Consider the following 57,671-nt stretch of genomic DNA (forward strand, 5'->3'; position numbering starts at 1 on the left):
CGATGATCCATTAAGAATTCTGTACCGTGATTTTTTGGTGTAATTGGATAATCGTGTGCTTCTGAAATAACTTCAATAGATGTAACTTGCATTTCATAACCGATATCTGAACGATTATCTTCGCTGATAACACCTGTGATATAAAGTGAACTTTCTTGAGTGATTTCTTTAGCTTTTTGGAAAGTATCTTCATCAACTGCTGCTTTGGCAACAACGCCTTGCATAAATCCAGTCCCGTCTCTTAATTGCAAGAATGCGATTTTACCACTTGAACGTTTGTTTGTTAACCAAGCGCCTATTGTAACTTCTTGGTCGATATACTGTTTTGCTTCTTTTATCGTTATATTCATAACCAGTCTCCTATTATATTGTAGTTTTCTATGCTTTATCCTTATATATTTTAACAAAATCCATATATAAGTTCTAGTTGTGAACGCTATGTTTATGAGTTATCCTCATCTTTTTTTAATTTTTTTAGGATGCTTGAAAATTGTTTAATATCTCCTTTGTTTTGACGATAACTTTCTAAAGATTGCTCGAAAAATTGTTTGTAGTTACTTCTGATTAAACGATCATCAAAAGACACAATAATTCCTTTATCATTTTCACTACGGATCAATCTGCCAAGACCTTGTCTAAATCGAGTAACTGCATCCGGTAAAACATATTCTTTAAAAGTTGAAGTGAACTCTGATTCCATAAGCCAATATTTAGTATTGTTTTGATTCATAAATGGTAATTTAGCAATCATGACACATTTAATTCCATTTGATTCAAAATCAAATCCTTCGAAAAAGGTACCTGTGCCCAGTAATATAGCTTTATTAAAACTATTAAATTGTTGAACGATTTTATAATTTTGATTTTGTTGTTGCGTTAATACGACATAATCCTCAAATTCAGGTAATTCATTTAATAATTCTTGTACCATATGCATCATTTTATAACTTGTGAAAAGTATCAAACATTTAGATTCTACGATGTTTACGTACTCAATCACATAATTGACGATTGAACTGACATAGTCATTAATACTCTTATAATTATAAGAAGTAACATCATTTGGTATGAACACTGTAGTTTGATTAGGAGACATCACTGTAGAGTCTATTTCATAAGTATTAAAATCTATATCTTTGTTAAACCAATGTTTGAAGTTATCAAACGTATGGTTGAAAGTTAATGTACCTGATATGAAAGTAAGTGAATTAAATTTGTCTAACACTTGTTTTGTCAGTATTTCTTTTACTCCATAATCTTTCACGTTTAACTTAATTGTTGATTTTTGATTTAAGTTTTTGATTGAAAGATAGCTGGTATGGTTATTTTTGAGACTGTGCTCTATTTCTTTAAAACGATCATTAATGTATAAAAATTGTTTACGCACAGATTTAATTGATTTATGGCTCATTCCATTGAAAAATTCTAATGTCATATTTAATTTATGAATAATAGCATGTAAATCATTTAAAATTGGTGTGACGTCAAAATGATAAACGAAATGTAATTTATGAACTTCGTCATCCTGGATTTCTGAAGCTTGAATAATATCATACATAGTCGAGAACAACTGTTCATTCAAGTCATGAATTTCATTTACAGTAGTTTTTAAACCAAATACATCTATTGGTGGTATATCTAGTTTTTCTAATATTCTTTGCTGTTCCAAATTATCTATAGATTTAAGTAGTTTTTCATTTTCTGTCTTACCAATTAAGCCTAGCTGATATTTAATATCTGAATAACTGAGTTCATTTGTAACTTGATTTAAGGCGTAATCTGGCAATCTGTGAGCCTCATCTATAATACAGTCATCAAATAATTGATAAATTGAGTTATCATGTGCGGCATGTATTAAATGGGCATGATTTGTAATACCTATTTGAATATTTTGTGCATTGCGTTTAATAAAATTGAAATAATTAATGTCATTTCGAACAGGTACATACGTTTCTAGTTTTTGTTCGAAATACATTTTCTGGCCGCCTTTTAAATCTAGCTCTTGTATATCACCAGTAGCTGTTTCTGTAATCCATATAAGTAATTGCATTTTTAAAATACTAACTTCATAGTTACTAGAATCTTCTTTTAATATTTGGCTAATTAAGCCTAATGAAATATAATCGCGCTTACTTTTAATTAAAGTTGCGTTTATTTTGTAATCTAGCGCACGTTTTAATGCTGGGATGTCTTTTTCCAATAATTGATTTTGTAATAGTTTTGTATTAGTAGAAATCATTACATGTTTGCCTGTTTCAATGTTGTACATGAGAGAAGCTAGCAAATAAGCAAATGACTTCCCGCTTCCTAAAGGCGCCTCAATCATTGCTTTTTCACTGTGCATGAGTTGTTCTAGAATGATTTCAGACAGATATAATTGTTGTGGACGGTACGTTAAACCTAGTTCTTTTGTTACGTGTGTGTAGAGTTCTTTTAATGTACCACTAAAGTTAACGGTCGGCGCTTTAAAGTCGATTTGTTTTTTATATATAATCTGTTCAAATTGCTCATATTGGTTGTCTAATGACTGTATACTATGATTACGTACCATTTCGAATAAAATATCATGTAAATCATATTTTAAGTTTTTGCTGAGATAGTAGAGTTGTTTAAGTGTATCTAATGGTAGTGATTCAAATTTAGTGAAAGCCATAATCATTAATTTTGCTGTTGTAGCAGCATCTTCGTCTGCCCGATGCGCATTTGTTAAAACAATGCCGTGAGTCTCCGCTAATTCGCTTAATTGATAGCTTTTGTCTGTTGGAAATGCAACTTTAAATAATTCTAAGGTATCCATAACTTTTTTTGGACGATATTTAATATTGCAATTTTTAAAAGATTTTTTTATGAAATTTAAATCAAATGCAACGTTATGTGCGACAAATATACAACCTTCTATTTGTTTGTATATATCCTCGGCAACTTCATGAAAATAAGGCGCTTGATTTAACATTTCTTCTTCTATTGAAGTTAAAGCTTGAATAAAAGGAGGAATTTCTAAATCTGTTTTTATCATTGAATGATAAGTGCCAATAATTTTGTTTTCGCGCACAAATGTAATACCTATTTGAATAATTTCATCGTAATCTAATTGATTACCTGTTGTTTCTAAGTCGACAACAGCATAACACGGTTTTGTCATATCGGTTCCTCCTTTCATCGTTATTTTGTTTATAATTCAATATCTGCACTCATCAATTGATGTTGTTGATTATGTTCATCATCAACAATTAAATAGCCGTTATCGTCAATGTCTACTGCTTCGCCTAGGAACTGATCACCATTTTCAGTAAATTTTAATTGCTTATTCCAAATATTTGAGACTTCTATATATTCTTGGCGAATTGTAGCAAAAGGTTCTTTTAAAAATTGTGCGTAACGATATTCTATTTGTTGAATAAGTAGTTGTAAAAATTCATAGCGATTTATTTTTTTATTTCCTTGTATACGCATGCTCGTAGCTTTTTGCGAAAGCTCACCATCGAAATCAGTTTGTGTTTGATTCATGTTTATACCAATACCACATATAACCGCTTCTATACCATCACTATTTGCTACCATTTCTGTTAAAAATCCACAAACTTTTTTATTATTAATATAGATATCGTTTGGCCATTTAACAGAAACTGAGGCGTTGCTGAAAGATTGTATTGCATCGCGAATGCCTAAAGCCATAAATAAATTGAATTTTGTTATCATATCAAATGGAACATTGGGTCGCAATACAATCGACATCCACAAACCTTTTCCTCGTGTAGATAGCCATGGACGGTTAAAACGTCCTTTGCCTTTTGTCTGTTCGTCACTGAGTATTAAAAAAGTATCAGTATTTCCAACTAGCTTTTGTTTAGCTAGTAATTGTGTGGAATCTACATTTTCGAAAACTTCAATATGTTTAAATAGCTGTTGCGTGTTTATACTAGGTATAACAATTCCACTATACCATTTATCTGGTAGTTGCATTAACCGATGACCTTTATGGTTTATGGATTCAATTTGACAACCTTCTGATTTAAGTTGATCTATAACTTTTTTAACAGCAGTTCTGGAAATGGATAATTGTTCAGCGATAAATTGGCCTGAAATATATTCATAATGATATTGATATAACATGTGTATAACTTCTTTACTATATTTAGACATGTGTTTTCACCCACTTTATTAATTCAGGTTGATAGTTGTTTACTTCACCTGCTATAATAGCCCGTTCAATTTCTCGTAACGTTGCTTTGAGCCATGGTCCACTTGGTTTATCAGTTACTGTTAAAATATCTTTGCCGTTGATATCTACTTCTTTTCTCGAGTGTATTGGCAGCGTTTGCGCTACTTCTACAATTGTTCTACTATTTATAATGAATGGAGAATTCGTTGCTATGTTATTCACTTTTAAAGTATCAGCATAACTCAATACTTCTAATATATCTTCTTTACCATAATCATAAACAAATAATTTAAGTTGCAATTTTGTTTGTACTTTAGGAATATCCTCTATTATTTCAATGATTTTATTAATATATTTTTTCTCTTGATTGCTCATTTTTAAATCAGAAATATTTGAAGTCGTATTAGGTTGTTGAACTTTTAATAATGCAATAAACACTGTGAGTGGCATAGGTTGTTCTATAATGATTTTTGACAAATCAAAATGTTTAAAGAACGGCATATAAGAAAATGCTTGAAATTGTTTTAGATTATTAAAACTTTGTTTAATCGCATTACCAAGCATTAACTTCTTAAGTTCAACGACGATGCGTTCAATTGATAAATGACTGATATCTGAAATATGTTGCTCCATTGCGTTAAAAGTATCAGTATCTAATTGAAAACCTAATTGAGACTGAAAACGTAACCCTCTAATGATACGAAGTGCGTCTTCATTAAAGCGTTCTGATGGATCACCCACTGTTCTGATTACTTTATCAGCAATATCTTGTTGCCCATTAAAATAATCATGAATTTGATAATGCATATCCATAGCAATCGCATTCATCGTGAAATCTCTACGCTTTACGTCTTCGAATAAATTTCTAACAAAATAAACTTCATTTGGTCGGCGATGGTCGATATATTCACCTTCAGCTCGAAAGGTGGTCACTTCATATTGTTCACCTTGGTAAACAACATTAATCGTACCATGTTCCCTACCTATGGGGATGGTTTTTTCAAATATCGACTCGATTTCATCCGGAGTGGCACTTGTTGTGATATCAATATCATGGATTGATTTATTCATGATATAGTCTCTGACAGAACCGCCTACATAGTATGCTTGGAAACTGTGCGATTGTAAATTTTCTAAAATGGGTTTAGCTTTTTCAAATAAAGTATTAGTCATTGTTACCCTCTAACATTTTTTTGTAATAATATTCATATTGATCAGCAATTAAATCAGATGAGAACCGAGCTGACACATCTTTTAACATATTTTGTTGGATGTTTTTATAGAGTTTTATATCTGTTAATAATTGAATTGCATATTCACTCGCTTGTGTACTATCCCCGACATCTACTATAAAGCCAGTTTCATCATGTTTAATAACTTCCTTTATGCCTCCTGCAGTAGAACCAATAGGTACGACTCCAGATTTCATTGCTTCTAATAAAGTTAGTCCGAAACTTTCTTTTTCACTCAAAAGTAATACCAAGTCTGATATTTGATAAAACTCGCTTACCCAATTCTGCTTACCTAAAAATAAAACGGCATCTTCAATACCTAAATCCCGTGCTTTCTTCTTCATATCCATCAATTCTGGGCCATCGCCTAACAAAATTAACTTTGAAGGTAAAGCTTGATGAACTTTTGCAAAGGTATCTATAATTGTATCAATTCGTTTAACGGTTCTAAAGTTAGATACATGTATTAATACCTTTTCATCTGGTTTTATACCATAGCAAGATTTCAAGCGGTCATCATCCTGTGTTGGTTGATCAGGTTTAACAGGAAACTCTTTCTCTCTAACAAAGTTATATATTGGAACAATGCGCTTATCAGTTTCAATGATATCGTACGTTTGCTCTGCGAGTGATTGACTTACGCTTGTAACAATATCACTACCTTCTATTCCAAATTTAATGGCATTTTTTAATGAGTGATCATAGCCTAAAACGGTGATATCTGTACCATGTAGTGTAGTCATAATTTTTATATCTTTGTTAGACATATGTTTTGCTAAAATACCACATACTGCGTGAGGAACTGCATAATGCATATGTAATAGGTCCAAATCATACTCATTTATGACTTCTGCTATCTTTGTACTTAGCGTAATATCGTAAGGTGGGTATTGAAAAACTGCGTATTGATTCACTTCTACTTGATGAAATGTGATATTTGGTAATGGTTTACGTATTCTAAAAGGAATATTGGAAGTGATGAAATGAATATCATGTCCACGTTCAGCAAGTTTTATGCCTAACTCTGTAGCTATAATGCCTGAACCACCCATAGATGGATAACAAGTGATGCCTATTTTCATAAGGCGGGACATCCTTTCTTAATTGTTTATATTATTTACGTTCGAATCTATTTTTATCTCGAGTATTAAATTTTTCCATTGTTTCATTAAAGCTTTCTGTTAAATCTATATCTAAAGAATTCGCAATACACATTAATACGAATAAATTGTCACCTAGTTCTGCTTTAATTGTATTTTCAGCTTCTGACGATTTTTTCTTTTTTTCACCATAATAATGGTTAATTTCTCTCGACAGTTCACCTACTTCTTCAGTTAAACGCGCAAGGTTTGCCAAAGGAGAAAAGTATCCAGTTTTGAATTGACCAATATAGTCATCAACTTCTATTTGCATATCTTTCATAGACTTCATTTTAAACGCCTCACATTCCTATAGGTTTCTTATATAGTATAGACTAATTTTATGTTTCATGCATTATTCCTGCAACAGTTAAGACTTATGTCATACATATTTAAACTAATTGATTGTTGAGTAGGATTTTTGTAATTGTATAAGACTTTTGTGATGTTTTATATGATGTCAAAAATGAACTAACGTACTGGACCTGGGTTAAACAAAACAATCAATCAAATTTAGCATAAAAAAGGAGGCTAAGACATTTACAAATGTCCCAGCCTCAAAATATTAGATTAATATTTGCGATCTAATATAAAAATCGAGCTTTCTAATAAGCTGTTTAATTATTAGCCATCTAAGCCAAAGTAACGAATCCTTATTTAAAAAGCTTCTACATCACTTTAATTTATATAACTATTCACTAGATCTAGCAATAAGGATAAATCTTGCAAGTTCTGCTAATGCTACTGCAGTTGATGCAACATAAGTCATTGCTGCAGCTGTCAGTACTTTCTTAGCATGACGATATTCCTTTTCGTTAACAATGTTTAAACTTTGAATTTGTTTCATTGCTCTACTGCTTGCATTGAATTCCACAGGCAATGTAACGATAGAGAAAAGGACTGCAAATGACATGAATGCAATACCAATCCACAGTGCAGTTGAACCTAAAGTGCTTTGTAAACTCGTTAAAACGATACCAGCAAAAACGGCTAAATATCCAATTGAACTACCGAGATTAGCGAGTGGTACTAACGACGTTCTGAATCTTAGGAAGAAATAACCTTGCGCGTGTTGGATTGCGTGGCCGACTTCGTGCGCCGCAATAGCTGTTCCGGCAACAGAAGGTCTACTAAAGTTGGCTGGCGATAATACAAGTACTTTTTTCCTAGGATCGTAGTGGTCAGTTAAGAAACCTTTTCCTTCAACCACATCTACATCATAAATACCATTTGCATGCAAGATTTCTAAAGCAACTTCTTGACCAGTCTTTCCACTTGTTGATCTAACTTGTGAATATTTTTCGTAATTAGATTTAACTTTATGTTGTGCCCATAGAGGTAACACCATTAAAATAACAAAGTATATAATCATATAGATAAAAGACAAAAACCTCACTCCTTTATAAACATTTTACTGTGAACATCAATGGTGGTCAAATATTTTATCTTTTTTAAATCGAGTTAAATATAAATAAAGTATTAATGGAATTAAGCTTAACCAAAATGCTAGGTAGGCAACACCTTCTAAGTGACTTGCAATAAAATCATAATAAGGATATTGCATAAACACATAATCTATAATGTCATTGTGAAATACCCATATCATAGCAATAACAAAGGCAGTTATTGAAATTTTAAATCTTGGATAAAATAACAATGCCTCGATAGCCATAATGCCATGTGAAAGTATGAGCATACACCCTGTGATTGTAACTGTGTCATATTGAATAAACATGATTATATTCATTATAACTGCCCAAACGCCATATTTAATAAGTGAGACGAAAGCTAGGGCTTCAAATACTGGGATGTTCTTACCTAATATGAAAGCAATAATTACGAAACATAAAAATAGTGAAGCGGTTGGACTATCTGGTACAAATATTTTGAAGTGAGGTTCAGTAATACTTAATTGCTCACCGTACCAAATATAGCCATAGATTGTACCTAACAAGTTACACAAAAGTAAAAAGTAAAGTATACCTTTATGATACAACATTAATTCCCAAAGTGATTTTATATTCATACTGTCAATCCTTCGTTGTTATATTTACATTTCTTAATTTAAAAGTATTAAGTATTTGTGATAATTGATAAAACAAATCACTATCATGTAATTGTAAGCTTAAATCAATATTATCTTGTAAATGCGTGATAATAGAAGCTTCACTTTGTTTTGAAAGTGGGATTTGATAGATGTCTTGAATATATAATGCATAATATGGCGAATGTAGTAATTGTTTGATTAGTAAGTCATCTAATCTCGCTTCCCTATCTTGTTCATCATTAAAATTCAATTTAATATCAAACGACAATTGATTGTGAGCGATATGCTCAAAAATTTCATTACTATTAATCATTTGTTGGCCTTTATATTTAAATTTAATACCCTGTTGCTCAGAGTTTAACATAGAGATTTCAAGCGTATTATGTGTATCGATACGTTCATCTACAAAATGAACATTTTGTAGTAATTCTGGCGAAGATTTGAGTAAGTTTAATACCCATACACTAATCCTAGACTTGAACTCATATTGAAAGAGTAAATATTCTATGAAAGTTGCTTTTGATTGTTGTAGGGTATCAAACATTTAACTCACCTTCCTGTACTTAAAAAGACGCCAATCTTTCTGCTTCATCATGCCATATCTCATTGGTTGGTTCTAATTCAAGTAATTGGTCTAATAATTTTTTAGCTAACTCAATTTGACCGATTTCTATTACGTAAAAATAATAGTCACTTAAAAATGCAGATTGAGTTTGTAATGTGTCGTATGCTAATTCAAAGAAATGCTGTGCTTCTTTATCACGTTCTTCTTGCCCCAATGCATATGCGAGATGCCACATAAATACTGGGTCTAAATCTTCTTCGTCTACATATTTTAATAAACCAATAAGCGACTCATAATCTTCTTCTTGTCTATATAAATCACTTAATATTAATAATGGTTCTTGATATGCATTATCTACTTCGAGTGCTTGAATCAGTAATTGGACACCTTCATTAGCGTCCCCATGTTCTAATTGAATACTACCAGTTGATACCATCAATTCTTTATAAAATTGTGTTAATCTTAACCCTTCTTTACCGATTTCAATCGCATCGGCATGGTTGTGTTCATTTTCATATAACTGTTGTAAATAGAAATATGCTTGTAGAAAATCAGGGTCTTTGGATAATAATGTTTGAACTAATTTAATAGCTTCTTGAGAGAGGTCATTTTTTTCATAAGCAATAGCTTTTTTGAAATAATCTTCTGAATCCATCTCATCTTCATTAATTTCATCAAACATTTTAATAGCATCGCTATAGTTACCACTTTGCAAACTGCAATCGGCTAAACGAGAAAATAAATTTACACCGTTCACTTCATATTCTCCCGTCTCAAGTACGGTCTCGTATTCTGAAGTTGCACGTAAGTATTGACCATCAAAGTATAGTATCTCAGCAAGTGCATAATGAATAATTGGATCATTTGGTTCAATGTCAATCGCTTCATCAAGTTTACTGATTGCGACTTCAAGCATATTTAATTGTTGATATAAATCTGCTTCTAGCATTAAGCGCTCTGTTGATATTTCAACTTCACTTAAATACTCTAAAGCTTCATCTGTGTGGTTTTCAGCCATTAATCCTTCAATAAAGTATATTAATAACTCACTTTCATCAGGATATTTATGGTAAAGCGTACGGAATACTTCTAAACCTTGCGGCATCAATCCATAATTGTATAATGTTTCACCTAGAATAAATAAAGCATCGTCTTTTGGAGAACTTAATGCATCATTAACACGGGTGTCTAGGTTATCTAATTTTTGTAAGTTGATATCATCTATTAATTTATAGATATCTTCCATACTTTTATCCCTCTTTTTCTAATTGTTTTAACTTTGATAAGAATCCTGGGAAAGAAACATTAACTGCATCAAATTGATTTATTGTAATTTCCTTATCGGTTAATAGTGAGGCAACTGCTAACATCATACCAATACGGTGATCCGTAAAGCTATCGACAGTTGCAGTTTGTTCTAAAGCTGATGGATGGATAATTATACCATCATTCGTAGGTTGTAACATAAAACCAAGTAAATTCAACATATTTGCAGTTGTATCGATTCTATTAGTTTCTTTTACTTTTAGTTCTTCAGCTTCTTTAACTATACTTGTACCTTTAGCTTGTGTGCAAAGTAAAGCAACGATAGGAATCTCATCGATTGCTCTAGGCACTAAATCACCATCAATATGAATAGGTTTCATGTCCGGAGAGTATTGTACTCGTATGGATGCAGTTGGTTCTGGCCCATCAGTTTGATTGAATAAGGTAATATTCCCTTCCATTTGTGTCACGATATCAATAATACCTGAACGAGTTGGGTTAATGCCAACATTGTGTATTGTAATATCACTTCCGGGTGTAATCAAGCCAGCTACAATAAAGTATGCTGCTGAAGATATATCGCCAGGAACATGGAAATCTGTAGGTTTAATATGCTCAATACCGCGCTCGTGTATATCTATCATTTTATCTCTTGTTGAAACAGGGATGTGATATTGTTGGAACATCGTTTCCGTATGGTTTCTAGAAGTATCAAATTCTTTGATTGTCGTTGGTTCTTCAGCGAATAAACTTGCGAACAATATCGCACTTTTAACTTGTGCGCTGGCAACTTCCATTTCGTATGAAATACCTTTGATTTTAGCAGGTTTGATAATTAAAGGTGTATAGTTATCATCAATACCTGTAATATTAGCTTGCATTAATTTTAAAGGTTTCATAATTCTATCCATTGGTCGTTTCCCTATAGATTCGTCACCTGATAACACAGTCTCTATTCCAAGACCGCTCAGTAACCCAGCAACTAAACGTGTAGTTGTACCTGAATTCCCTGTGTATAAAACTTGATGTGGTGTTTTGAAATGTTTATATCCTGGAGAATCGATTTCTATTTTATCTTCAGATACTTTAATATCAGCGCCTAATAATTTAAATATTTCAACCGTACGCAAACAGTCTTCACCAAGTAAAGGTTTATATATTGTTGATTTTCCTGAGGCTAGAGAACTGAGCATAATCGCTCTATGTGTCATGGATTTATCTCCAGGTACTTCAATTTCACCGACTAACGGTCCATTAATATCTATCGTCTTACTATTTACCAAATCAGTCACCTACTTCTTAAAATATGTTTTAAATGTTTCAAAGGCTTGAGAAAGCGTTGTGTAATCAATGTGCTTCACAACTGGATTTCCAATATCGTTGAGGAGTACCATTTGCACACCTTGATCATCATTTTTCTTGTCGTTAAGCATTAGTTGATATAAAGGTTCAAAATCTAAAGCATTAATGACATCTAATGGATAGTTTAAATCACTAAGATAATTTACATAATGTGCAACATCAAATGATTTATTAAGTGTTATATTCGCAACTATAAATTGAAAAACAATGCCTATCATAACGGCGTGACCATGCGGAATTTTAAGTTTATATTCAACGGCATGACCGAATGTATGTCCTAAGTTAAGAAATTTACGCACGTTTGATTCTTTCTCGTCTGCTACAATAATATTTAATTTTGTCTGAACACCTTTGTATAGATAATATTCGATTTCATTAAGTGATTTAAGTGCTTGTTCGTCTGGGTATTGTGATTCAATATGATTTACCGATTCAATATCATTTAATAAAGCATGTTTATAAACTTCTGCATAACCACTTAAAATTTCTGAATATGGTAATGTATTTAAAAAGTTTAAATCGTAAATGACTGCTTTAGGTCTATAAAAAGCACCAATAAGATTTTTACCATATTTAGAATTAACACCTACCTTACCACCAACACTTGAATCATGAGCTAAGATGGTAGTTGGTACTTGTATGAAATCAACACCTCTTAATAAAGTTGCAGCTAGGAACCCAGTAAAATCACCAGTGGCGCCTCCGCCAATAGCTATTAAACAAGTATTTCTTGTTAATTGTTTACTTAACAACGATTCAATCGTTTCTTCATAAAATGCTAGTGTTTTTGTTGTTTCACCAGAAGGTATGATAAGTTTATGTGCTTCATATTCAGTGGCGATGAAGTTAGTAATATGACTCCATTCGTTTTCAACTTTTTGATCTATAACAAGGACGATATCTTTATAATTTTTAATATAATCACGTAATTGATCGAGAGCATGATGTTCAATAATAATTGGATAGTTATTAGATTTATAAGTCGTTTCTAATTTCATATAATCACCTTATTATTTCTTAAATTTTAATTTGTTGACTAGTATTCAATATTTAATAAGCGACGTTCCTTGATTTGAGATTGTAATTGCTCAATATGATTACATTGAAACTCTTCTAGTAATGCTTTTGCTAATTCAAAAGCGACTACGTTTTCAACAACGACGCTTGCAGCAGGCACAGCACAACTGTCAGAACGCTCAATTGACGCTTTGAATGATTCTTTAGTATTGATATCTACTGAGTTCAAAGGCTTGTAAAGTGTAGGAATAGGTTTCATTACACCGTTGACTATAATTGGCATACCATTTGACATACCACCTTCAAAACCACCTAAGTGATTTGACCCTCTATAATAACCATTTTCCGTATCATATAATATTTCATCTTGTATTTCGCTGCCAGGTTTCTCGGCGGCCTTGAAACCTTCTCCAAAACTTACACCTTTAAAAGCGTTAATACTTACTACGCCTTGTGCAATTCTGCCATCAAGTTTACGATCGTAATGAACATAACTACCAATACCCACAGGCACACCTTCAATAATAGTTTGAACCACACCACCAATTGTATCGCCGGCTTTTTTAGCTGCGTCAATTTTATCACGCATGGCTTGCGCAATTTCATCATTAACGACACGCACATCATTTTTATCAATATTAGATTTAATTGTATCGATATCATATTCTAAATCATCTTTAATACCGCCGATTTCTACTACTCTACTGTAAAAATTAATATCTAATTGTTTTAGTAATATTTTAGAAACTGCACCAACAGCTACTCGTGCAGCTGTTTCTCTTGCTGAAGAACGTTCTAAGACATTTCTTAAATCTCTATGGTTATATTTCATACCACCAATTAAATCTGCGTGTCCTGGACGAGGTTTAGTAATTACACGCTTCATATTATCTTGGTCTTCTTCACTGATTGGATCTGCGCCCATGATTTTTTTCCAATGTGTAAAATCATCATTAGTGACTATAAGCGTGATAGGACTACCTAAAGTATAGCCATTTCTTACACCAGATACGATTTCAACAGAATCTTTTTCAATTTGCATGCGTCTCCCGCGTCCGTATCCGCCTTGTCTTTTAAACATTTCTTCGTTAATGTCAGCAACATTGATTTCTAAGTTTGCTGGAACACCTTCAATAATTACAGTTAACTGCGGTCCGTGTGACTCACCAGAAGTTAAATATCTCATACTTTACCCACTCCGTTCTTTAATACTTTAAATTGATATATGTTCTATATCTTATCATATTCAATTGTTCAAATTAACAGAAAAATTTACAAATGATGATTCTTCTTAAATTTTTGCCGTTAGAATGTTATTTTTCAGTGTAACATTTAAACATTTTTATTAATATTAAATTTTGTTTTTAAATGGTTACGATACCATAATTTTAAATGATTTATCATGCATAAAGATTTAAAAGAATACTGTAATTCGACAAAAAAATATAAAAAAAGCGATGACTTTCACTTTATATCAGTAAAAGTCATCGCTTTTTTATTTTCTAAAATAAGTTTTTTTCGAATTATTTTAGAAGTATTTCAATTATTCATATAACCATTCTTCACGCGATTCAGTATAATCACTTAATTCTTCTGCTTTAAACCAAAGATTAATTTCTTTGTTAGCTGATTCTACTGAGTCTGAACCATGAATAATATTTCTACCTACTGTTAAACCTAAGTCTCCACGTATTGTACCTGGAGTTGCTTCAGACGGATTTGTTTTGCCGATGATGTGGCGAGCAACGTGTACAGCATCTTCACCTTCAACAACCATTGCAAATACTGGGGCTGATGTAATGAAGCTAATTAAGTGTTTATAGAAAGGTTTGTCTGTATGTTCTGCATAATGTTCCTCAGCAAGTGCTTGTGGTACAGTCATAAACTTACCACCTACAAGTTTTAGTCCTTTTCTTTCAATACGAGAAATAATTTCCCCTATTAGATTTCTTTGCACTGCATCCGGTTTAATCATTAAAAATGTTCTTTCCATTGTGTGTTTATCCCCCTGTTTGTTATGTATCAATGTACTTTAATTTTTCAAAAACATATAGAATTGCATATGTATCAAAATAAAAGTATGTTTTGAAGCACATTAATATATTAACAGTTAATTAAAGCGCTTTCAATGGTTTTCACACAAGTTACACATTTCTTTTCCCAACTTTTTTAATTAGCTTCTTAAATAGTGGTTTTGAATCTTCGTTTTCTAATTGGTCGATTAAGTAAAGAGCCTTATCTAAATACTTGTCGCTGATTGCCTGAGCCTGTTGTATAACATTAGAATTTTTCACATGATTAATACAATAATCAAATGTTTCTTGGCTACTATTTGCATTTAATTGTTGTATGAGTGACTTAAATTCTTCGTTTTTTTTCATCTCTAATAGCACTGGAAGCGTAAGATGACCGTTCATTAAATCACTACCAACTGGTTTCCCTAATTTTTTTTCGGTGCTTGTAAAGTCTAGGAGGTCATCGACGATTTGAAAGCTCATACCAATATAATGTCCTATCATTTTCAAATTGTGAATTGTTTTAGCATCTGCTCCTGAAGCGATTGCCCCTACCTCAGTGGATAATTGAATAAGTAATGCAGTTTTACGGTTAATCCTACGCAAATAGTTGGTGATTGTTTGATTACCATTGAACTGATCTTGGAATTGATATAATTCACCCATACAGACTTCTACAATCGCATTTGATATAACATTATGTACACGATTGTCTTCTACGTTAGATATATGCTCAAGTCCGCGAGCTAATAAGAAGTTGCCTGTGAGTATGGCTGTGTTTTGATCCCATTTTTTTGCTATAGTCAAGCTGCCTCTTCGTTTATCACTTTTATCTATAACGTCATCATGTACCAATGTTGCCATATGGATAAGTTCAAGCGCCACGGCAACACGGTAGACTTTTTCATTTCTTTCTTTACCAAATTGGCTGCTTAAAATTACAAAAGCGGGTCTGACTCGTTTGCCACCTGACGAGAACAAATGATATGACGCTGACTCAAGAATCTTGTCGTTGCTTTTTATAGACTGTTCTAACTGTTTTTCAATTTTTTTAATTTCGCTGTTCATGTTTAACTTTGCCACGCTAATCACCTTTGGTTGATTCATTTTATTTATAGCCAAGGTGCATTGCTGCAACGCCACCTGTAAAGCTACGGACTTTTATGTTGCTGAAACCAGCTTGTGTAAACAAGCGTTTCAATTTTTCTTTATCTGGAAAATCGAATGTAGATTGTTGTAACCATTCGTATTCGTCTTTAGACTTCGCAAATATTTTACCAAATATAGGCATTACGAATTTAAAATAAAGTTTGTAGCACTGTTTGAAAACAGGTGTCGTCGGTTGACTGGTTTCTAAACAAACAACCATTCCACCAGGTTTTAAAACACGGTTCAGTTCTTTTAAAGTTGCTAAATAATCAGGAACATTTCTTAAACCAAAACCAATAGTAACGTAATCAAATTCGTTGTCTTCAAAAGGTAAATTCATAGCATCACCATGTACAAGTTTTAAGTTATGCATATCTGATGTTTTACTTCTACCTACTTCAAGCATGTTTTCACTAAAGTCAACTCCGATCACTTCACCAGCTGGCCCTACCGCTTTACTTAATGAGATAGTCCAATCAGCTGTACCACAACATACATCCAGTGCCTTGCTACCAGATTTAACGTTCATTTCTTTCATAACACGTTTTCTCCATGTTTTGTGTTGTTCAAAGCTAATAATATTGTTAAGTCGATCATATTTACCAGAAATATTTTGAAAAACATTGTGTACTTGTTCTTTTTTTGCTTTATTATCTGCCATGTTAATTACCTCTTTTTGAATGTATTTCAGCTTTTAATTTATCTATAAAACCATCTAGTTTTTCTTTAGAAAATTCGCTTAAGTAAGAAGGGTGATGTTCAACTAAACTCGCTATCATTTTGTCATTGATAAAATTAATATTAACATCAGAGACATATCTTTTAATCGTAATAAGTGGAAAAGTATTTTCAATTTTTAAAATATAGTCACTAATAACGTTATTATCAATTGCGGCATGATGAATAGAAGATTTCATTTCATTCACTACAACAATTGCTGTACTAATTTCTTTTTGATAAATTGGATCATTTAGTTTTGCTAATAATGTATAAAAATGAGCGCTTAATAAGTCGCCGATTAAAATAGATTTTTTAGACGATAAAGTAGTTGAAACTTCGTCTAAGTGACGCATCGCAGTATCTATTGTGAGGCAAGCTAATTTAGCTTCTTGAGGTATCTCATAAGAATCAAGTATTTCTGCTAATGCTTGATTGATATAAATTGGTTCGTAATGATTTACACTGCTGAGCCGCTGTGCAATTTGAGTTTCTAAAATGCTGAATGTCGTTTCCATGTTCACACCTCACGTTATTATCCATATACATATTAACATTATATAGAGAAAAATAAAATCAACGTAAATCAAAGTAAAAGATATTTATGTAATATATGTTGAAAATACTCATATATTTGTAAAATCGAGTAATTGTTATATGTAAATTATTTAATAAATTCATTAATTTTCTGTAATTGTATCTCTACATTTATTTAAAATCGCTACTTCGAATGATATCACAATTATAAAGTTAAAAGATATATGATTTGAAGCTTTATAAAAAATCCCCTATATAAAAAGAAAAAGCCCCTAGAAAAGGGCTTTACTTTAAGTAAAGAATTATTTTACTGCATCTTTTAATGCTTTACCAGCTTTGAATGCTGGAACTTTGCTTGCAGGGATATCAATTTCTTTACCAGTTTGAGGGTTACGGCCTTTACGAGCAGCGCGTTCGCGTACTTCGAAGTTACCGAATCCAATTAATTGTACTTTTTCACCTTTAGAAAGTGATGATTGAATTGATTCGAATACTGCATCTACAGCTAAACCAGCTTCTTTTTTAGTTAAGTCGGCTTGTTCTGCAACAGCATTGATTAAATCTGTCTTGTTCATTATGAATTCACCTCCCCTAGGGTTAATAATGATAACTTAATATCATTATGCTATGACTTTAACACAACGATTACTGCTACTGCAATGATTTATGCGCAAAAAACGTTGAAATAATAGGATTTTGACAGTTAATTGATATAAATTAACTAAAAAGTGTAATAATACTTCGTTATTCTGCTTTTTTTCCACGTCCCATCAAGTCTTTAACGCTTTCATCAACAGGTCTGTTTTCAAACAATACGCTATAGAGAGCAGCAGTAATTGGCATGTCTACTCCGACCTCTTTAGCTAAGTGGTAAACAGATTTTGTTGTGTAGACACCTTCGACAACCATGTTCATTTCGTTTAAAGCTGTATCTAATGATTTACCTTCTCCTAATTTATAACCAAGTGTGTAGTTCCTAGAATGCGTTGAAGTACATGTTACAATTAAATCGCCAATGCCTCCTAAACCTAGAAATGTAATCGGATCTGCGCCTAACTTCTCACCTAAGCGGCTAATTTCAGCTAAGCCTCTAGTCATCAGTGCTGCTTTAGCGTTATCACCAAATCCCATACCTGATATAACACCACTAGCTACTGCAATAATATTTTTTAACGCACCACCCAATTCAACACCTACTAAGTCATCGTTTGTATAAACACGTAGATAATCATTCATAAAAAGATCTTGTGTTAATTGACTGACTTCAGGTGTTTTAGATGAAGCTGCTACAGTAGTTGGTTGCTTGATTACAACTTCTTCAGCATGACTTGGCCCAGATAGCACCCCAATTCCTGCGTTATGCTCTGATGAAATTGAATCCTCTAACATTTCAGAAACGCGTTTATATGTCTCGTTTTCAATTCCTTTAGCAACATGGATAAAGGTCTTCTTAGATGTTAATAGCGCATCAATTGATTTCGCTACTTCTCTCATTGCTTTAGTTGGTAAAGCCATTAAATAAACATCTGAAAATGATACAGCATTATTAATATCTAATGTTGCTTCTATTGTGTCATTGAGCTGCGCATTTTTTAAGTATTTGCTATTAATGTGTTGCGAATTAATCTCATTGATTGTTTGTACATTTTTTCCCCACATTAAAACTTGGTGTCCGTTTTCAGCTAAGACATTTGCTAATGCCGTACCAAAACTTCCTGTACCAAAGACAGTTACTTTAGACATGGAATCCCCCCGGTAATTAATTTCTTTTTCTTGCTATAATGTGTACTGGTGTACCTTCAAAGCCGAATGCAGCTCGAATTTGATTTTCTAAATAACGTTTGTATGAAAAATGCAATAGCTCAACATCATTAACGAAGACAATAAATGTCGGTGGTTCAATAGCGACTTGTGTAGCATAGAATACATTTAAACGTCGACCTTTATCAGTTGGTGTAGGGTTCATAGAAATTGCATCCGTAATCACTTCGTTTAGTGTTGAACTTTGAACGCGTTTTTTATGATTTTCACTAGCTTCTTTAATATATGGGAACAATGTTCTGAGACGTTGCTTCTCTTTTGCGGAGACAAACGCAACTTCTGCATAATCTAAAAATTGGAATTCTTTACGAACTTCGTCTTTAAATTTCTTCATAGTATTTGTTTCTTTATCAACGGTATCCCACTTATTTACAACAATTACAATTGCTTTACCTTCTTCGTGTGCATACCCTGCAACACGTTTATCTTGCTCGATGATGCCTTGGTCTGCATCAATAACAATTAAGATTACATTAGAACGCTCAATCGCTTTTAATGCGCGTAATACTGAATATTTTTCTGTATTTTCATAGACCTTACCTTTTTTACGCATTCCTGCAGTATCTATCAATACATAATCTTGACCATCATAACTATATTCGGTATCAACAGCATCTCTAGTTGTACCAGCTACGTTTGATACGATTACACGATCTTCTCCTAGAATTGCATTTACTAAACTTGATTTACCAACATTTGGACGACCAATGATTGACAAACGTATTGTATCATCATCATACGGGTCAGGTTCTTCTTCTTTAAAGTGTTTAACCACTTCATCTAATAAATCACCTAAACCTAGTCCGTGGGAACCAGAAATTGGATACGGATCCCCAAATCCAAGTGAGTAGAAATCGTAAATTTCGTTTCTCATTTCTGGATTATCAACTTTATTAACTGCCAATACTACCGGTTTTTTTGATTTATATAACATTTGAGCAACCATTTCATCGCTTTGAGTTAAGCCTTCTCTTACGTTTACCATAAAGATAATTACATCGGCTTCATCGATTGCAACTTCAGCTTGTGCTCTAATTTGTGTTTGGAATGGAGCATCTCCAACCTCGATACCACCAGTATCAATAATGTTAAAATCGTGAGTTAACCATTCACCTGATGAATAAATTCTATCGCGAGTAACACCTGGTGTATCTTCTACGATTGAAACACGTTCACCTACGACTCTGTTAAAAATTGTAGATTTACCAACATTTGGCCTGCCTACAATTGCTACTATAGGTTTAGTCATAAACTAACTTCCTCTCTTCTTTAATCTCTATAATTCTATCATAAGGGGTAATTAAATCAAAAGAAATATTAAATCAACATTTTTGTTTTAGATTTCTCATGGGGAATTTGAATAACAAAAAAAGAAATCTTGCCCTATCATATACTAGGACAAGATTTAAAATTGCTATTACTCATAATGTTAAAATTTGAAATCTTTTAATTTATCTCCAAACACATCACCAAGTGTTGGATTATCTTCATCTTCTGAATTATCATTCAAATAAGATTGCGTAGTTGCACTATCGCTTTCAATAATATTTTCATCTGGTAATGTTGCTTTTATAGATAATGAAATGCGTTCGTTTTCAGGATCTACACTTAATATTTTTACGCTCACCGCTTCACCTGGTTGTAATACCTCGCCAGGGGTACCGATGTGGGAATGACTAATTTCTGAAATGTGAACTAATCCTTGTACGCCAGGTTGAATTTCTACGAAAGCACCGAAGTTTGTCAATCTAACAACTGTACCTTCAATAACTTCACCTTCATTGATTTCGCCTTTGATTGCTTCAAAAGGGCTTGGTAATGTATCTTTGATAGATAGTGAAATACGTTCAGAATCTTTATCGACAGATTTAATTTTAACTTTCACACTATCTCCAATAGCTACAATGTCTTCAGGTGATTTAACGTGCTCATGTGATAATTCTGAAACGTGTACAAGACCGTCCACGCCCCCGATATCAACAAAAGCACCAAAATTAGTTAAACGCGCTACTTTACCTTCAATAACGTCACCTTCACTAAGTGACTCTAGTAGTTTATCTTTTTTCTCTGCGTTTTCTAATGCCTCTACTGCTTTTCGACTAAGAATGACACGATTATTTGCAGGATCTAATTCTTCAACTTTAAGTTTTAAAATTTGTCCTTCAAAACCAGAGAAATCTTCAATGAAATCTGTAGAAATTAATGAGGCTGGCACAAATCCTCTTTGACCAACATCTACTACTAAGCCACCTTTCACAACTTCAGTGACCTTAGCTTCAATAGTTTGATTATTATCTAACTGTTCTTGTAAAAATTCATATGATTTTTCAGTTTCGAGTTGGCGTTTTGAAAGAATATAAGCGCCCGTTTCATTTTCTTCGTCATATTCTACTTTCGTAACATATGCGCCGATTTCATCGCCTACTTTTACAGCATCACTTGGATTATCAATATGATGCGTTGAAAGTTGACTAATAGGGATTATACCATTAAATTTACCACCGTTGACATGAATGATTACTTGTTTTTCTTCAATTTCTTGAACTTCACCAGTAACCTTATCCCCTTCTTTAATCTCGTTAATCATTGATTCGTTGAACTCTTCAGTCATCTTGTCTGCCTCCTTATTACACTACATAATTATAACATCTTATAAACTGACAGAATTGTCAAGAAATTCCCCTTTATTCGAGGGAACGATTTTAATTTGTTAATATTTTGTAAAATAGGGATTTTCAAGCTAACAAAAATAACAAAAAATTCACCTGTATTTTACATTTATTTATATAGTATAGTAATTCTGTTTATTATAATAATGCACGTATATTATATACCCACTTTTCTCATTGTATAACCTTTTTACACTATATGAAAAGATTGATAACAAATCTGAGACTACTACAATTAATCTAATGATTTTACTAAAGATAATATCTCTGCTGTTACGGTTTCAATACTTTTACCTGTTGTGTCCACAGTAATAGCATCATCAGCCTTCATCAAAGGAGAAATTTCACGATTCATATCGTAATGGTCTCTGTCAGCAATTTCCTTTTTCAATTGTTCTAGATTGGATTCAATACCTCTTTGCTCATTATCTTTTTGTCTACGCAATGCCCGTTCTTCTACTGAAGCTATCATGTAAACTTTTAAATCAGCATTCGGTAATACGACAGTTCCGATATCTCTACCGTCCATGACAATACCTTTTTTAGCTGCTAGTTCTTGTTGCTTTTTTACAGCAAAAGTACGAACTGGTTCTTTTGATGCCACATAAGATACATGACTTGTCACATTATTTTCTCTTAAGTGATCAGTGACATCTTGATTATCTAAAATGACTCTTTGACCTTTGATTTCATCGTAAGTGAGTGATAACTCTGTAGTATCGATTAATTGATTAAAGTCCTCAATTTTATTTTGTTGTAAGTATTTATAAGTAATTGCACGATACATTGCACCAGTATCTACATAAATCATAGATAATTCACCAGCAACAAGCTTAGCAATTGTACTTTTTCCTGCTGCTGCAGGTCCATCAAGTGCGATATTTAATAATTTCATTTTAGTAACCCTTCCTTGTTGTTTTATGAATAATATTTTATCATAAATATGTACTTTATAAATAGGAGGAATGCCCGCATGAAAAAAGTTCTTGTTATTCATACTGGTGGCACTATTAGCATGTCACAAGATGAAGCTAATAAAGTAGTTACAAATACTGACAATCCTATATCCAATCATAAGGATGTAATAGAAAGGTATGCTGATGTAACTGAAATTACACCTTTTAATGTTCCGTCACCACACATGGACATTAAATATGTTGAAAAATTAAAAGAATTAATTGAAGATGCAGCTCAAAATGAAAGTTATGATGCTTTTGTCATCACGCATGGTACAGATACATTAGAAGAGACTGCATACTTACTAGATTTAACTGTTGCTATTTCTAAACCTATAGCAATTACAGGTGCAATGCGTTCCTCAAACGAAATTGGTTCTGATGGATTATATAATTTCATATCTGCAATCAGAGTGGCAACAAGTGATGAAGCTACAAACATGGGTGTTATGGTTGTCTTTAATGATGAGATACATACTGCTCGCAATGTAACGAAAACACATACTTCTAATACGAATACATTCCAAAGTCCTAACCATGGCCCTTTAGGTGTGGTAACTAAAAACAGTGTACAATTTCATCACAAACCTTTTGAGCATCTAATCCTTAATGAAATTAACCATAATTTAAACATTCCTTTGGTTAAGGCATATATGGGGATGCACAGTGATGTGTTGTCTTTTTATAGCCAAAATAATGTAGACGGTATTATTATTGAAGGACTTGGACAAGGTAATTTACCACCAACTAGTTTAGAAGGTTTGGATAATTGTTTACGTAAAAATATACCAATTGTTCTAGTTTCTAGATCATTCAATGGTATCGTTGGGCCTATATACGCATATGAAGGTGGCGGTGCAACTTTAGCTGATAAAGGCGTTATTTTTTCAAATGGCTTAAATGGTCCTAAAGCGCGTTTAAAACTACTTGTAGGCTTAAGTAATCAATTATCTTCAGAACAATTGAAAAAGTATTTCGAATCACAGTTATAATGAATTGTTATATATAAATAAAAAAGTGCAGACACTTATAGTAAATTATAAATGACTGCACTTTTTTTATTTAATAAGAAATTTTATAAATACATAGTTAAACAGTGATTAGGCAATAATCGTTTTATGATTCAAGTGGTGTTTGTTTTTTAGATAAAATACTTTGAGTTATGATACCACCGTGATATTTACCGTTTTCGATAAATATTGTATTTGCATCGTTACCTGCAGCAATAACACCTGCAATATAGCAGTTTTCTACATTTGTTTCATATGTTTCTTTATTATAGACAGGCGCAGTGCCATATTCATTTTCGTTAATTTCAATACCTATAGATTGTAAGAATTCATAATCTGGGTGGTATCCTATCATCGCAAAAACATAATCATTAGCTATTTCTAATGTTTGTCCATTTTGTTCATAAATAACACTATCTTCAGTTATTTTAACCACATTTGAATCAAATGCCATATTAATTTTTTCGTGACGGACGAGAGATTCAAAGTTCGGTAATATCCATGGCTTAATTGCTTTAGGATAATCGCTACCGCGATAAATGACCGTAACGTTTGCGCCAGCTTTTTCTAATTCCAATGCTGCGTCAACAGCAGAATTTTTACCGCCAATAATTACTATATTCTGATCAAAATAAGGGTGTGCTTCTTTAAAGTAATGCATAACTTTTGGAAGCTCAGCGCCTTCAACTTCAAGTTGATTATGATGTCCGTAATAACCTGTAGCTACAGTAAGGAACCTACATTGGTATACATCTTTAGTAGTCGTTATTGTAAAACGATTATTTATTTTTTTTACTGTGAGGACTTCTTCAAAAGCATTAATACGAAGTTGATGATGTTTTACAACAGCTCTATAATAAACCAATGCTTGATTACGATGTGGTTTGCTTTCCTCCACTATAAATGGTACATCCCCAATACTTAATTTATCGCTTGAAGAAAAGAACGTTTGATGTGTTGGGTAATTATAAATAGCATCTACAACGTTCCCCTTTTCTATAACTAATGTATCTATACCTTTTCTTTTTTGTTCAATAGCAGCGCTAAGTCCGCAAGGGCCGCCGCCTATAATTATACTTTCAACAGTTTGCATTCTTCCTTCGTCCTCCTTTTACCACCCATATATTATACCAATAGTTTTAAAAAAACCAAATGAAAGAAATTGAAAATTTTATTACAAAATTATTTGGCTCTATAAATATATTGAGAAAATAAAAAAATCTCACTACAAGAATTAACGCATAGTGAGATCTTTTTTATATGAATGGATTATTACTGGTATCCATTTTGAATTATGAAATAAATACTTATTTTTTATTGAGGAATAACTAAACGTTGACCATTATGGATGTCATTACCTTGTAAGTTATTAGCCTCTCTAATTTTTTCTACATTTTCTGGAGAACCTTCGCCGTAATATTGGATGGCAATTCTATAAAGATTTTGGCCATTTACAACATGTGTTTGTTGTCCAGAATTATTAGTTGAAGCTTGGTCATTCTGTTGGTTATTATTTGATGAACCTTGAGATTGTTCAGTTGAACCATTTTGTGTATTGGCTTGATCATTTTGTTGTGATTGACTGCCTTGTTGATTTTGTTGTGATTGATCACTTTGATTAGCTTGGTTTTGATCATTTTGGTTTTGATCGCTATTTGCTTGGTTTTGATCGCTATTTGCTTGGTCTTGAGAGTCAGAATCAGATTGATCAGAATCGCTATTACCATCATCTGAAGAATTACTGTTGTCATCTGAGTCAGAAGAGGCATTTTTGTCATCATCTTTGTTAGCTTTATCGTCATTTGATTTTTTATCTTTGTCAGAGTCTTTATCAGAATCTTTATCTTTATTATCAGCGACTTTTTTATCATCGTTGTTGTTACTATCGTCGTTGTTTCCAGTAAGTGCCATACCGGCGAATATAGCAATAGCAGCTAAGATTAAGATAGCAGCAAGAATAGGTAGTAATTTACCTAATAAACCACCTTTTTTCTTCTTGTTGTCGTCATCGTCATTGTTGTTATTACCACCGTTACCACCGTTGCCGCCGTTACCGTTACCACTATTACCACCGCTTGATTTTGAATGGCTAGCAGCAGCACCAGTTCCAGCAGCTGCTGCTCCACCTGCTACAGCAGCACCTTTTTTCTTGTTACTACTTTTCTCGTTATTTTGTTGATCTTTGTTGTCGTTTTTGTCATTTTCTGTTGTATCATCATGACTAGCATTTTTATCATTTTTACCTTTATGTTTACCCGCTGCATATGCACCAGCTCCAGCAGCCGCGGCTCCACCTGCTACAGCAGCACCTTTTTTCTTAGAGCCATTTTTAGAGTCATCTTGTTGTGGTTCGTTTTGGTCTTGACTTGATTGGTTATCTTGTTGATTTTCATCAACATTTTGTTCATCTGCATGCTGTTGTTTGTCATTTAGCGACTCATCATGGCTAGCATCAGAATCGTTTGTACCTTGATGTTTGCCAGCAGCATAAGCGCCAGCACCAGTAGCCGCGGCTCCACCTGCTACAGCAGCACCTTTTTTCTTAGAACTTTCGCGGTTCGGCGAAGCGTTATTATCATTGTTATACTCATGATCATTAGTGTTTGCTTTATCATTAGCAGCTTCATGATTTAAATTGTTGTTTTGTGAAGGATCGTCAGTTTCACGTCCTACAGTTGGGTCAGATGTTGAATTGCCATCGTTATACTGCTCACTACCAAACGCATCATCCTCACTATGTTCTTGTTGGTCTGTTTGGTTAGTCTGTTCGTCTTCACTTTGGTTTGTAGCAGTATCTCTTCTACGTTGTCTACGTTGTGCATTTCTTGGAGGGAATTGTTCGTCTGTTTTATCAGAAACTTCCTCTTTTACATTGTCAACCGAATTGTTAACTGAATCCTTGGTATTATCTTGATGTTCTTTTGGATCAATAGATTGACGATTTTTTTCAAAATCATCTTTAAAATTGTTTTTAGACAAATTCATCATCCTTCCTTTTTGTTTAATTATATACTGTTTTACCCTAACAGAACGTAAATATGTATAAATTTTTTAGAAAAAATACTGTTAAATAAGTGTATATGTCGTATTATAGCTTGATTGAAAATGTGAAGTAAAGTAATTGTCTATTTTTTAAACAAATTTTGTATTTTTTCATTAAAATCCATTTTTCTTTTTACTTTTTTTCTATTTATTATATTTATTAATTTTAATTCACAATCATTATCACAACATAATTCAGGTTTTTCTACCAAACTTTCATCAAAAAATTCAATTAAATAAGACCTTCTACATTGATCGATATTTTTATAGCCTAACATACGTATATAACCTGTCTTTTTGCGCTTATAAGCCATATCAAAGATATTACGTAATTGGGCAAAAGTATACTGTGTACGTAGTACATCAAGTATATCTGACTTTTCTGGTGGTAGGAACTGAGATAATTCATATGCATTTACATCTTCAATGTTAATTATATCTGTAAATAATAACGTTTCTAAAAGATAGCTATCATCAGGTTGGTAAAGACTTATTGCTTGGCTTTGTTTACCATCACGACCTGCCCTACCTATTTCTTGCATATAACTAGATGGACTTGTAGATAAATGAAAGTGAATAATTGTTCTGATATCTTTTTTGTTAATTCCCATTCCAAAAGCACTTGTAGCTACAATAATAGGGATTTCATTATTAATAAATTGGTGTTGTACGGTATGTCTTTCTTGGTAGGATAGGTCGCCGTGATAAATACCAGTTAAAAAGCCATAATTATATATACTTTGAGCTAGTGATAGACACATTTTTTTAGAGGACACATAAATAATTGTTGGACCTGACTGCTCTAATGTAGGTAATAGCCATTTTAATTTTTCATCATCATCAGCAAAATTTTTATGCGTTAGAGAAATATTATCTCTATTCATACTATTTTTTATAACTGAAAATGATTTATTTAATATTTGTTCTAAATCAAAAGTTAAGTAAGAAGGTGCGGTTGCAGTTAATGCCAATACGGTAGCTTCTTGAAAATGATTTACGATTTTTCCTATAAGCGCGTAATGAGGCCTAAAATCATAACCCCATTCTGATAAACAGTGTGCCTCATCTAATACAATCATACCGATAGTTAAATCTTTAATTAATTTAAAATTGTAACTTTGTAATATAAATTCTGGGCTTAAAAATATAAACTTACTTTGTTTCAAACAATTAATATTTTGTTGCTTTTCATTTTCATCCATGCCCGAGTGTATACAGCATACATTTTTTTCGCCCTGTAACTTGAGTTGCATAACTTGGTCATCCATCAATGAAATTAACGGAGAAATAACTAATGTTGTTTTTTGTTTTATATAGGTTGGTAATTGGTAACATAAGCTTTTACCACTACCAGTAGGTAAAATGCCTAAAGTGTCGACGTTATTAAGTACGTTGTTAATAATTTCTTCTTGACCTGGTTTGAATGATTCAAATCCAAACCATTTTTTTAAGTCTTCATGTAACATTTAGTTCACCTCTTTCGACACCAACAATAATTAATTTAATTTCAAAGTAACTGAGTTCAGAGAAAGTGTCCTTATAGTTGCGCAGTCTCTCACTGCGATTAGCTATATAATAAGTCATAAATGGTTTGTATTCTATATGGTCTAAATAACTATCGTAATCGGTTATGTATCCTTTGATAAACAATTCTAAAATATGATCATCGATTGTATTAGGTTTAACATTTTGCTGCGCAGCAAGTTGTTTGAAGTTTAATCCATTTTGTATTCCTAAATATGTTTTTTGGGTTTTGTTTAATAATGTTGGAAGAATAATTAAGTTATGTAATAGTGGGTATTTTTCTTCGTTCTCTATTTCAAACATTAAAGTAACTAAATCCCTCATTTCTAATTCAAAAAGCATTTCTTGTGATATTTCTTCAATTAAACTAATTTGTTGTCTTGTGTACATACTTTCTTCAAACCCTTGTAAATAATAATGAATATATATGTCATTATTTTTTTTAGTTAAAGATTGAAAAAGTAATGTAAGTTCTGCTATAAATGATTTTTCTAAATGGCCGTCAGAAATTTTCTTATATAAATATTTAACTTTCTGGTGAACTACTCTATGTTGTGTAATAGGTATAAATTGATAATTGTTATGTTGGGTATTCGATAATGTTTGAGTCAACAATTGTATCGCATTGAAAGTATTTAACAAACTATCATAAGTATGTCGAGGATGGCTAATGATATTTTGAATTTGTTGTTCTTGGATGTTAGAATTACTAGAATATTGTTCGAATAATGGATATTTTAGTTTGGGCATACTATGATACAATGATAAGAGTTGTTGACTACAGGCATCAAAAAAGGTTTGATGCGACTTTTTACCTGTGATAATATTAAATATACTTTTTTCGGTTTTGTAATTATGTGACTTTGTATATGCAAAATGAATTAAATTATACATGGGTGCTCCCTCACTTTTATAAATCGAAAACATTTGAAAAAATGATAAACAGTGATTACAATAATATTTGTGTAATTATTGTAGCATTTTTGTCAAAGGAGGCGAAGAAATTGGCTAAATATACAATTGTTGATATGGACACATGCATAGCATGTGGTGCTTGCGGTGCCGCTGCCCCTGATATATATGACTATGATGACGAAGGTATCGCTTATGTTATACTAGATGATAACCAAGGTACTGCAGAAGTGCCAGAAGAATTATATGAAGATATGGAAGACGCAATAGACGGATGCCCTACTGATTCTATTAAAATTGAAGAAGAACCATTTGATGGTGATGCATTAAAGTTTGAATAGAATTAGATTTAATTTAACTGTAAAAAAGTGATTATCTACTAATCCTGTGACTTCAATTGATAACTTAGACATATTTGAATTTTAACTCGGGACATCAATCGATGTCTCGAGTTTTTCTATTCAGTCATACTACAAGAGTTTGGCAATTATAATGAATTCGAATGTAGTAAGTAAAATTACTTTTCATTTACACACTTTTCAATTTATTATAGTAACTTTATTTATAATTTTACGAGTTAACATTTACGTTTATATGCAAAATAAAAAAGCCCTTCATTTTTCCACTTATTAAGTGTCAATTTTGAAGGGCTTTTACTATATTTGATGACAAGTTATACAAAATTTTTAACGTGGTAAAACGTTTTTTAAGCGATTATATAAAAGAATAAAGACGATTGAGATAACGATGCCTTTAATAATATTAAAAGGTATAACACCCGATACAATTACTATTTTAACATTTTCTACTACATCGGATAAATTCATAATCATGCCATATAAAGGTAATAAAACAAAGTAATTTAGTATACTTAAGACGATTGTCATTACCAATGTAGCTACACTAAGTCCTATAATTTGGGACTTAAGCACATCTTTATGTTTAGTGATAAAATAAGCTGTTAATAAAAAACTTGATGCTGCTAAAAAGTTAGCTACTGGGCCTACTGGATCACCAACATTAAATAGAAAATTGAGTAAGTTTTTAACAAATTCTACAATAAGTCCAGCTACTGGACCCAGAGTAAATGTTGCTAATAAAGCAGGCACGTCACCAAAATCTAATGTTAAATATGGTGGTAAAAACGGTATTGGGAACTTGATAAACATTAAAATAAATGCTACTGCACTCAACATACTGATTGTGATGAGGCGTTTGGTTTGTTGTTGCATATTAAATTATCTCCTTCCATTCATCTTTCATAGAATAGGAGGATGTAATTGCACAACAAATAAACCCTCCATCTTCTCCCATCCAGACTATACTGTCGGCTCTAGATTCTCACTAGATCAGCCATTAATCTATTAATTAGAAAAATGGGTCGCAGGCTTATATTACTGCCGGTTGGGAATTGCACCCTACCCCGAAGATGAATTTCTTAAATTTTATAAATTTATCATAGCTTATTGCTCAGATAAAAACAATAGACTTGCTTAAAATATATTAGTGATATTAATAATATGGATGATACGAGTATAAAAACTGCCAACAAAGTGTTCAACTTTGCTGGCAGTTTTAAATTCTACACACAAATGAATTAATCGTAAGAATATTATGGATATATACTATTACTTTCAACTTCTAATATGAAAAATAATTATTTGTTATTTATTCATTCAATTAGCAGCAAAACTTAAGTATTGTCTCTGTCAGTTTCTGGTTTAGGTAATGAAATAATAAAAATAGTCCCTTTACCTAGTTCACTTTTTACATCAATAGTACCTCCATGTGAGACGATTATCATACGACAGATAAATAATCCTAACCCAGTTCCCTGTTTGCCACGCTTACGTGAAGTGTCCACTTTGTAAAAGCGATCAAATACTTGTTGTAGATGTTCAGGGGCTATGCCTGAGCCAGTGTCAGATATATATAGTATTTGCTCTGAATCAGTTTCATCTATTTCTATATTAATTGCATCTCCGGGTTCAGTATATCTAGATGCATTGTCAATTAAATTAGTTAAAACCTGCTCAATTCTGTCCGAATCGAAATACCATAAATGTTGATGTGTATCTGGATTTAAACTCATATTTAATTCTAAATCTTTGGCTTGCTTTTGGTATTTTTGTTGCATCTTATTGAGCAATGGATCAATTGGTTGAATGGTTTTATCCACAGTCAAGCCTTCAGCATCCATACGTGCTACATTTAATAATTCATTTACTAACCTGTTTAACCTTTTAGTTTCATCTAAAACGATAGATAATGATTCGTGAATTTCATCAGGTTCAGTTACGATGCCATCAACAATGGATTCGGTGTATCCTTGTAATAAAGCAATAGGTGTACGTAATTCGTGAGAGACATTTGCAATGAAGTCTTTTTTCATTTGATCCATATTATGCTCATTTGTCATATCGCGAATAATAGCTACGATGCCACTTCTGCCATCTGGCTGTATTTGTTCTATATAACTGGTAATAATTACAAAATAACGTGTATTTATTTCATAAACCTCAAACTGTGTTTTTTTACTACTAAAAGTAAGCTCATTTTGTTCATCTAATTTTTCTAACGCATATTCATCTAACATTTTTAAAGTTGTATTGGCTAATTTATTAGAAATAATAATTTCTTTTTTATCATTAAATCCCAAAACACCTTCAACCATAGAGTTGATTAAACTATCGCGAATATTTTTAGAGGAGGATAATGCGTCAATATGCTGTTGGATTTCAGAACTCATCGTATTAAACGTACGGGATAATTCCCCGATTTCATCTTTGGAATTGACTGGGACAACTTGAGCATAATCGCCTTTAGAGACTTTTAGAGCTTGCGTTCGCAAATTACGTAGTGGTTTTGTTATACGTGACGATAGGAAAAATGCAAATACAGTTGTTATTGCTAAAAAGATAATAGCAATGATTAAGATAATAACTGTAATAACATTATTGGTTTCTTCTATTGTCTTTAAGTCTTGGTAAATAAAGACACCACTATATTCACTGTTTGGACTATTTTCTGTTTCAATATTTTTTGTTGGATAACCAATTAATACATATGTACGTTGTTTACCATTAAGATTGACAGTAACATGTTCTGAAATTTGTTTGCCGTGGTCAAAGACACGCTCATAATCTTTATTATTTTTAATTTCTTTGAACATTTCATTTTTAGTAATATCATTGCCGTGGTTATCTTTATCTTTATCATTCATTATAATTAAACCAACGGGGCCTTCAATTAATTTTCGACTATGTTCGATAGCAGTAGCTCTATCGTCAGAACTTTCAACAAGTTGGCTTATTCTTTTGGCATCTTTTAATAAAGAATCTTCTGTTTCTTGAGTAAAATAAGACTGTATAAACGTTATAAGAGCTGCACTTAATAGAATTAAAACTGTAGTTACTATAAAAATTATAGTTAACCACAGTTTTACAACTACACTATTAAGTAGGTTCATTATTTGATTTGACTTCAAATTTATAACCTACGCCCCATACAGTTTGTATCATATAAGCTGCATCTTCTGATACTCGATTTAATTTTTCTCTTAAACGTTTAACGTGCGTGTCTACTGTACGCAAGTCTCCATAGAACTCGTAATGCCAAACTTCTTTTAATAATTGTTCTCTATCGAATACTTTATTCGGTGTTTTAGCTAAGAAGATTAATAGCTCATATTCTTTAGGCGTTAAGTTCACTTGATTACCATCAGCTAACACTCGGTGCGCATCATTGTCTATAACTAAGTGATCGAATTCTATTAAATCTCTTGCGTGAGGCTCACTTTGTTCAGTAGATGCAACTTGTGTGCGTCTTAATAATGCTTTGACACGTAACACAACTTCACGTGGTGAAAATGGCTTTACGATATAATCGTCAGCGCCAGATTCAAAACCTTCTACTCTATTAGTTTCCTCACCTTTTGCAGTTAACATAATGATGGGTGTTTCTTTATGTTCTCTTAAACGAGATGCTACAGTGATTCCGTCCATTTCTGGTAGCATTAAATCCAATAAAATACAAGAATAATCATGTTCTACAGCCATTTTATATGCTTCATTACCATTACTTGCTTCGTGTATTTCAAAAGACTCTCTTTCAAGATATAATTTTAATAATCTTCTGATTCTATCTTCATCGTCTACGATAAGTATTTCGTTTGACATGCATATATACCTCCCACACTGCTACTTTCAAATTCAACAATATTATATCATAGGTTAGACATGAAAAGTGACTGTGACTTCAAAGTTTGTGAAAAAATTCTCATAAGCATAGAAGAAGTGAAATTAATATTTATTTACCGTGCTCTGCAAGGTGGCGAATCGTTTTAACTTCGTGTGGTGTTAATACTCTGCCTTCACCTGCGTTTAAACCTTTTAAGTCTAGTGGACCAAATTCAATACGTTGAAGTTTAGATACTTGATGTCCAAAATGTTCAAACATACGTCGAACTTGGCGGTTGCGTCCTTCTGTAATTGTAATTTCAACAAGTGTATTATTTTTTTCTTTATCTTGATTCTTCACTTTTACAATAGCAGGTTGTGTGACACCGTCTTCTAATTTTATACCTTGTTCTAAAGCTTTAACTTCTTCTCTCATTAAGTATCCTTTTAATTTTACCACATACTTTTTCTTTATTTTATAGCGAGGGTGCGTCATTAAATTTGTAAATTCCCCGTCGTTTGTTAATAAAAGTAATCCTGAAGTGTCATAGTCTAATCGGCCAACAGGGTATATTCTAGTTTTAATTTCTTTAAAGTAATCTGTTACGACTTTTCTACCTCTATCGTCAGACACACTTGTAATCACTTGTGCTGGTTTATAAAATAGAATGTATAACTTATCTTCTTGTTCGAGTTTAATTCCTTCAACTTCTATACTATCTGAAGTTTTCACTTTTGTGCCTAATTCAGTAACTACTGTCCCATTAACTTTAACCTTACCTTCTGTAATAAGCGTTTCTGCTTTACGGCGTGATGTGTAACCACTATTAGCGATACGTTTTTGTAGTCTTTCTGTTTCTTTATTCATTATTTTCTCCTTTTTGGTTCACTAAATTACTGAAGAATGCTTCGATTTCTTCATCTTCTTCATCTGTCGTAGGTAAATCATCCAAATGCTCAATACCAAATACATTTAGAAATAATTCGGTGGTATAGAGCTGTTGACTTCTTGAATCAGCTTGTTCTTTTGCTTCTACAAGACCTCTAGCAATTAAAGTTTTAACAGCGCCATCGGAATTAATACCTCTAATCATTTCAATATCGCTTCGTGATAAAGGTTGGTTATAGGCAATAATAGATAAAGATTCCATTGCGGCTTGTGATAACTTCATTTTTGATTTTTGTTCAATTAATTTTTCGATATATTCCGAAGCTTCTTTTTTAGTTGTTAATACATAAGTTTGACCATAATGTTGAATCAATAGACCATCAGATTCATATGTATTTACAAGTTCTGATAAAGTAGCTTCATCTATTTCTAAAATTTCAAGTAATTGTTTCTTATCTAAACCTTCATCACCAGCTGTATAAAGTAGTGATTCTAGGATTCCTTTAACGTTCAATGCCATAGTTTACCCCTCTTAAAATATTGATATCATCAAAACTTTTGGGTTGTTCAATATTAACAATACCAGATTTAGACATTTCAAGTATTGCTAGAAAATGTGTTACAACCATTTCAACGGGTTCAGTAAAATTAAACAAACTAAAGAAATTAAAAGAATCATGTTGCTTTAAACGTTCAGAAACTTGTGTTGTAGCCTGCTGAATAGTAAATGTTTCTTTGTGTATATCAACAGTTTTAGGTGTATTAAATTCCACTCTATTTTTTACTTTCTGATAGGCAATGATTAATTCTGTTAAATCTATTGTATTTTCTGAATCCCATGTTTCTGTGGATTCTAAATGTGACAAATCGGTTGGATGCTTCGAAAAATAGTAAGCACGTTCTGATTTCTTTTCATTTAGAATTTCTGTGTATGCTTTATAATTTTGATATTCTATTAAACGACCGACTAAATCATCACGTGGGTCATCATCTAAAGTTTCTTCTTCATTTGATTGTGGTAAAAGCAACTTACTTTTAATCACAAGTAATTCAGAAGCCATCACTAAGTATTCACTTGCAATATTTATTTCTAACTGATTCATCGCATGAATATATTGCATATACTGTTCAGTTAATTCCTTCATTGGAATATCATAAATATCGATTTCAATTTTTTGAATAAGATGCAATAATAAGTCTAATGGACCATTAAAGGCATCTAACTTTACTTCATACATTTTATCTACCTCATATCGCAAGTTAAGTGCGTAATTCACTAAAATATTATAGCATGTTTATTGTAAACATTTAAATTTGGAGCGGTTTTAATATGGAAAAAGCTTTAAAAGATTTTTATTTTCACTTTCACACGAAACAACACTACTTTTTGTGTCACGACATATTAGAAGAAGCATGGAAAGACAACGAACACTTTCGTAAAGACGATGCCGTCGTAAGTTTAATCTTACTAGCAACAGGGTGTTATCATTTTCGTCGAGCTAATTATAAAGGTGCCATGAGATCATTTAGTAAAGCGTTAAATGTAATCGAAGCATATACTGATGCAATAGACTTAGGCATTGAAATAGAATCGTATAAAACGATGCTTTTAGAATTAATCGAAGCAGCTAAAAATAACGATAATTTTGTACCAATACAATTGCCATTAACTTCTACTATGCAACAAGCTATATTAAAGTCATACCCTAACTTTACGATGACTGATTATACTATAGAGGATAGTTATATAGTAAATCATCATTTAGAAAGAGATAGAACTGAAGTTCATGCAGCGCGTCTACAAGCGCTTCAAGAAAGAAAAAATTCCAAAAGGTAAGATATAAGTTCAATTTTGAATATTAGACATATAAAAACACAGGCTAGTTATTCTACGAATAAACTGGTCTGTGTTTATGCACGTGGATGAAATTCATTATACATTTTGCGGATTTGTGATTTTGATACGTGTGTATAAAGTTGCGTTGTAGAAATGTCGGAATGCCCTAACATTTCTTGAACAGCTCGTAAATCTGCACCATTTTCTAATAAATGGGTAGCAAATGAATGTCTTAAAGTATGCGGCGTTAAAGATTTATTTATATTTGCTTTGACCCCATTTTGTTTGATCATTTTCCATATCGCTTGTCTAGATAATGGTTTACCATGCATATTTAAAAATAATACATCAGTGACGGTTCTTTTTAATAATTGTGGCCTTACTGTATCTATATATGTAGTCAAATAATCAATAACAGCATCACCTAATGGAATGATACGTTCCTTATTCCCTTTACCAAATACTTTAACAAATCCCATAATTAAATTGATATCTTCAAGTTCAATTTGAATTAATTCAGAGACACGCATGCCTGTTGCATATAGAAGCTCTAACATCGTGCGGTCTCTGTAGCCATTATTTTTTGATAGGTTTGGTGTTTCTAATAACGCTAACACTTCATTAATTTCTAGTACATCAGGTAACTTACGGTCATATCTAGGTGTTTCAATTAGTACAGTTGGATCTTTTGCAGCATATTTTTCTCTTAGCGCGAATTGATGAAAACTTCTAACTGTTGATATAAAACGTGCTAAAGATTTTGCGGATGCTCCATCATCATGTAAATGACCAAGACATAATTGAACAGCTTGTCTATCAACGAAGTCAATGTGGCTAATTTTTTGAAGTTCTATGAAAGCTTTGTATTTTTTTAAATCTCTACGATATGCACCTATTGTATTCGTGCTCAATCCTTTTTCTAATTGTATAAATTTTAAGTATTCTTCAATTATATCGTCCAAGCTTAACACCTCTATTCATAAAAGGTTTTTTGTGCGTACGCGATTACTTACCTTGAGCTTGGCAATTTGAACACACACCATGAAACGTTAAACGGTGATCTAGAATTCTAAAATTAAAATCTTGTTCAACGCGTTCCTCTACTTGAGGTAATAAATCTTCCTCAATTTCTTCAACTTTACCACATTCCATACAAACAAGATGATGATGGAAATGTTTTGCACCTTCTTTGCGCAAATCAAATCGAGCAACACCATCTCCGAAATTAATTTTATCAACTACTTTAAGTTCGGATAATAATTCAAGTGTACGATAGACAGTAGCTAAACCTATTTCAGGTGCTTTGTCTTTTACTTTTAAATATACATCTTCAGCACTTAAATGATCTTTCTCATTTTCAATTAATACACGTAACGTCGCTTCACGTTGTGGCGTTAATTTATATGAAGATTGTTGTAATTGTTGCTTCACGCGATTTAGACGTTCTTCCACGGAAGCCTCACTCCCCTACTAATAATTATAATCATTTTAATTTGTATAATGATTTATATATAAAATACCAGTAATTGATAAAATACGCAAGTATACACGTTTCTTATTTATAATCATTATAATTAAGGAGTAAGTATTGTAATGCAATAATAGTTTTAGCATCCTCAAATTGTTTGTTTTTAAGCATGTCTTTGATTTCTAATAGAGAGTATTGTTCTAATTCAATAAATTCATCGTCATCTAGATTCATTTGACCTACTTTTAAGTCTTTAGCCAAATAGATTGATATTTTTTCATTTGAAAAGCCAGGAGATCCGTACATCTCAGTTATTAGTTCTAGCTCTTCAGCGATATAACCTGTTTCTTCTTCTAATTCACGCTTAGCAGCTTCTGTGCGTACTTCATCTATTTCAAGTTTGCCTGCTGGTATTTCTAATAAAGGTTTTTCAGCTGGTTTACGAAATTGTTTAACAAGTAACACCTTATTCTCAGGTGTTACTGCACAAACTGCTACAGCGCCATTATGATAAACAAGTTCACGTTTAGATGTTTTACCATCGGGTAATTCAACATCGTGTACTTCTAAATCAATAATGGCTCCTTGATAAATGGATGTACTATGTATGGTCTTTTCATATAGGTTCATTTTAATCACGTTCCTTTTATTTGATTTGAGTTATTGTTAAGATATATACGGTAGTATGTAGGGAGCACTATTACAGTTAATATACACATCAAATTAAGTAATATTGCATATATTGTTTTTACACCCTATGATTTAAGTGTATCGAAAGGAGAAACGACATGCAAAAAAATGTATTAAGAAGTGGTATCGAGGTTTCAGAATTAGGTTTGGGTTGTATGAGTTTAGGTACTGATTATAATAAAGCAGAACCAATTATTGATCGCGCGATAGAACATGGCATTACTTATTTTGATACAGCAGATATTTATGATAAAGGTATCAATGAAGATATTGTTGGCAAGGCATTAAAAAAATACCAAGATAGAGATAATATTGTTATAGGTACAAAAGTTGGTAATCATTTGGCTCAAGATGGTTCTACTTTTTGGGATCCGTCAAAAGCATATATTAAAGAAGCCGTAAAAGCCTCACTAAAACGTTTAGGATTAGATCATTTAGATTTGTATCAATTACACGGGGGAACAATTGATGATCCTTTAGATGAAACGATAAGTGCATTTGATGAGTTAAAACAAGAAGGTTTAGTGCGTGCTTATGGTATTTCTTCTATACGCCCAAATGTAATTGATTATTATTTGGAGCATAGTGATATTGAAACGCTAATGTCACAATTTAACTTAATTGATAATAGACCAGAAGCATTATTGGATGATATACATGCACAAAAAGTGAAAGTACTCGCACGTGGGCCAGTATTCAAAGGATTATTAACTTCTAATAGTAATCAAGCTTTAGATGATAAGTTTGCTGAAGGTATTTTTGATTATAGTTATCAAGAATTAGGAGAAACAATTGCTTCTATTAAAGAAATAGAAAGTAATTTAACAGGTTTAACATTTAATTACCTTACTTCGCATGACGCCCTAGGTTCGATTATAGTTGGCGCAAGTAGCGTGGATCAATTAGATGAGAATGTGAAGAACTATCAGCTTTCAAGAGATATTAGTTTAGAACAATTAAAAGCTGCTCGTGAAAGAGTTAAAAATTTAGAATATACACAACATTTGAAATAATGAGCTAAAACGTGTGTACAAAAAGCCTGAGACATATATCCCAATTCTCAAGTTAAAGGACTAATCCGTATTTAAAAATGATGTGCACCCCAAAATTTAGACTGAAAATCTAACTTATGGGGTGCCTTTTGTATAAAGATTATAATATCACTCAACTTACCCTATCAATGAAAACTCCAGTTCTTATTCCCGCAAATGATAGTATCCGAATGATGTGGCGTCCACAAAATCAAACAATTTCTTATTCTTATAAAAAAAATGAATCGTTTTAGAGGGATTTTCAATGAGAACTTGAGATGACGTGTTTTCAGAAGTCAATCACATGAGCTTATGCTCATGCATAAGTCCCACTAACTCTTAAAAAGCGGAACACCTGAGTACTTACTCAGGTGTAAGAGCCACTAACCCTTACAAGAAGTGGCTCTTTAGAGAAGTGGTTCTTTACATTTTGTTTTTAAACAGGAATGTGAAATGTTTTTCGACGAATCGTGGCGCAATTTGATATATTCGTAAAAACAAATGCATCCATTTAGGTTCATTAATTTCTTGTTTTGTACTGAGCATCCCTTTTATGATTTTATGGGCTAATTCATTAGGGTCAAGCATGATACTCTTGTATTTTTGAGCAAAGGCTAATGACGGGTCTGCTTTCGCGTGAAACGGCGTGGCAATTGGTCCTGTGTTGACAGTCAATACGTGGTAATTTGGTTTTTCGATACGCAATGCATTAAGTACTTGATTAAATGCTGCTTTACTGGCACCGTAATGGGCTGCGTAAGCTTGGGTTAAAAATGCAGATTGACTACCAATACCAACAATTGTAGGAAACATGCTAAAAAATGGTTGTAACGTAGCTAATAAAGTATTGAAATTAACTACGTTTAAATTGTAAGTCTCAAGCATTTCTTCTGTTGTATGTTGTTCAATTGATTTAAAGTAGCCTAATCCTGAACTATAGATAATGCCGTCAATACTTTTATCATCAAATTGATTTTTGAGATTTAAAATTTGTTCTTGAGACTGTAAATCACATTTTAAGACTGTTAATAATGAAGTGTCATACTTTCCCTCGATTTTTTGTGGATTACGTGTCAGCACAGTTACGTGTACCTGTTTTTTTAATAATAATTCTAGTAAAGATTGTCCTAATCCACTAGTCCCTCCAGTTAAAACATAATGTTTACCAATCATATAGACACTCCTACCCTTTTGTTAATTTAATTCTAGTATAAATGAAAATATTTTGATGTGTCACTTATAAATATTAGCCATATGTTAAAACTATGTTAGTATGGATACATAAAAACTTAGAGGAAGTGAAATGTTCACATGAAACTAGTATTTTATGGTGCTGGTAATATGGCACATGCAATTTTTACAGGTATCGTTAATTCAAATGTTATTGATTCTAACGATATATATTTAACAAATCGTTCAAATGAAGTTGCGCTAAAAGAATATGCTGATGAATTAGGCGTCAATTATAGCTATGATGATAAAGCTTTATTAAAAGACGCAGATTATGTATTCTTAGGGACAAAACCGTATGATTTTGATGAATTAGCAGAAAGAATTAAACCTTATATTGTTGAAAATAATAAGTTTATATCAATTATGGCTGGTTTACCAATTAGTTATATTCGCGAAAAATTAGATTTTGATAGCCCGGTTGCACGTATTATGCCAAATACGAATGCGCACGTAGGTCATTCTGTGACGGGTATTAGTTTTTCTAATAACTTTGGTGCAAAATCAAAAGAAGAAGTTGATAGTTTAATTAATGCATTTGGTTCAGCAATAGAAGTCTCTGAAGATAACTTACATCAAGTGACTGCGATTACTGGAAGTGGACCAGCATTTTTATATCACGTTTTTGAACAGTACGTTACTGCTGGGACTAGATTAGGTCTTGAAAAAGCACAAGTCGAAGAATCTATTCGTAATTTAATAATTGGAACAAGTAAAATGATTGAACGTTCAGAATTAAGTATGGAACAACTAAGAAAGAATATCACTTCTAAAGGCGGTACAACACAAGCTGGATTAAATGCGTTAAGCCAACATGACTTAGAAAGTGTGTTTGAAGACTGTTTAAAAGCAGCAGTCAATCGAAGTGTTGAATTATCAAATCAAGATGATGAATAATCATCTTTAGCTAAATAGACGTTTGTTAAAAATTAATAAAAAGTGGTTGAGACATTTGTTCGGTCTCAACCACTTTTTTATATGAATAATTAAAATGTCCAAGAATCAAAATCTTTAACGAAAGTAAATGGCGGCGTTGAAGGTTTTGATTTAAGTGATAAACTAATCTCCTCTATTTCATCCAGAGTATATCTATTACTCAAATGTGTAATTAAACTATATTCCACTTGTGCCGTTTCTATTAAATCAAACACATCTTCGATATGGCTATGATGGTAATTATTTGCTAAAGATTTGTCACCTTCAATATAAGTACTTTCATGGACCATGACCGTTGCCTTATCTGCAATAATCGCTTCATTGTTACATGGCATAGTGTCACCAAAAATGGCGATAACCGGTCCTTTGGTCGCATCTCCTTTAAAATCTTTCGAAGTATAGATTTCGCCGTTATATTCAAAAGTTTCATTGTTTTTAACTTCTTGGTATTTAGGTCCTGGCTCAAGTCCGATTTTTTTAAGGGCAGCTACATCAATTTTTCCAGATGTATAAGGCGCTTCTATTCGATAACCAAATGATGGTATACCATGATTTAGCATATGGGCTTCTACATTAAAGCCATTGTTTTGATACGACAAATGATCTTCTATTTCTATGTATGTAATTGGATAATTTAATTTTGATTCAGATAACTGCAAAGTCGTTTCTATAAATGCTTTAATTCCTTTTGGTCCAATGACAGTTAAAGGCTTTCCTTCGCCCCCTTGAAAAGATCTGCTTGTTAATAAACCGGGTAACCCAAAAATATGATCACCATGCATATGCGTAATAAAAATATGATCAACTTTACCTAATTTTATAGAATGGTGTAAGATTTGGTGTTGTGTACCCTCACCTACATCAAATAACCAGATACTATTGGAATATGGTTCCAAATTTAAAGCAATAGCTTGTGTATTACGTTCTTTTGTTGGTAGACCAGCACTCGTACCAAAAAATGTGATTTCCATGCATATGCCTCCTCTTCTTGTTCACATTTTATCACAGAAAAGAATAAAAAATATATTAAAAATAAATTCTTTTAAGCAAAATGGTAGGAACATGTTTGATTATTGTTCTATAATAAATACAGATTTATAAAAAGAATTGAGGTTTTGATCTTGAATACTAAAAATAAAGACATTCCATGCTTAATAACAATTTTTGGTGCAACTGGGGATTTGAGTCATAGAAAATTATTCCCGTCATTGTTCCATTTATATCAACAAGAAAATTTAAATGAGCAAGTTGCTATAATTGGTATTGGTAGAAGAGACTTAACAAATGATGATTTCCGTAATCAAGTGAAGTCATCAATACAAGAACATGTTAAAGATACAAAACATTTAGATAAATTTATGGAACACGTTTTTTATCATAAGCATGATGTTAGTGATGAAGCGAGTTATCAATCATTACTAGAAGTAAGTAATAGACTCGACAATGAATTCCAGCTAAATGGAAATAGACTATTTTATTTAGCTATGGCACCTAAATTCTTCGGTGTAATTTCAGATTATTTGAAATCATCTGGATTAACAGATACAACAGGCTTCAAACGTTTAGTTATTGAAAAACCATTTGGTACAGATTTAGCATCAGCTGAACAATTAAACGAGCAATTACGTCGTTCGTTTAAAGAGGAAGAAATTTATCGTATCGATCATTACTTAGGCAAAGATATGGTGCAGAATATTGAAGTGTTACGTTTTGCCAATGCAATGTTTGAACCGCTTTGGAACAATAAATATATTTCTAATATTCAAGTCACATCTTCAGAAGTGCTTGGTGTCGAAGATAGAGGTGGCTATTATGAGTCTAGTGGTGCGCTAAAAGATATGGTACAAAACCACATGTTACAAATGGTCGCCCTACTTGCTATGGAAGCGCCAATCAGCTTAAATAGTGAAGACATTAGAGCAGAAAAAGTTAAAGCATTAAAATCATTACGGAAACTTGAAGCAGAAGAAGTGCGACACAACTTTGTTCGTGGGCAATATGACGAAGGTACAATTGACGGTAATAAAGTTCCTAAATATAGAGATGAAGATAGAGTTGCTGAAGATTCTACAACGCCTACATTTGTATCAGGAAAATTAACTATCGACAATTTTAGATGGGCTGGCGTGCCGTTCTATATTAGAACTGGTAAACGAATGAAGAGCAAGACGATTCAAGTTGTTGTTGAATTTAAAGAAGTTCCTATGAATTTATATTATGAAACAGATAAAAAATTAGATTCAAATTTACTTGTTATTAATATCCAACCTAATGAAGGTGTATCACTACATTTGAATGCTAAGAAAAATGTTCAAGGCATTGAAACAGAACCTGTACAATTATCTTACGCAATGAGTGCACAAGATAAGATGAATACAGTAGATGCGTATGAAAACTTACTTTTCGATTGTTTAAATGGTGATGCTACAAACTTTACACATTGGGAAGAGTTAAAATCTACTTGGAAGTTTGTAGATGCAATACAAGAAGAATGGAACCAAAATGAACCAGAATTCCCTAATTACGAATCAGGTTCTAATGGTCCGTTAGAAAGTGATTTATTATTAAGTAGAGATGGCTTCCATTGGTGGGATGATATTCATTAAACTATATTTGTGTGAATCATAAATTATTAAATAACACAAATATTATCTTTTTTAAGGTACCACAGTTTAGAGTTCACTATATTAACTATTCTATCAATTTAGGTTATTAACAGATTTATATAAAGAGAGCATGACATGAAATCAATTATAAATATTTGATTTCGGTCTCGCTCTCTTTTTTCTTATATCTTTTTTGTGTTATTATTTAATTTATTGAAGTGAAAAGTAGATTAAGAACAGTTATTTACATTTTACCCTATTAAATATTTTTCAGATGTAAGTGCATCGAAAATGATGTAGAATATACTTAATTAGTAAATATGTAAAATATATAGATATAGCATTAAATAGTTTTTAAAATTGAAATGTAGTTAATTGAAAATTAGGAGTGAAAGTTTTGGACGTTATCAAGCAAATACAACAGGCAATTGTTTATATTGAGGATCATTTGCTAGAGCCTTTTCATTTGCAGTCACTCAGTGATTACGTTGGTCTTTCACCTTATCATCTTGATCAATCGTTTAAAATGATAGTTGGTCAATCACCCACTGAATACGCTAGAGCTCGTAGAATGACCTTGGCAGCTAAAGAAATTATTAGTGGTTCAAGTCGTTTAGTAGATGTTGCAAAAAAGTATAATTACACTAATACAAATGAATTTGCTAATGACTTCAGTGACTTTCATGGTGTCTCGCCTATACAAGTAAATACAAAACGTGATGAATTAAAAATGCAAGCTAGGCTTTATATCAAACTTACAACAACAGAAAAGCCACCGAATGCTTATCGTTTAGAAGATACACAAGGTATTTCATTAGTCGGTTATGCTCAGTTTGTGGATTCAGATGATTTAGAAAACCCATTTAAAGTACCAGATTTTTTAGAAGATTTACTTAATGAAGGGAAAATAATAGAACTTCAACGATATAATGATATTAGTCCTCATGACTTGTTTGTCGTTAACTGCCCATTAGATGAAGGTATGGAAATATTTGTTGGCGTTCCAAGTGAAAGATACCCTGCTCATCTAGAAAGTCGTTTTTTACCGGAAAGACAATACGCAAAATTTAATTTGCAAGGTGAACTTGATTACGTTGTAAATGAAGCTTGGTATTATATTGAAACTAGTTTACAGATGACTTTACCATACGAACATAATAGTCTTTATGTAGAGATTTATCCTTTTGATATTTCATTTGACGACCCATTTACTAAAGTTCAATTATGGATGCCTGTTGATCAAGAACAATATTTAACTGATGATTATTAAGTAGTGTTCTTGTGAATATTTGAAAATATGTTTTGTGTAAGTATGAATATCTCAAAAATACTCAAATAAAATACTACTATCAAAGACAAGCGCTTTGCTAGTAGTAAAATTTAAATAGATATATTTTCCATAATATTTCAAAAGTTACCAAATTTTAAATTAAAAGCTCAACCAAATCAAACATCTAATACAATTAAAACATCATTTTTAGTATAGGAAAGTGTTATCTTATTATTAATTTAGGTAACGTTAACCTATACTTTTTTATAAGCCATCCTTTATTAGTTGGTTTATACTTTTATCAAAAGTTATTTATTAGATGGAAACAACAAATGCTTCAAAAGGCTTGATAGCATTAATATTTATTGATTTATCTTTATAATTATGAAGTAAAATATTATTCTGATTTAATGATTCATCATATTTAAGTTTAGCGGTTTGATTTGTTAAATTAGCTACAATTAATACTTGTTTGTTACTTAAAGTTCTCGTATAAGCAAATACTTGTTCATTATTCTTATCTACTAAGTCAAACGTACCATATGTGTATATATCATCAGATTTTTTTAAAACAATTAATGATTTATAAAAGTTTAATATTGAGTTTGGATCTTGTTGCTGATTAGCAACATTAATTTTTTTATAATTTGGGTTTACTGGAAACCAAGGTCTATGTTCAGAAAAACCGCCATTTGTTTGATTGCTCCATTGCATTGGCGTCCTTGAATTATCTCTGTTTTCCATTTTATGTTTCTCCAATAATTCAGATACATCTCCGTTTTGCGACTTTACAATATTATATTCGTTTACTACTGCGACATCATTAAATGTTTCAACGCTCTCAAAAGGATAATTTGTCATTCCAATTTCTTGTCCTTGATAAATAAAAGGCGTGCCTTGTTGTAAAAAATACACTAAGGCATGACTTGTAGCCGATTCATACCAATAATTTTGATCATCTCCCCATGTTGATACGCGACGAGGTTGGTCATGGTTCTCTATAAATAATGCGTTCCAACCTATATTTTCTAATTGTTTCTGCCATCTATTCAGAACGTCTTTGTAAGCTTTGACGTCAAATTTAGAATCGCCAGTGTTCCACAATCCTAAATGCTCAAATTGGAATATCATATTAAACTTACCTTCTTCTTCTCCTACCCATTCCACTGCATTATTAGGATTGACACCATTCGCTTCACCTACTGTCATAATGTCATACTGACTTAAAGATTTATCTTTCATTTCTTGCAACCAGCTTTGAATTCCAGGTTGATTCATATCCACGTCAAATGCAGGTGCATAAGTTTTGCCTTCTGGTACAGGTAAATCACCTGCTTGAAATGATTTTTTAATGTGAGTTATAGCATCCACTCTAAAACCGTCAATTCCTTTTTCAAACCACCAATTCATCATTTCGAAAATAGCATGACGAACCTCTTCATTATCCCAATTTAAGTCGGGTTGTTTTTTGCTAAATAAGTGAAAATAATATTCACCTGTTGTTTCGTCATATTCCCATGTAGAACCATTAAATATACTTTCCCAATTATTAGGTTCTGTCCCATCCGATTTTGGTTCTTGCCAAATATACCAATCACGTTTAGGGTTATCTTTACTAGATTTAGATTCTATAAACCACGGATGCTCATCAGAAGTGTGGTTAACTACTAAATCAAGAATCAATTTCATACCACGTCGATGTATACTGTCTAACAATAAATTAAAATCATCCATTGTTCCAAATTCATCCATGATATCAGTATAATCACTAATATCATAGCCGTTATCATCATTAGGTGATTTATACATAGGACTTAACCAAATTACATCAATTCCTAGGTCTTTTAGGTAATCTAACTTTTCAATAACACCAGGCAAATCACCAATCCCATCATTGTTAGAATCATTAAAACTTCTTGGATAAACTTGATACGCTACTGCTTCTTTCCACCATTGTTTGTTCATACTATACCTCCTGAATAGTTGTGGTTGATTCACGTTCAATAATTGTTGTTTGTATTAATTTATTAAATCCTACTATCTCTCGTCCCTGTATAACGTTTAGTAATGATTCTGCTGCTACTTCGCCGAGTAATTTGGGATAGATATCAACTGTTGTTTGCGGCGGAGATGCAAATGCATTTAAATAAGAATCATTAAATGTTGCCGTTTGGATGTCTGTAGGGATATGCAACTTTAACTCATAAAAAATACTTAATACTAAATGATTTAATAGCGTATCAGAGGTGATTACGACTGACGGTAATGCACGATAATCAATGAGCCCTTGAAAATATGATCTGATATGTTCACGATTTTTATCAAAATATACAATATCAGTAACTAAGCTTTCTTGTTCTATAGCTTTTAGATGTCCTGCTATCCTATCTTTTACAACTTCGTAGTCACCAGATTCTGCAATAAACAAAAAGTTTTTGTGCCTTTTATCAATTAAATGTCGTGTTAATAATTCTGAGGCACGCACATTGTCATTGTCTATATGTATGACCTCATCATTTGTCAATGACTTGCCAATGACTACGTACGGCAGAGCATGTGCTTTTAATATATCAATTATAGGATTATCTTTTTTGGAATAAAGCACTATAAAACCATCTACAGAATGATAATGAATCATTTCCTGTACTTCTAGTTCTATTCCTTTGCTCTGAGTGTTTGTAGTTGGAATTGTTGAATAACCATGATTTTTGCATTCACTAAAAATACCTGAAAGCACGTCTAAAACAAATGGGTTTTGTCTGTCTTTAATGGAACCAGATTTTTGTATAATGCCAATTGTATTCGAATGTTTAGTTGCCAAGGTTCTTGCCGCTTGGTTTGGTAGATAATTCAACGATTTCATAGTGTCCTTAACTTTTTCACGTGTGTGCTTACTAATTTTAGGATTACCACTAACTACTCTTGAAACGGTTGAAGCTGAAACATTTGCTGCTTGAGCAATATCTTTAATAGTGACCATATATGCCGTCCTTTATTTAGTTGCATAATAAAAAATTTATGTTACTAACATTTATAATAATTAAAGATATTCGGCATGTCAAAGGAATTATGCAAACGCTTGCATAATTGGTTGTTTTTATATTTATAAAGTAATACAGTATATAAAAAACTACCCGTAACTAATGACATATGTCTCTAGCTACGGGTAGTTTATATTAATAAAATCAAACGTTAATCTTAATCTTCAATCCATTGTGTATGGAATACGCCATCGCGATCTTTACGCTCATAAGTATGTGCTCCAAAATAGTCACGTTGAGCTTGGATTAAGTTAGCTGGTAAGTTTTCTGAGCGGTAACTATCATAATAGTTAATACTTGCAGAGAAACCTGGCGTCGATACACCGTTTTGAACACCAGTTGCAACTACGTCACGTAATGCATCTTGATAATTAGTTACAATATCTTTAAAGTATGGGTCTAATAATAAGTTCTGTAATTCAGTATCATTATCATATGCTTCTTTAATTTTTTGTAAGAATTGTGCACGAATAATACAACCTTCACGCCAAATCATAGCTAATTCGCCTAATTTTAAATTCCATTCGTTATCTTCACTAGCTTTTCTCATTTGAGCAAAACCTTGTGCATATGAACAAATTTTGCTCATATATAGCGCTTTACGAATTTTTTCAAGGAATTCATCTTTGTTACCTTCGAATTTAGCACTTGGACCATTTAATTGTTTAGAAGCATTAACACGCTCTTCTTTAATTGAAGAAATAAAACGAGCAAATACTGACTCAGTAATAATTGTTAATGGAATACCTAATTCTAAAGCGTTGATTGATGTCCATTTACCTGTGCCTTTTTGGCCTGCAGTATCAAGAATTTGTTCTACTAAAGCTTCGTCTTTACCTTCATCTAATTTAGTGAAGATATCACCAGTAATTTCGATTAAATAACTTGATAATTCGCCAGCATTCCAATCTTTAAAAGTTTTTGAAATTTCTTCATGAGACATGCCTAGTAAATCTTTCATCATTGCATAACTTTCTGCAATTAATTGCATATCTGCGTATTCAATACCGTTGTGCACCATTTTTACATAGTGACCAGCACCATTAGGGCCGATATAAGCGACACAAGCAGCACCGTCATCAGCTTTAGCTGAGATTGATTCTAAAATATGACTGACTTTATCGAATGCGTCTTCTTGACCGCCTGGCATTAATGAAGGTCCAGTTAACGCACCAACTTCACCACCAGATACACCCATTCCAATAAAGTTAACACCGCTCTCAGCAAGTGCTTTATTACGTCTAATAGTATCTTGATAGTTCGTATTACCACCATCAATTAAGATATCATCGTTATCTAATAATGGTAACAAGCTATCAATTGTTGCGTCTGTTGCAGGGCCAGCTTTAACCATTAGTAAAATTTTGCGGGGTTTTTCTAGAGAATTAACAAATTCCTCTATAGAGTATGTTGGATGTATGTTTTTACCTTCAGATTCTGTAACCATTTCATCCGTTTTTGCAGATGAGCGATTAAAAACAGAAACGCTATATCCACGTGATTCAATATTCCAAGCAAGGTTTTTACCCATTACGGCTAAACCTACTACACCAATTTGTTGTGTCATATTACTAACCTCTCTTATTAAAGTTTTCTAGTATATTGTATCATAAAGACGTAAGAATATTCACTTAATCAGTTTTAAGATTTCTGACTAATTATTTCAATAATCTTAATTAATTGTTCTGCTAACAAGTTTAATGAACTGATTGGCATACGTTCGTCAGTGGTATGGATATTCTCATACCCTACTCCTAAAATTACAGTTGGAATACCTAACTGATTTATGATGTTGCCATCCGAACCACCGCTAGCTATTACAGCTTCAGGAGCTAATCCTAAAGCGACAGCGCTCGATTTAGCTACTTTAGTCACTAGTGCCTCATCTGCAATTTCAAAACCTGGGTAACTTTTTATTATTTCAACATCAGCAGTACAACCATATTTTTGAGCTGTTTCTTTGAAAACAGACTGCATATGTTCAACTTGATTTTGTATACTTGTCTCTGAATGTGAACGCGCTTCTGCTTTAAGTGTAACTTTATCTGCAACAATATTTGTAGCAGAGCCCCCTTCAAAGCGTCCGATATTAGCGGTCGTAAACTCATCTATTTGACCTAACTTCATTTCACTAACTGCTTTTGCTGCAATATTAATTGCACTTATACCCTTGTTAGGTGTGCTTGCATGTGCAGTTTTACCATATATCGTTGCATTTACTTTCATTTGTGTAGGAGCGTGTGTAACCGTCTTTCCAACATCAACACTTGCATCAATTGCATAACCATAATCAGCATCCAATAATGTATAGTCTAATGCTTTCGCTCCCTCTAATCCAGATTCTTCACCTACTGTTATAACAAATTGTATTTGACCATGTGATAATTCATGGTCATTTATTGTTTGTACAAGCTCTAAAATAGCTGCCAATCCAGCCTTGTCATCAGCGCCTAGAATAGTTGTACCATCAGAATATATGTATCCATCTTCTTTGATTTGTGGTTTAATATCAACGCCTGGTGTTACTGTGTCCATATGACTTGTAAAATACACTTTATCTACATTGTCCATATTTTCTGTAGCTTTTAACGTACACACTAAATTATTAGCTCCCAAACCCTCGTTAACACTTGCTTTATCTTCTTCTACAATAACATTTAAAGTTTCAAATTTGGCTTTAAGGAATTGTTGTATAGCTTGTTCCTTACCACTTTCAGAATTGATTTGTACTAATTCTAAGAAAGTATTTATAAGTCGTTGTTTATTTATCATTTATAATTCCCCATTCTTATATTTATGTATCTGCTAATTTAGTGTAACGAAATATATGTAGTAGTAAAACTAATATGGCTCTGTGTTAATACTGATCATATGCTATAATGACAATATAAAACTAATTTAAATTTGAATATAATTGGTTAAATGTTATAAATGAAAAGGATACAGATCAATCCTATTTTCAATGATTTGGAGGAATATATGTTGAACAATAATAAAGTGTTGAGAGTTATTATCGTAGTAATGTTAGTAGCTGTTGTACTTGCATTGATATTAACAAGTGTCGTTCCATTAGTAAATTAATCATTAATTAAGTGTAAGTATAAATGTAGTGTCTCAATCTCTTGAAAATACACGAAGCTCGCACATGATAAGAGTTACGGTTGAGTATATAAACTCAAACCAACCTCATAACTTGTGCGAGCTTTTTATGTAGCTGCTGGTTTTTGATCACTGTGCAAACGTAGTGAGCCAAATTGCGATTTAACAGCTAAATATGCTTCTAATTCATTCAATAATTGTAGTAAATTCGCACGTGTTCTAAATCCTTCATGCGAAGTTGGTAGTTCTAATTTGTTTAATTCTAATCTTATTTCATATAACGAGTGTAGCCGCAACACAGTGTAATCATTGCTATTTACATTGGTAGCTACTTCGGCAAACAAATTAGATATTTTAGATAATAAACAGTCTTTGGTTTCAATATTTTCGATAATTATAGACATACGACGTAAAAGTTCTAATTGTTCTTCGCGCATATCAAAATAATGATAATATGAGTTCTCATTTCTTACAAAATGATTTTTAACATCTCTAAAAGCGATAGATTTTGCCTTGCGGATTGTATACTTTAATTCATCAAATGCGATGTTAACATTATTATTTGGCTTTTTACAAGTATTACTAAACTGTTCAAAAATGTAAGTGAATTGTTGTTCAATTTCTTGTTTATAATGTTTTAAATTACTGTCCAAACTAGGCATAATGACGTTCATTAAGAATGCAATTCCTAGACCTACGATTAAAAGAAGAATCTCATTATAAAACAATTGCAAATCAATGACTGACGCATTAAAGATGTGTAATAAGATAACACAACTTGTTACGACACCTTCTTGAACTTTAAATACAACTGTTAACGGTATAAAAAACAGTACAATAAGACCTAAAACAATCGCACTTTGTCCTAACATATTAAAAGCAATAGAACCTAGAATTAGAACCATAAGACATGATACAAAACGAGAAACAATTGCTTGTAATGAATGCACTTTAGTATGTTTGATACACAAAACAACTAAAATGGCACTGGAAGCAAAATTATCTAAACCCATTAATTTAGCAATTATGATTCCTAGTGCCATTCCAACTGCAGTCTTAATTGTTCTAAATCCGATTCGATATGGATTTAAACTCATCATCTAATAAGACCTCTATTTTTCGTCACAGTGAGTGTCGAATAAATTTTGTAATTGGTTTATCACATCCATCACATCGTGACCTTCGATTTGGTGCCTTTCAATCATTTCTGTGACTTTACCATCTTTGACTAAGGCGAATGATGGACTTGACGGTGCAAAACCTTCAAAATAATCTCTAGCTTGTTGTGTAGCTTCTTTGTCTTGACCTGCAAAAACAGTAACAAGGCGGTTTGGCAATTTATCATAGTGTAATGCATGCGCAGCTGCTGGTCTTGCAATACCACCTGCACATCCACAAACAGAATTGACCATTACTAACGTTGTACCTTCTTGTTTTAAAACGTTATCTACTTCTTCGGCAGATGTTAATTGTTCATAACCTGCTTCTTCAATTTCGTTACGTGCTTGATTAACTACATCTGTCATATATAAATCAAAGTTTAAGTCCATAATAAATTCACCTTTCATTTCTAATTATTACTTTTATTCTACTAATATATAGTTAATACTTCAACTAGTGTGTTTAAATATCACCATATTTTAAATGTCTTTAACTGTTCAAAAAATTTTTTTAAAAAATAGATAAGAAATCACTATAATATTTTAGGCTGAGACATATACTTTGTGTCTCAGCCTAAAATATTATCAACTTTATTAAGTTGTATGTTATTAGTAGATACTTGTATGTTCTATTGAATATTGTTCAATACGTGTTTTTACGAAGTTCATAAATCTACCTGCTTGCAAGCCATCTAAAATGCGGTGGTCGATTGAAATACATAAGTTAACCATGTTTCTTATGGCAATCATATCATCAATAACTACCGGTTTTTTAATCACGGATTCAATCTGTAGTATTGCTGCTTGAGGATGATTAATTATACCCATAGAAGATACTGAGCCAAACGTACCTGTATTATTTACAGTAAATGTACCACCTTGCATATCTTCTGAACGTAGTTTTTTGTTACGTGCTTTTTGAGCTAATTCGTTAATTTCTCTAGCAATACCTTTAATTGACTTTTCATCAGCATTTTTAATCACAGGCACGTATAATTTATCTTCGTCTGCGACTGCTATAGAGATGTTAACATCTTTATGCATAACTATCTCAGAATCTTGCCAACTACTATTTAATAAGGGATATGCTTTTAACCCTTCAGCAACTGCTTTAACGAAAAACGCAAAGAACGTAAGGTTATAGCCTTCACTTTCTTTAAAGCTATGCTTATGATAATTACGTGTTTTAACTAAGTTAGTTGCATCTGCTTCTACCATCATCCAAGCATGAGGTATTTCGTTAACACTATTTACCATATTTTGAGCTATCTGTTTACGTACTCCATTAACTGGAATTGATGAACCTGGTGATGGATCATTATACGCTGATTGTTGCGATACTTTAGGAGAATCTTTTGGCGCTACAATCGTAGAAGGTGATTTATTTGTTCCTTCTTTAATAACTTTTTCTATATCTTTTTTTGTTACACGCCCTTCAAAGCCTGTGCCTACAACTTGATCTAAGTCAATTTGGTTTTCAGACGCTAATTTGAAGACTACTGGTGAATAACGGCCGTTATTTTTTGGTCCATCTATATGAGATTTAGCAGTAGTTGAAGCTGAATCATTTTGGATATTGTTACTACTTGTTTGTTTGTTGGTTAAATCTTCTTTAATGTCTTCAGATTGATTCTCAGTTGTTTGATCTTGTTCGAATTCATTTTGCTCGTTACCAGTATCTAATAGACAAATAATCTCATCTACCGCTACTGTATCGCCTTCATCAACTTTGATTTCGGTTATTGTACCTGCGTATGATGAAGGTACCTCTGCAGTTACTTTATCAGTAATCACTTCACATAAAGGATCATATTCCTCAACTTTATCTCCTACTGAAACAAGCCATTGTTCTATAGTACCTTCATGAACACTTTCACCGAGTTTAGGCATTTTTATTTCCATGATTGTGCCTCCTTAGAATTCTGCGAGTTCACGCATTTTGATTTTTATTTTATCTGGATTAATCATAAACTCGTCTTCGAGTGTTGGCGCAAATGGCATTGCTGGAACATCAGGACCAGCGAGTCTCATTATTGGGGCATCTAAGTCGAACAGACAGTTTTCTGCTATTATAGCAGCTACTTCAGAAATAACACTACCTTCTAAATTATCTTCTGTTACTAATAAAACTTTACCTGTTAATTTTGCTCTTTCAATAATCGTTTGTTTATCTAAAGGATAAACTGTACGTAAATCCACAACTTCTACATTGATACCATCTTCTGATAACATATCAGCTGCTTGGATACAGTAATTCACACAGAGACCATAGGTAAACACAGTAATATCATCGCCTTCACGTTTAACATCTGCTTTACCAATTGGAACTGTATAATATGATTCTGGAACTTCTTCTTTAAGTAAACGATAAGCTTTTTTATGCTCGAAATATAGTACTGGGTCATTTGACTCAATTGAAGCTAATAATAACCCTTTCGCGTCATATGGTGTAGATGGGATAACAATTGTGAGCCCTGGTGTGTTAGCAAATATAGATTCTACACTTTGCGAGTGATAAAGCGCACCGTGAATACCGCCGCCAAATGGAGAGCGAATCGTAATAGGGCAATGAAAATCATTATTTGAACGATATCTCATTTTTGCAGCTTCACTCATAATTTGATTTGTCGCAGGTAAAATATACTCGGCAAATTGTATTTCTGCAACAGGACGTTTGCCTAACATAGCTGCACCAATACTTGTTCCTACGATATTTGACTCTGCTAACGGCGTATCTAAAACACGTGCTTCACCATATTTTTGTTGTAAACCTAAAGTGACACCAAATACGCCACCTTTTTTCCCGACGTCTTCTCCTAATACAAATACATCGTTATCCTTTTCCATAGCTTGGTCGAGCCCTTGTTGGATTGCTTCTAAGTAACTTAATTTAGGCATTGTCTAAACTCCCTTCTTCATAGACATGTGTATATGTTTCTTCTGGAGACGGATAAGGTGCTTTTTCGGCTTCTTTAGTTGCTTGGTTTACAATTTCTTTATGTTCACTATCAACTTTTTCTAACCATTGTTCGTTTATAATGCCTTCCTCAAGAAGAAATGTTTTAAATTTAAGATTACAGTCTAATGATTTTAATTCTTCACGCTCTTCTTTAGTACGATATTTATCATCATCATCTGAAGAATGGGCTGTCATTCTTGTACACATGGCTTCAATTAATGTAGAACCACCACCATTTAATGCTCGTTCTCTAGCTTCTTTCATGACTTTATACATCGCAATTGGGTCGTTGCCATCTACATGTTCGCCGTGCATACCATAACCAATAGCGCGATCAGATAATTTTTCAGCACCATATTGTAGAGAATCTGGTACAGAAATAGCATATTTATTATTTTCAATAACACATACAAACGGTAATTTGTGAACGCCTGCAAAGTTTAAGCCTTCATGGAAATCACCTTGGTTTGAACTACCTTCACCCACTGTAGCCATAGCAATATTTGGTTTATTATCCATTTTCAAAGCTAATGCTGCTCCAACACCATGTACAATTTGTGTGCCAACTGGCGAACTTTGGGATAGAATACCTTTTTCACGTTTACTAAAATGTGACGGCATTTGCTTTCCACCTGAACTTATATCATCACGTTTACCAAATGCTGCTAACATCGAGTCTAAAGCTGTCATCCCCATATAGGTAACAAACGCTAAATCTCTATAGTAAGGTGAAGAAATATCACCTTCTTGCATAGCATATGCCATACCTATTTGAGTTGCTTCTTGTCCTTGACAACTAATAACAAATGGTATTTTACCTGCACGGTTTAATAGCCACATACGTTCATCTATTTTACGCCCTAAATCCATCCATTTATACATTGCTTTTAAATCAGACTCTTCTAGTCCAACTGATTTATAATCAAACATCTTATTTCCTCCTAAATTAAACGTGAATCGATCTATTTTCAACCTTTAAGCCTAACTCCATCAATACTTCAGATAATGATGGATGTGCATGTGTTGTTAACCCAAGTTCTAAAGTTGAACCATTCATAAATTGGAATAGTGATATTTCGTTAATTAATTCTGTAACATGGGGACCTATCATATTAAGACCTAATACAGTATCTTGTTCTTGATCGATGATAACTTCACAAAAGCCACTTTGGTTAGAGGTGTTTTCAATAACTGCTTTACCTATAGCTTTGAAAGGTACTTTAATTGATTTTGCTTTAATATTCTCTGATTTGGCTTGGTCTATATTTAATCCAATACTTGCTACTTCAGGTTGAGTATAAACGCATTTTGGCATTTTATTATAATCAATTGGAAGTGGTGATTGATCAAACATATGTTCAATTGCTATGACTCCTTCTTTAGAGCCGACATGGGCCAATTGTAATTTACCGATACAATCGCCTGCTGCATAGATATGTTTATCATCAGTTTGTTGATATTCATTAACACTAATATGCTTTTTATCTGTTAATTTAATCTTTGTATTATTTAATCCAATATCTTCAGTATTAGGCAGCCTACCAATAGAAATTAATGTTTTTTCAAATTGTACTGCTTCACCATTTAATGTGATAATAATGCGATCTTCGTCTACTGTTATATCTGATTCGGATAGTTGTATATTTTCATAAAATGTCACGCCTCTATCCGTTAATTCTTTTCTTAAAGTTTTGGCAACTATTTTACTTTCAGTCGGTAAAATGCGCGGACCTGCCTCAATTACAGTTACAGCGACACCAAAATCTGTCATCAAAGAAGCAAATTCTAAACCGATAACTCCGCCACCAATAATAGCTAGATTATTTGGCAATTGTTCTAATTGCAAGATATCATCGCTAGAAAGGACAACTTTATGATCAAACGGTAGAAAAGATAAAGACATAGGTTGTGATCCTGTAGTTATGAGGACATTATTATTGGGTATTAATTCAGATTCACCATCCTCGTATTCTACAGAAATCGTGCCACTTTGTGGCGAGAATATAGAAGGTCCTAATATCCTACCTGTACCATTAAATACATCGATACTGTTATGTTCCATCAAATGGTTAACACCGCTAAACATTTGGTTTACTACTTCATTTTTTCGTTCTTGAATACGCGCAAAATTCAAT

General features: G+C 32.5%; 54 protein-coding genes and 1 riboswitch (2 of these 55 cut by a window edge). Of the genes, 7 read left to right on the forward strand and 47 right to left on the reverse strand.

The window, feature by feature from the left end:
- The 22 genes from asnS to cmk all read right to left on the reverse strand — a co-directional run.
- Positions 1-350, reverse strand: partial view of an asparagine--tRNA ligase gene (gene asnS, locus ACF91D_RS19310; RefSeq protein ID WP_327620596.1) — the 5' portion only. 943 nt of this gene lie to the left of the window's left edge; 350 of the gene's 1,293 nt are visible here — the first part of the coding sequence; it begins with the start codon at positions 348-350; its stop codon lies off the left edge, out of view.
- Positions 351-442: 92 nt separating this feature from the next.
- Positions 443-3,142, reverse strand: coding sequence for a helicase C-terminal domain-containing protein (locus ACF91D_RS19315; protein WP_327620595.1), 2,700 nt, complete (start codon positions 3,140-3,142; stop codon positions 443-445).
- Between the two features lie 29 nt (positions 3,143-3,171).
- Positions 3,172-4,143, reverse strand: coding sequence for a biotin--[acetyl-CoA-carboxylase] ligase (locus ACF91D_RS19320; protein ID WP_039068337.1), 972 nt, complete (start codon positions 4,141-4,143; stop codon positions 3,172-3,174).
- On the reverse strand, positions 4,136-5,335 hold the full coding sequence (locus ACF91D_RS19325; protein ID WP_107548828.1) for a CCA tRNA nucleotidyltransferase: 1,200 nt from the start codon (positions 5,333-5,335) through the stop codon (positions 4,136-4,138). Before ACF91D_RS19325 ends, ACF91D_RS19320 begins: the two co-directional genes overlap by 8 nt.
- Positions 5,328-6,476 (reverse strand): N-acetyl-alpha-D-glucosaminyl L-malate synthase BshA, encoded by a 1,149-nt coding sequence (gene bshA, locus ACF91D_RS19330; protein ID WP_107548827.1) that lies wholly within the window; start codon positions 6,474-6,476, stop codon positions 5,328-5,330. The genes ACF91D_RS19325 and bshA overlap by 8 nt, the downstream gene beginning before the upstream one ends.
- Before the next feature lie 31 nt (positions 6,477-6,507).
- The gene (locus ACF91D_RS19335) at positions 6,508-6,825 is read right to left on the reverse strand and encodes a nucleotide pyrophosphohydrolase (protein WP_039068340.1); all 318 of its coding nucleotides are present in this window, start codon (positions 6,823-6,825) and stop codon (positions 6,508-6,510) included.
- A 399-nt stretch (positions 6,826-7,224) separates the two neighbouring features.
- Entirely contained in the window at positions 7,225-7,920 is a 696-nt protein-coding gene (locus ACF91D_RS19340; protein ID WP_069793051.1) for a zinc metallopeptidase, read from the reverse strand.
- A gap of 36 nt (positions 7,921-7,956) precedes the next feature.
- Entirely contained in the window at positions 7,957-8,559 is a 603-nt protein-coding gene (locus ACF91D_RS19345; RefSeq protein ID WP_039068342.1) for a DUF1405 domain-containing protein, read from the reverse strand.
- A gap of 4 nt (positions 8,560-8,563) precedes the next feature.
- Positions 8,564-9,124: a YpiB family protein gene (locus ACF91D_RS19350; protein WP_327620594.1), complete on the reverse strand. Its 561-nt coding sequence runs from the start codon at positions 9,122-9,124 to the stop codon at positions 8,564-8,566.
- Between the two features lie 19 nt (positions 9,125-9,143).
- Positions 9,144-10,391 carry a tetratricopeptide repeat protein gene (locus tag ACF91D_RS19355; protein WP_039068344.1) on the reverse strand — a complete coding sequence of 416 codons (1,248 nt, stop codon included), beginning with the start codon at positions 10,389-10,391 and terminating at the stop codon, positions 9,144-9,146.
- A 4-nt stretch (positions 10,392-10,395) separates the two neighbouring features.
- The gene (gene aroA / locus ACF91D_RS19360; protein WP_327620699.1) at positions 10,396-11,694 is read right to left on the reverse strand and encodes a 3-phosphoshikimate 1-carboxyvinyltransferase; all 1,299 of its coding nucleotides are present in this window, start codon (positions 11,692-11,694) and stop codon (positions 10,396-10,398) included.
- 9 nt (positions 11,695-11,703) lie between these two features.
- The gene (gene aroB / locus ACF91D_RS19365; RefSeq protein ID WP_327620593.1) at positions 11,704-12,771 is read right to left on the reverse strand and encodes a 3-dehydroquinate synthase; all 1,068 of its coding nucleotides are present in this window, start codon (positions 12,769-12,771) and stop codon (positions 11,704-11,706) included.
- Positions 12,772-12,809: 38 nt separating this feature from the next.
- The gene (gene aroC / locus ACF91D_RS19370) at positions 12,810-13,976 is read right to left on the reverse strand and encodes a chorismate synthase (protein WP_069793048.1); all 1,167 of its coding nucleotides are present in this window, start codon (positions 13,974-13,976) and stop codon (positions 12,810-12,812) included.
- A gap of 357 nt (positions 13,977-14,333) precedes the next feature.
- Positions 14,334-14,783: a nucleoside-diphosphate kinase gene (ndk, locus tag ACF91D_RS19375; RefSeq protein WP_039068348.1), complete on the reverse strand. Its 450-nt coding sequence runs from the start codon at positions 14,781-14,783 to the stop codon at positions 14,334-14,336.
- A 151-nt stretch (positions 14,784-14,934) separates the two neighbouring features.
- Complete coding sequence (locus ACF91D_RS19380; RefSeq protein WP_176723096.1) at positions 14,935-15,888, reverse strand: polyprenyl synthetase family protein; 954 nt, start codon at positions 15,886-15,888, stop codon at positions 14,935-14,937.
- A 25-nt stretch (positions 15,889-15,913) separates the two neighbouring features.
- Positions 15,914-16,615, reverse strand: a complete 702-nt coding sequence (locus ACF91D_RS19385; protein ID WP_039068350.1) for a demethylmenaquinone methyltransferase — start codon at positions 16,613-16,615, stop codon at positions 15,914-15,916.
- Between the two features lies 1 nt (position 16,616).
- On the reverse strand, positions 16,617-17,189 hold the full coding sequence (locus ACF91D_RS19390; RefSeq protein ID WP_039068351.1) for a hypothetical protein: 573 nt from the start codon (positions 17,187-17,189) through the stop codon (positions 16,617-16,619).
- A gap of 321 nt (positions 17,190-17,510) precedes the next feature.
- Positions 17,511-17,783: an HU family DNA-binding protein gene (locus tag ACF91D_RS19395; protein WP_002483248.1), complete on the reverse strand. Its 273-nt coding sequence runs from the start codon at positions 17,781-17,783 to the stop codon at positions 17,511-17,513.
- A 169-nt stretch (positions 17,784-17,952) separates the two neighbouring features.
- Positions 17,953-18,951, reverse strand: a complete 999-nt coding sequence (locus ACF91D_RS19400) for an NAD(P)H-dependent glycerol-3-phosphate dehydrogenase (RefSeq protein ID WP_069793046.1) — start codon at positions 18,949-18,951, stop codon at positions 17,953-17,955.
- A 16-nt stretch (positions 18,952-18,967) separates the two neighbouring features.
- The gene (der, locus tag ACF91D_RS19405; RefSeq protein ID WP_069793045.1) at positions 18,968-20,278 is read right to left on the reverse strand and encodes a ribosome biogenesis GTPase Der; all 1,311 of its coding nucleotides are present in this window, start codon (positions 20,276-20,278) and stop codon (positions 18,968-18,970) included.
- 180 nt (positions 20,279-20,458) lie between these two features.
- A complete protein-coding gene (rpsA, locus tag ACF91D_RS19410) occupies positions 20,459-21,640 on the reverse strand; it encodes a 30S ribosomal protein S1 (protein ID WP_039068354.1) in 1,182 nt (393 codons plus the stop codon).
- A 293-nt stretch (positions 21,641-21,933) separates the two neighbouring features.
- Positions 21,934-22,593, reverse strand: coding sequence for a (d)CMP kinase (cmk, locus tag ACF91D_RS19415; RefSeq protein ID WP_107550127.1), 660 nt, complete (start codon positions 22,591-22,593; stop codon positions 21,934-21,936).
- Positions 22,594-22,671: 78 nt separating this feature from the next.
- On the opposite strand from cmk, the gene ACF91D_RS19420 reads away from it, so the two are divergent.
- Positions 22,672-23,646, forward strand: coding sequence for an asparaginase (locus ACF91D_RS19420; protein ID WP_039068355.1), 975 nt, complete (start codon positions 22,672-22,674; stop codon positions 23,644-23,646).
- A gap of 124 nt (positions 23,647-23,770) precedes the next feature.
- On the opposite strand, the gene ypdA is transcribed toward ACF91D_RS19420, so the two are convergent.
- From ypdA to ACF91D_RS19440, 4 genes are all read right to left on the reverse strand, one after another.
- Positions 23,771-24,757, reverse strand: coding sequence for a bacillithiol disulfide reductase YpdA (gene ypdA / locus ACF91D_RS19425; RefSeq protein WP_039068356.1), 987 nt, complete (start codon positions 24,755-24,757; stop codon positions 23,771-23,773).
- Positions 24,758-24,978: 221 nt separating this feature from the next.
- Complete coding sequence (gene ebpS, locus ACF91D_RS19430; RefSeq protein ID WP_107549812.1) at positions 24,979-26,649, reverse strand: elastin-binding protein EbpS; 1,671 nt, start codon at positions 26,647-26,649, stop codon at positions 24,979-24,981.
- A 140-nt stretch (positions 26,650-26,789) separates the two neighbouring features.
- Entirely contained in the window at positions 26,790-28,172 is a 1,383-nt protein-coding gene (locus ACF91D_RS19435) for a RecQ family ATP-dependent DNA helicase (RefSeq protein WP_101049407.1), read from the reverse strand.
- Positions 28,162-29,124, reverse strand: a complete 963-nt coding sequence (locus ACF91D_RS19440; protein WP_327620592.1) for a helix-turn-helix domain-containing protein — start codon at positions 29,122-29,124, stop codon at positions 28,162-28,164. Before ACF91D_RS19440 ends, ACF91D_RS19435 begins: the two co-directional genes overlap by 11 nt.
- 110 nt (positions 29,125-29,234) lie before the next feature.
- On the opposite strand from ACF91D_RS19440, the gene ACF91D_RS19445 reads away from it, so the two are divergent.
- Positions 29,235-29,483 (forward strand): ferredoxin, encoded by a 249-nt coding sequence (locus ACF91D_RS19445; protein WP_026113585.1) that lies wholly within the window; start codon positions 29,235-29,237, stop codon positions 29,481-29,483.
- Positions 29,484-29,828: 345 nt separating this feature from the next.
- Here ACF91D_RS19445 and ACF91D_RS19450 read toward each other — a convergent pair whose 3' ends face one another.
- The 6 genes from ACF91D_RS19450 to ACF91D_RS19475 form a co-directional block, all read right to left on the reverse strand.
- Complete coding sequence (locus ACF91D_RS19450) at positions 29,829-30,374, reverse strand: ECF transporter S component (RefSeq protein ID WP_101093767.1); 546 nt, start codon at positions 30,372-30,374, stop codon at positions 29,829-29,831.
- Positions 30,375-30,440: 66 nt separating this feature from the next.
- A riboswitch (FMN riboswitch) is annotated at positions 30,441-30,577 on the reverse strand.
- 258 nt (positions 30,578-30,835) lie between these two features.
- Positions 30,836-32,611: an ATP-binding protein gene (locus ACF91D_RS19455; RefSeq protein WP_327620591.1), complete on the reverse strand. Its 1,776-nt coding sequence runs from the start codon at positions 32,609-32,611 to the stop codon at positions 30,836-30,838.
- Positions 32,598-33,320, reverse strand: coding sequence for a response regulator (locus ACF91D_RS19460; RefSeq protein ID WP_119585765.1), 723 nt, complete (start codon positions 33,318-33,320; stop codon positions 32,598-32,600). Before ACF91D_RS19460 ends, ACF91D_RS19455 begins: the two co-directional genes overlap by 14 nt.
- A 130-nt stretch (positions 33,321-33,450) precedes the next feature.
- On the reverse strand, positions 33,451-34,188 hold the full coding sequence (locus tag ACF91D_RS19465) for a pseudouridine synthase (RefSeq protein WP_107549816.1): 738 nt from the start codon (positions 34,186-34,188) through the stop codon (positions 33,451-33,453).
- A complete protein-coding gene (scpB, locus tag ACF91D_RS19470) occupies positions 34,181-34,723 on the reverse strand; it encodes an SMC-Scp complex subunit ScpB (protein WP_172643886.1) in 543 nt (180 codons plus the stop codon). The genes ACF91D_RS19465 and scpB overlap by 8 nt, the downstream gene beginning before the upstream one ends.
- Entirely contained in the window at positions 34,713-35,447 is a 735-nt protein-coding gene (locus ACF91D_RS19475) for a segregation and condensation protein A (protein WP_039068364.1), read from the reverse strand. Before ACF91D_RS19475 ends, scpB begins: the two co-directional genes overlap by 11 nt.
- Positions 35,448-35,539: 92 nt before the next feature.
- On the opposite strand from ACF91D_RS19475, the gene ACF91D_RS19480 reads away from it, so the two are divergent.
- On the forward strand, positions 35,540-36,046 hold the full coding sequence (locus ACF91D_RS19480) for a DUF309 domain-containing protein (RefSeq protein ID WP_119585767.1): 507 nt from the start codon (positions 35,540-35,542) through the stop codon (positions 36,044-36,046).
- A 74-nt stretch (positions 36,047-36,120) separates the two neighbouring features.
- Here ACF91D_RS19480 and xerD read toward each other — a convergent pair whose 3' ends face one another.
- From xerD to ACF91D_RS19495, 3 genes are all read right to left on the reverse strand, one after another.
- A complete protein-coding gene (gene xerD, locus ACF91D_RS19485; protein ID WP_039068366.1) occupies positions 36,121-37,008 on the reverse strand; it encodes a site-specific tyrosine recombinase XerD in 888 nt (295 codons plus the stop codon).
- 43 nt (positions 37,009-37,051) lie between these two features.
- Positions 37,052-37,498 (reverse strand): ferric iron uptake transcriptional regulator, encoded by a 447-nt coding sequence (fur, locus tag ACF91D_RS19490; protein ID WP_039068367.1) that lies wholly within the window; start codon positions 37,496-37,498, stop codon positions 37,052-37,054.
- A gap of 103 nt (positions 37,499-37,601) precedes the next feature.
- Entirely contained in the window at positions 37,602-38,144 is a 543-nt protein-coding gene (locus ACF91D_RS19495; RefSeq protein WP_039068368.1) for an NUDIX hydrolase, read from the reverse strand.
- 158 nt (positions 38,145-38,302) lie between these two features.
- Here ACF91D_RS19495 and ACF91D_RS19500 point away from each other — a divergent pair, with 158 nt between their 5' ends.
- The gene (locus tag ACF91D_RS19500; RefSeq protein WP_069792133.1) at positions 38,303-39,217 is read left to right on the forward strand and encodes an aldo/keto reductase; all 915 of its coding nucleotides are present in this window, start codon (positions 38,303-38,305) and stop codon (positions 39,215-39,217) included.
- 441 nt (positions 39,218-39,658) lie between these two features.
- Here the strand turns inward: ACF91D_RS19500 and ACF91D_RS19505 are convergent, their stop codons facing one another.
- On the reverse strand, positions 39,659-40,408 hold the full coding sequence (locus tag ACF91D_RS19505) for an SDR family NAD(P)-dependent oxidoreductase (RefSeq protein WP_039068370.1): 750 nt from the start codon (positions 40,406-40,408) through the stop codon (positions 39,659-39,661).
- 138 nt (positions 40,409-40,546) lie between these two features.
- Here ACF91D_RS19505 and proC point away from each other — a divergent pair, with 138 nt between their 5' ends.
- On the forward strand, positions 40,547-41,362 hold the full coding sequence (proC, locus tag ACF91D_RS19510) for a pyrroline-5-carboxylate reductase (RefSeq protein WP_039068371.1): 816 nt from the start codon (positions 40,547-40,549) through the stop codon (positions 41,360-41,362).
- A gap of 89 nt (positions 41,363-41,451) precedes the next feature.
- Here proC and rnz read toward each other — a convergent pair whose 3' ends face one another.
- The gene (gene rnz / locus ACF91D_RS19515; protein WP_039068372.1) at positions 41,452-42,372 is read right to left on the reverse strand and encodes a ribonuclease Z; all 921 of its coding nucleotides are present in this window, start codon (positions 42,370-42,372) and stop codon (positions 41,452-41,454) included.
- Between the two features lie 150 nt (positions 42,373-42,522).
- On the opposite strand from rnz, the gene zwf reads away from it, so the two are divergent.
- Positions 42,523-44,007, forward strand: a complete 1,485-nt coding sequence (zwf, locus tag ACF91D_RS19520) for a glucose-6-phosphate dehydrogenase (RefSeq protein WP_039068373.1) — start codon at positions 42,523-42,525, stop codon at positions 44,005-44,007.
- A 397-nt stretch (positions 44,008-44,404) separates the two neighbouring features.
- Entirely contained in the window at positions 44,405-45,277 is an 873-nt protein-coding gene (locus tag ACF91D_RS19525) for an AraC family transcriptional regulator (protein ID WP_039068374.1), read from the forward strand.
- A 315-nt stretch (positions 45,278-45,592) separates the two neighbouring features.
- Here the strand turns inward: ACF91D_RS19525 and ACF91D_RS19530 are convergent, their stop codons facing one another.
- From ACF91D_RS19530 to lpdA, 10 genes are all read right to left on the reverse strand, one after another.
- Positions 45,593-47,242 (reverse strand): glycoside hydrolase family 13 protein, encoded by a 1,650-nt coding sequence (locus ACF91D_RS19530; RefSeq protein ID WP_039068375.1) that lies wholly within the window; start codon positions 47,240-47,242, stop codon positions 45,593-45,595.
- A gap of 1 nt (position 47,243) precedes the next feature.
- Complete coding sequence (locus ACF91D_RS19535) at positions 47,244-48,257, reverse strand: LacI family DNA-binding transcriptional regulator (protein WP_069792136.1); 1,014 nt, start codon at positions 48,255-48,257, stop codon at positions 47,244-47,246.
- 218 nt (positions 48,258-48,475) lie between these two features.
- A complete protein-coding gene (gene gndA / locus ACF91D_RS19540; protein ID WP_327620590.1) occupies positions 48,476-49,885 on the reverse strand; it encodes an NADP-dependent phosphogluconate dehydrogenase in 1,410 nt (469 codons plus the stop codon).
- A gap of 74 nt (positions 49,886-49,959) precedes the next feature.
- On the reverse strand, positions 49,960-51,090 hold the full coding sequence (locus tag ACF91D_RS19545; protein ID WP_101049415.1) for a M20/M25/M40 family metallo-hydrolase: 1,131 nt from the start codon (positions 51,088-51,090) through the stop codon (positions 49,960-49,962).
- A 434-nt stretch (positions 51,091-51,524) separates the two neighbouring features.
- Positions 51,525-52,517, reverse strand: a complete 993-nt coding sequence (locus tag ACF91D_RS19550) for an aromatic acid exporter family protein (RefSeq protein ID WP_101049417.1) — start codon at positions 52,515-52,517, stop codon at positions 51,525-51,527.
- A gap of 12 nt (positions 52,518-52,529) precedes the next feature.
- A complete protein-coding gene (gene brxB, locus ACF91D_RS19555; protein WP_039068380.1) occupies positions 52,530-52,967 on the reverse strand; it encodes a bacilliredoxin BrxB in 438 nt (145 codons plus the stop codon).
- 219 nt (positions 52,968-53,186) lie between these two features.
- Positions 53,187-54,479, reverse strand: coding sequence for a dihydrolipoamide acetyltransferase family protein (locus ACF91D_RS19560; protein ID WP_039068381.1), 1,293 nt, complete (start codon positions 54,477-54,479; stop codon positions 53,187-53,189).
- Positions 54,480-54,491: 12 nt separating this feature from the next.
- A complete protein-coding gene (locus ACF91D_RS19565) occupies positions 54,492-55,475 on the reverse strand; it encodes an alpha-ketoacid dehydrogenase subunit beta (protein ID WP_039068382.1) in 984 nt (327 codons plus the stop codon).
- Complete coding sequence (locus tag ACF91D_RS19570; protein WP_069792139.1) at positions 55,468-56,466, reverse strand: thiamine pyrophosphate-dependent dehydrogenase E1 component subunit alpha; 999 nt, start codon at positions 56,464-56,466, stop codon at positions 55,468-55,470. Before ACF91D_RS19570 ends, ACF91D_RS19565 begins: the two co-directional genes overlap by 8 nt.
- Positions 56,467-56,482: 16 nt before the next feature.
- On the reverse strand, positions 56,483-57,671 hold the 3' portion of the coding sequence (lpdA, locus tag ACF91D_RS19575) for a dihydrolipoyl dehydrogenase (RefSeq protein ID WP_101049419.1). The gene runs 233 nt beyond the window's last position; only the last 1,189 of its 1,422 coding nucleotides appear in the window; its start codon lies off the right edge, out of view; the stop codon is at positions 56,483-56,485.

Source organism: Staphylococcus sp. 231237_7MaSpsaltlick (assembly GCF_043107035.1).

Coding starts and splice junctions, on each gene's coding strand:
- ACF91D_RS19315 (WP_327620595.1), bottom strand. CDS start 3,142: ATGACAAAACCGTGTTATGCTGTTGTCGACTTAGAAACAACAGGTAAT.
- ACF91D_RS19320 (WP_039068337.1), bottom strand. CDS start 4,143: ATGTCTAAATATAGTAAAGAAGTTATACACATGTTATATCAATATCAT.
- ACF91D_RS19325 (WP_107548828.1), bottom strand. CDS start 5,335: ATGACTAATACTTTATTTGAAAAAGCTAAACCCATTTTAGAAAATTTA.
- bshA (WP_107548827.1), bottom strand. CDS start 6,476: ATGAAAATAGGCATCACTTGTTATCCATCTATGGGTGGTTCAGGCATT.
- ACF91D_RS19335 (WP_039068340.1), bottom strand. CDS start 6,825: ATGAAGTCTATGAAAGATATGCAAATAGAAGTTGATGACTATATTGGT.
- ACF91D_RS19345 (WP_039068342.1), bottom strand. CDS start 8,559: ATGAATATAAAATCACTTTGGGAATTAATGTTGTATCATAAAGGTATA.
- ACF91D_RS19350 (WP_327620594.1), bottom strand. CDS start 9,124: ATGTTTGATACCCTACAACAATCAAAAGCAACTTTCATAGAATATTTA.
- ACF91D_RS19355 (WP_039068344.1), bottom strand. CDS start 10,391: ATGGAAGATATCTATAAATTAATAGATGATATCAACTTACAAAAATTA.
- aroB (WP_327620593.1), bottom strand. CDS start 12,771: ATGAAATTAGAAACGACTTATAAATCTAATAACTATCCAATTATTATT.
- aroC (WP_069793048.1), bottom strand. CDS start 13,976: ATGAGATATTTAACTTCTGGTGAGTCACACGGACCGCAGTTAACTGTA.
- ndk (WP_039068348.1), bottom strand. CDS start 14,783: ATGGAAAGAACATTTTTAATGATTAAACCGGATGCAGTGCAAAGAAAT.
- ACF91D_RS19385 (WP_039068350.1), bottom strand. CDS start 16,615: ATGGCAGATAATAAAGCAAAAAAAGAACAAGTACACAATGTTTTTCAA.
- ACF91D_RS19390 (WP_039068351.1), bottom strand. CDS start 17,189: ATGGAAACGACATTCAGCATTTTAGAAACTCAAATTGCACAGCGGCTC.
- ACF91D_RS19395 (WP_002483248.1), bottom strand. CDS start 17,783: ATGAACAAGACAGATTTAATCAATGCTGTTGCAGAACAAGCCGACTTA.
- ACF91D_RS19400 (WP_069793046.1), bottom strand. CDS start 18,951: ATGTCTAAAGTAACTGTCTTTGGTACAGGAAGTTTTGGTACGGCATTA.
- der (WP_069793045.1), bottom strand. CDS start 20,278: ATGACTAAACCTATAGTAGCAATTGTAGGCAGGCCAAATGTTGGTAAA.
- rpsA (WP_039068354.1), bottom strand. CDS start 21,640: ATGACTGAAGAGTTCAACGAATCAATGATTAACGAGATTAAAGAAGGG.
- cmk (WP_107550127.1), bottom strand. CDS start 22,593: ATGAAATTATTAAATATCGCACTTGATGGACCTGCAGCAGCAGGAAAA.
- ACF91D_RS19420 (WP_039068355.1), top strand. CDS start 22,672: ATGAAAAAAGTTCTTGTTATTCATACTGGTGGCACTATTAGCATGTCA.
- ypdA (WP_039068356.1), bottom strand. CDS start 24,757: ATGCAAACTGTTGAAAGTATAATTATAGGCGGCGGCCCTTGCGGACTT.
- ebpS (WP_107549812.1), bottom strand. CDS start 26,649: ATGAATTTGTCTAAAAACAATTTTAAAGATGATTTTGAAAAAAATCGT.
- ACF91D_RS19435 (WP_101049407.1), bottom strand. CDS start 28,172: ATGTTACATGAAGACTTAAAAAAATGGTTTGGATTTGAATCATTCAAA.
- ACF91D_RS19440 (WP_327620592.1), bottom strand. CDS start 29,124: ATGTATAATTTAATTCATTTTGCATATACAAAGTCACATAATTACAAA.
- ACF91D_RS19450 (WP_101093767.1), bottom strand. CDS start 30,374: ATGCAACAACAAACCAAACGCCTCATCACAATCAGTATGTTGAGTGCA.
- ACF91D_RS19455 (WP_327620591.1), bottom strand. CDS start 32,611: ATGAACCTACTTAATAGTGTAGTTGTAAAACTGTGGTTAACTATAATT.
- ACF91D_RS19460 (WP_119585765.1), bottom strand. CDS start 33,320: ATGTCAAACGAAATACTTATCGTAGACGATGAAGATAGAATCAGAAGA.
- ACF91D_RS19465 (WP_107549816.1), bottom strand. CDS start 34,188: ATGAATAAAGAAACAGAAAGACTACAAAAACGTATCGCTAATAGTGGT.
- ACF91D_RS19475 (WP_039068364.1), bottom strand. CDS start 35,447: ATGTATGAAGTAAAGTTAGATGCCTTTAATGGTCCATTAGACTTATTA.
- ACF91D_RS19480 (WP_119585767.1), top strand. CDS start 35,540: ATGGAAAAAGCTTTAAAAGATTTTTATTTTCACTTTCACACGAAACAA.
- ACF91D_RS19495 (WP_039068368.1), bottom strand. CDS start 38,144: ATGAACCTATATGAAAAGACCATACATAGTACATCCATTTATCAAGGA.
- ACF91D_RS19500 (WP_069792133.1), top strand. CDS start 38,303: ATGCAAAAAAATGTATTAAGAAGTGGTATCGAGGTTTCAGAATTAGGT.
- ACF91D_RS19505 (WP_039068370.1), bottom strand. CDS start 40,408: ATGATTGGTAAACATTATGTTTTAACTGGAGGGACTAGTGGATTAGGA.
- proC (WP_039068371.1), top strand. CDS start 40,547: ATGAAACTAGTATTTTATGGTGCTGGTAATATGGCACATGCAATTTTT.
- rnz (WP_039068372.1), bottom strand. CDS start 42,372: ATGGAAATCACATTTTTTGGTACGAGTGCTGGTCTACCAACAAAAGAA.
- ACF91D_RS19530 (WP_039068375.1), bottom strand. CDS start 47,242: ATGAACAAACAATGGTGGAAAGAAGCAGTAGCGTATCAAGTTTATCCA.
- ACF91D_RS19535 (WP_069792136.1), bottom strand. CDS start 48,257: ATGGTCACTATTAAAGATATTGCTCAAGCAGCAAATGTTTCAGCTTCA.
- gndA (WP_327620590.1), bottom strand. CDS start 49,885: ATGACACAACAAATTGGTGTAGTAGGTTTAGCCGTAATGGGTAAAAAC.
- ACF91D_RS19545 (WP_101049415.1), bottom strand. CDS start 51,090: ATGATAAATAAACAACGACTTATAAATACTTTCTTAGAATTAGTACAA.
- ACF91D_RS19550 (WP_101049417.1), bottom strand. CDS start 52,517: ATGATGAGTTTAAATCCATATCGAATCGGATTTAGAACAATTAAGACT.
- brxB (WP_039068380.1), bottom strand. CDS start 52,967: ATGGACTTAAACTTTGATTTATATATGACAGATGTAGTTAATCAAGCA.
- ACF91D_RS19560 (WP_039068381.1), bottom strand. CDS start 54,479: ATGGAAATAAAAATGCCTAAACTCGGTGAAAGTGTTCATGAAGGTACT.
- ACF91D_RS19565 (WP_039068382.1), bottom strand. CDS start 55,475: ATGCCTAAATTAAGTTACTTAGAAGCAATCCAACAAGGGCTCGACCAA.
- ACF91D_RS19570 (WP_069792139.1), bottom strand. CDS start 56,466: ATGTTTGATTATAAATCAGTTGGACTAGAAGAGTCTGATTTAAAAGCA.